42 protein-coding genes, 3 tRNA genes and 1 pseudogene are annotated in these 47,247 nt (G+C 47.5%); 39 read left to right on the top strand and 7 right to left on the bottom strand.

The window, feature by feature from the left end; translation table 11 throughout:
- Positions 1-237 precede the first annotated feature (237 nt).
- From hrcA to L7E55_RS13055, 30 genes are all read left to right on the top strand, one after another.
- A complete protein-coding gene (gene hrcA / locus L7E55_RS13200; RefSeq protein WP_277444748.1) occupies positions 238-1,278 on the top strand; it encodes a heat-inducible transcriptional repressor HrcA in 1,041 nt (346 codons plus the stop codon).
- Between the two features lie 13 nt (positions 1,279-1,291).
- Complete coding sequence (locus L7E55_RS13195) at positions 1,292-2,860, top strand: TCP-1/cpn60 chaperonin family protein (protein ID WP_277444747.1); 1,569 nt, start codon at positions 1,292-1,294, stop codon at positions 2,858-2,860.
- Between the two features lie 149 nt (positions 2,861-3,009).
- Positions 3,010-3,621: a nucleotide exchange factor GrpE gene (grpE, locus tag L7E55_RS13190; RefSeq protein WP_277444746.1), complete on the top strand. Its 612-nt coding sequence runs from the start codon at positions 3,010-3,012 to the stop codon at positions 3,619-3,621.
- Positions 3,622-3,675: 54 nt separating this feature from the next.
- Positions 3,676-5,520, top strand: coding sequence for a molecular chaperone DnaK (gene dnaK / locus L7E55_RS13185; RefSeq protein ID WP_277444745.1), 1,845 nt, complete (start codon positions 3,676-3,678; stop codon positions 5,518-5,520).
- 215 nt (positions 5,521-5,735) lie between these two features.
- Entirely contained in the window at positions 5,736-6,857 is a 1,122-nt protein-coding gene (dnaJ, locus tag L7E55_RS13180; RefSeq protein ID WP_277444744.1) for a molecular chaperone DnaJ, read from the top strand.
- 21 nt (positions 6,858-6,878) lie between these two features.
- A complete protein-coding gene (gene prmA / locus L7E55_RS13175) occupies positions 6,879-7,802 on the top strand; it encodes a 50S ribosomal protein L11 methyltransferase (RefSeq protein WP_277444743.1) in 924 nt (307 codons plus the stop codon).
- 1 nt (position 7,803) lies between these two features.
- Positions 7,804-8,553 carry a 16S rRNA (uracil(1498)-N(3))-methyltransferase gene (locus tag L7E55_RS13170; RefSeq protein WP_277444742.1) on the top strand — a complete coding sequence of 250 codons (750 nt, stop codon included), beginning with the start codon at positions 7,804-7,806 and terminating at the stop codon, positions 8,551-8,553.
- Between the two features lie 4 nt (positions 8,554-8,557).
- Positions 8,558-9,868: a tRNA (N(6)-L-threonylcarbamoyladenosine(37)-C(2))-methylthiotransferase MtaB gene (mtaB, locus tag L7E55_RS13165; RefSeq protein WP_277444741.1), complete on the top strand. Its 1,311-nt coding sequence runs from the start codon at positions 8,558-8,560 to the stop codon at positions 9,866-9,868.
- Between the two features lie 92 nt (positions 9,869-9,960).
- On the top strand, positions 9,961-10,305 hold the full coding sequence (locus L7E55_RS13160) for a histidine triad nucleotide-binding protein (RefSeq protein ID WP_277444740.1): 345 nt from the start codon (positions 9,961-9,963) through the stop codon (positions 10,303-10,305).
- A 157-nt stretch (positions 10,306-10,462) separates the two neighbouring features.
- Complete coding sequence (rpsU, locus tag L7E55_RS13155) at positions 10,463-10,639, top strand: 30S ribosomal protein S21 (RefSeq protein WP_240082283.1); 177 nt, start codon at positions 10,463-10,465, stop codon at positions 10,637-10,639.
- Between the two features lie 95 nt (positions 10,640-10,734).
- Complete coding sequence (locus L7E55_RS13150) at positions 10,735-10,884, top strand: hypothetical protein (RefSeq protein ID WP_277444739.1); 150 nt, start codon at positions 10,735-10,737, stop codon at positions 10,882-10,884.
- 86 nt (positions 10,885-10,970) lie between these two features.
- Positions 10,971-11,252: a sporulation protein YqfC gene (gene yqfC / locus L7E55_RS13145; RefSeq protein WP_277444738.1), complete on the top strand. Its 282-nt coding sequence runs from the start codon at positions 10,971-10,973 to the stop codon at positions 11,250-11,252.
- 14 nt (positions 11,253-11,266) lie between these two features.
- Complete coding sequence (gene yqfD / locus L7E55_RS13140) at positions 11,267-12,511, top strand: sporulation protein YqfD (protein ID WP_277444737.1); 1,245 nt, start codon at positions 11,267-11,269, stop codon at positions 12,509-12,511.
- 13 nt (positions 12,512-12,524) lie between these two features.
- On the top strand, positions 12,525-13,481 hold the full coding sequence (locus L7E55_RS13135) for a PhoH family protein (RefSeq protein ID WP_277444736.1): 957 nt from the start codon (positions 12,525-12,527) through the stop codon (positions 13,479-13,481).
- Positions 13,482-13,507: 26 nt separating this feature from the next.
- A complete protein-coding gene (locus L7E55_RS13130; protein ID WP_277444734.1) occupies positions 13,508-15,688 on the top strand; it encodes an HD family phosphohydrolase in 2,181 nt (726 codons plus the stop codon).
- Positions 15,642-16,103 carry an rRNA maturation RNase YbeY gene (gene ybeY, locus L7E55_RS13125; protein WP_277444732.1) on the top strand — a complete coding sequence of 154 codons (462 nt, stop codon included), beginning with the start codon at positions 15,642-15,644 and terminating at the stop codon, positions 16,101-16,103. The genes L7E55_RS13130 and ybeY overlap by 47 nt, the downstream gene beginning before the upstream one ends.
- Before the next feature lie 30 nt (positions 16,104-16,133).
- Positions 16,134-16,520 (top strand): diacylglycerol kinase, encoded by a 387-nt coding sequence (locus L7E55_RS13120; protein WP_277444730.1) that lies wholly within the window; start codon positions 16,134-16,136, stop codon positions 16,518-16,520.
- 22 nt (positions 16,521-16,542) lie between these two features.
- A complete protein-coding gene (cdd, locus tag L7E55_RS13115) occupies positions 16,543-17,013 on the top strand; it encodes a cytidine deaminase (RefSeq protein ID WP_277444729.1) in 471 nt (156 codons plus the stop codon).
- A gap of 73 nt (positions 17,014-17,086) precedes the next feature.
- Complete coding sequence (locus L7E55_RS13110; RefSeq protein ID WP_277444752.1) at positions 17,087-17,335, top strand: hypothetical protein; 249 nt, start codon at positions 17,087-17,089, stop codon at positions 17,333-17,335.
- Positions 17,336-17,346: 11 nt separating this feature from the next.
- The gene (gene era, locus L7E55_RS13105) at positions 17,347-18,252 is read left to right on the top strand and encodes a GTPase Era (RefSeq protein ID WP_277444728.1); all 906 of its coding nucleotides are present in this window, start codon (positions 17,347-17,349) and stop codon (positions 18,250-18,252) included.
- Between the two features lie 174 nt (positions 18,253-18,426).
- Positions 18,427-19,197: a DNA repair protein RecO gene (gene recO / locus L7E55_RS13100; protein WP_277444727.1), complete on the top strand. Its 771-nt coding sequence runs from the start codon at positions 18,427-18,429 to the stop codon at positions 19,195-19,197.
- 47 nt (positions 19,198-19,244) lie between these two features.
- The gene (locus tag L7E55_RS13095; RefSeq protein WP_277444726.1) at positions 19,245-19,676 is read left to right on the top strand and encodes a DUF4342 domain-containing protein; all 432 of its coding nucleotides are present in this window, start codon (positions 19,245-19,247) and stop codon (positions 19,674-19,676) included.
- Between the two features lie 176 nt (positions 19,677-19,852).
- Positions 19,853-20,731, top strand: a complete 879-nt coding sequence (gene glyQ, locus L7E55_RS13090) for a glycine--tRNA ligase subunit alpha (protein ID WP_277444751.1) — start codon at positions 19,853-19,855, stop codon at positions 20,729-20,731.
- Positions 20,732-20,735: 4 nt separating this feature from the next.
- On the top strand, positions 20,736-22,832 hold the full coding sequence (glyS, locus tag L7E55_RS13085) for a glycine--tRNA ligase subunit beta (protein WP_240082296.1): 2,097 nt from the start codon (positions 20,736-20,738) through the stop codon (positions 22,830-22,832).
- 275 nt (positions 22,833-23,107) lie between these two features.
- Complete coding sequence (locus L7E55_RS13080; RefSeq protein WP_277444725.1) at positions 23,108-23,548, top strand: MerR family transcriptional regulator; 441 nt, start codon at positions 23,108-23,110, stop codon at positions 23,546-23,548.
- A 174-nt stretch (positions 23,549-23,722) separates the two neighbouring features.
- The gene (locus tag L7E55_RS13075) at positions 23,723-24,571 is read left to right on the top strand and encodes a zinc metalloprotease HtpX (protein ID WP_240082297.1); all 849 of its coding nucleotides are present in this window, start codon (positions 23,723-23,725) and stop codon (positions 24,569-24,571) included.
- Positions 24,572-24,651: 80 nt separating this feature from the next.
- Complete coding sequence (locus L7E55_RS13070; protein WP_240082298.1) at positions 24,652-25,641, top strand: cation diffusion facilitator family transporter; 990 nt, start codon at positions 24,652-24,654, stop codon at positions 25,639-25,641.
- A 60-nt stretch (positions 25,642-25,701) separates the two neighbouring features.
- On the top strand, positions 25,702-26,685 hold the full coding sequence (locus L7E55_RS13065; RefSeq protein WP_240082299.1) for a cation diffusion facilitator family transporter: 984 nt from the start codon (positions 25,702-25,704) through the stop codon (positions 26,683-26,685).
- 122 nt (positions 26,686-26,807) lie between these two features.
- Entirely contained in the window at positions 26,808-27,446 is a 639-nt protein-coding gene (ccpN, locus tag L7E55_RS13060) for a transcriptional regulator CcpN (protein ID WP_277444724.1), read from the top strand.
- Between the two features lie 37 nt (positions 27,447-27,483).
- The gene (locus L7E55_RS13055) at positions 27,484-28,293 is read left to right on the top strand and encodes a pyruvate, water dikinase regulatory protein (protein ID WP_277444723.1); all 810 of its coding nucleotides are present in this window, start codon (positions 27,484-27,486) and stop codon (positions 28,291-28,293) included.
- Positions 28,294-28,310: 17 nt separating this feature from the next.
- On the opposite strand, the gene L7E55_RS13050 is transcribed toward L7E55_RS13055, so the two are convergent.
- Positions 28,311-28,976, bottom strand: coding sequence for a TerC family protein (locus tag L7E55_RS13050; RefSeq protein WP_277444721.1), 666 nt, complete (start codon positions 28,974-28,976; stop codon positions 28,311-28,313).
- A 452-nt stretch (positions 28,977-29,428) separates the two neighbouring features.
- On the opposite strand from L7E55_RS13050, the gene L7E55_RS13045 reads away from it, so the two are divergent.
- Positions 29,429-31,177 carry a phosphoenolpyruvate carboxykinase (GTP) gene (locus L7E55_RS13045; protein ID WP_277444720.1) on the top strand — a complete coding sequence of 583 codons (1,749 nt, stop codon included), beginning with the start codon at positions 29,429-29,431 and terminating at the stop codon, positions 31,175-31,177.
- Positions 31,178-31,271: 94 nt separating this feature from the next.
- Positions 31,272-33,944 carry a pyruvate, phosphate dikinase gene (gene ppdK, locus L7E55_RS13040; RefSeq protein WP_277444719.1) on the top strand — a complete coding sequence of 891 codons (2,673 nt, stop codon included), beginning with the start codon at positions 31,272-31,274 and terminating at the stop codon, positions 33,942-33,944.
- Positions 33,945-34,075: 131 nt separating this feature from the next.
- On the opposite strand, the gene L7E55_RS13035 is transcribed toward ppdK, so the two are convergent.
- Genes L7E55_RS13035 through L7E55_RS13025 form a run of 3 tightly spaced genes read right to left on the bottom strand, consistent with a single transcriptional unit; the run spans position 34,076 to position 37,735 of the window.
- Positions 34,076-35,452 (bottom strand): VanW family protein, encoded by a 1,377-nt coding sequence (locus L7E55_RS13035; protein WP_277444718.1) that lies wholly within the window; start codon positions 35,450-35,452, stop codon positions 34,076-34,078.
- Between the two features lie 15 nt (positions 35,453-35,467).
- On the bottom strand, positions 35,468-36,307 hold the full coding sequence (locus tag L7E55_RS13030; protein WP_277444717.1) for a PRC-barrel domain-containing protein: 840 nt from the start codon (positions 36,305-36,307) through the stop codon (positions 35,468-35,470).
- Complete coding sequence (locus tag L7E55_RS13025; protein WP_277444716.1) at positions 36,308-37,735, bottom strand: hypothetical protein; 1,428 nt, start codon at positions 37,733-37,735, stop codon at positions 36,308-36,310. It abuts the gene before it with no gap.
- 198 nt (positions 37,736-37,933) lie between these two features.
- Here L7E55_RS13025 and thpR point away from each other — a divergent pair, with 198 nt between their 5' ends.
- From thpR to L7E55_RS12990, 7 genes are all read left to right on the top strand, one after another.
- Positions 37,934-38,518, top strand: coding sequence for an RNA 2',3'-cyclic phosphodiesterase (gene thpR / locus L7E55_RS13020; RefSeq protein WP_277444715.1), 585 nt, complete (start codon positions 37,934-37,936; stop codon positions 38,516-38,518).
- Positions 38,519-38,810: 292 nt separating this feature from the next.
- Entirely contained in the window at positions 38,811-39,815 is a 1,005-nt protein-coding gene (locus L7E55_RS13015; protein WP_277444714.1) for a deoxyguanosinetriphosphate triphosphohydrolase, read from the top strand.
- A 213-nt stretch (positions 39,816-40,028) separates the two neighbouring features.
- On the top strand, positions 40,029-41,939 hold the full coding sequence (gene dnaG / locus L7E55_RS13010) for a DNA primase (RefSeq protein WP_277444713.1): 1,911 nt from the start codon (positions 40,029-40,031) through the stop codon (positions 41,937-41,939).
- Positions 41,923-43,014 carry an RNA polymerase sigma factor RpoD gene (rpoD, locus tag L7E55_RS13005; RefSeq protein ID WP_277444749.1) on the top strand — a complete coding sequence of 364 codons (1,092 nt, stop codon included), beginning with the start codon at positions 41,923-41,925 and terminating at the stop codon, positions 43,012-43,014. Before dnaG ends, rpoD begins: the two co-directional genes overlap by 17 nt.
- A gap of 62 nt (positions 43,015-43,076) precedes the next feature.
- Positions 43,077-43,151 (top strand) — tRNA-Asn (locus tag L7E55_RS13000).
- Between the two features lie 6 nt (positions 43,152-43,157).
- Positions 43,158-43,232, top strand: a tRNA-Ile gene (locus L7E55_RS12995).
- A 12-nt stretch (positions 43,233-43,244) separates the two neighbouring features.
- Positions 43,245-43,320: transfer RNA gene (locus tag L7E55_RS12990), tRNA-Val, on the top strand.
- A gap of 164 nt (positions 43,321-43,484) precedes the next feature.
- On the opposite strand, the gene L7E55_RS12985 is transcribed toward L7E55_RS12990, so the two are convergent.
- From L7E55_RS12985 to L7E55_RS12975, 3 genes and pseudogenes are all read right to left on the bottom strand, one after another.
- Positions 43,485-43,802: a hypothetical protein gene (locus tag L7E55_RS12985; RefSeq protein ID WP_277444712.1), complete on the bottom strand. Its 318-nt coding sequence runs from the start codon at positions 43,800-43,802 to the stop codon at positions 43,485-43,487.
- 79 nt (positions 43,803-43,881) lie between these two features.
- A complete protein-coding gene (locus L7E55_RS12980) occupies positions 43,882-46,647 on the bottom strand; it encodes a PAS domain S-box protein (RefSeq protein WP_277444711.1) in 2,766 nt (921 codons plus the stop codon).
- Between the two features lie 271 nt (positions 46,648-46,918).
- Positions 46,919-47,119: pseudogene (locus tag L7E55_RS12975) on the bottom strand (HD-GYP domain-containing protein); the annotation flags it as partial.
- Positions 47,120-47,247 lie beyond the last annotated feature (128 nt).

Here is a 47,247-nt window from a genome sequence, read left to right as displayed (position 1 = left end):
TCATTCCCATAATGCTTGAATCTAGTCAAGTGTAAGTGTTAAAAACCGCCCCCAAAAAAGTATATGGTTTTTTATAGGATGATTTTCATCTTGTAAGCTCTATAAACAATTTCGTGCGTCAGCTCTGACTTTTTTCCAATTCCCTTGACAATTCGTTATAGTAGTGCTATTTTTTATTTAGAGGTTTTTAGCACTCAATAGCATAGAGTGCTAACAAGAAGGGGGTCCGGCAAAATAATGGACGACCGAAAGCAAAAGGTACTGCTAGCTATCGTTCACGACTACATTGCCACCGCTGAACCAGTCGGCTCCCGGACCATCGCAAAAAAATACAAGCTGGGGGTAAGCCCTGCTACAATACGTAATGAGATGTCAGACCTGGAGGAGCAGGGATATATCGAACAGCCTTACACCTCGGCGGGCCGTATCCCGTCCGAGCGCGGCTACCGTTATTATGTCGACTTTTTGATGAGAAAGCAGGAGTTATCCAGGGAAGAAGAAGAGTTAATCCGGCGGGAATATAGGGCAAAGGTCAGAGATGTCGGGCAGGTGATTCATAGAACCGGCCTGCTTCTCTCCCAGTTAACTCATTATACCGCGATGGTTCTGACTCCGCGAATTGGCATCAGCATTCTAAAACATGTCCAAATTGTATATATGCATCAATCCCAGGCTATGGTAATCGCCGTTATGGATAACGGCGCTGTTCAGCACAGGATGATCGAGATACCGGAGAGCATTACAGCTTTGGACATGGAAACGATATCCAGGGTGCTGAACGCTAAACTCCAAGGCCTTACCATGAAGAGTATTAAGTTAAACCTGATAAAGGAGATCTATTCCGAACTTGCCCGGCATAAACATATTCTGGATTTGGTCATGGAATTGATCCAGGATAGTCTGACGCTTGAAGTCGAGGATAAAATTTACCTCGGCGGGGTATTTAATATGTTAAATCAACCTGAATTCCACAACGTGGAAAAGATTAAGACGATGCTGAGTATCATGGAACAGGAAAAACTCCTTTGCGATATTCTGGAAGGCAGGGTCGAGGATGAGGGTGTGACTGTGCGGATCGGCGGTGAGATCGACCAGTGGGATATGAAAGAATGCAGTATGATCACTGCTCCTTATACTGTGCGTGGCCGCAAAATGGGTTCGCTCGGAGTGCTGGGACCCACCAGAATGGAGTATGCCAAAGTGGTAAGTGTGGTTGATTATATGACAAAATACCTTTCTCAGACGCTGGAGCGGATGATCCGCGGCAAGAGAAAGTGAGGGGGAACCGTTTTTGAGCTTGAAGAAGGAAGCAATTTCCGGTTCTGAAGTGGATGAAAAATTAGCGGCCCTGATGACCAACTCTAATGCTATCCGGGCTATCGCTTCAGCGGTGGAAGGCACCCTGGGGCCCAAGGGGCTGGACACCATGCTGGTTGATAAATTTGGGGATGTGGTAATTACAAACGACGGTGTGACGATCCTGACTATGATGGAAGCCAATCACCCCGCTGCGAGAATGCTGATTAACATAGCAAAGGCGCAGCAGGAGGAGATCGGGGATGGCACCACTACGGCCACGGTGATGGCCGGGGCGCTGGTCAGCGCCGGCTTTGAGCAGGTTGCCAAAGGTGTGCCTGTGGCGCGGGTAATTGAAGGCCTGCGTGTCGGCTTGAAAAGAGCTCTTGAAGCTATGAGTGAGCAAGCCCGCCCGGTCGTCGGACTGGGGGACCCGGCGGTCCGGCAGGTGGCGCTGATAGCCGGACGAGACCATGGGGATATAGCTGATCTGGTGGTGCGTGCGGCAGTGTTGATTGGTGAAGATAAATTTAAGGATCCTACGTTTAAATTTTCCGATACGATTGTTGCCGAAGAAGGGGCGGAGAATCAAGTTTTTATGGGCGTTATCATCAACAAGGAGCGGATGAACCGCCAGATGCCCAAAGAACTGGATCGGGTGAAAGTGTTGGTGATTGACGACGCCCTTGAGCCGGAGGAAATTGATGACGAGGCTTTAGGAACCGAAGCGGGATTTAGCCGCTACCTGCAACTCCAGACCGAGTTCAAAGAGAACATTGATAAAATAGCTGGTTTGGGAGTAGGTTTGGTTCTGGCTGACCGTGGAGTGGACGACGCGGCTGAGGAGATTCTCGCGGACAGCGGCATAATGGTTGTCCAGCGGGTGGCCAACAAGGAACTGCGCAAGGCGTCGGAACTTACGGGCGCGAGAATGATCAAACGTACCGGCCTGAAAAAGGCTGTGGATGAGCTTGAAAAATATCTGGGCTATGCTGATAAGGTCTCCAGCGATGAAAAGCTTGAACAGGTATGGGTGATGGGCGGTAAGGGAAAGCCCATGGCAACCGTGCTGGTGGGCGCGGCCACATCAGAGGTGGTCGGCGAAAGGGAACGTATCGCCAAAGACGCTGCTTCATCCGTACAGTCCGCCATCAAGGGCGGTGTGGTTCCCGGTGGAGGGTCCATGGAACTGGCGGTGGCACGCGAGGTGGAAAAAGTTAGGGAAGGAATCAGGGGAATGGCCGCATACGGAGTGGATTGTGTGGTTGACGCCTTGAAGCGGCCCATGGCGCAAATTGTGGCCAACGCCGGCTTTAATCCTTTGGAAAAGCTGGGCGATGTTATTGCCGCCCAGGTGGAAACGGGCAAGCATTCCCTGGCGGTTGACTGCGACAGCGGCCAAGTTGCCGATATGTACGAACTAGGTGTTGTTGATCCGGCCAATGTGAAAATTCATGCCTTGAAAGCGGCGGGTGAAGTGGCCGAGGCCATTCTAAGAATAGATACAATTATAAAAAAACGGGAAGAAAAGGATATGCACAATAAAGATATTGTTAGTCAATAATTATGCAGGAGTCAGGAGTCAGTAGCCAGTAGTCAGAATGATATGTCAGGAGCCGGAAAGAGAGAATGTTTATTATCTTAAAACATTCTGAATTCTGACTACTGAATTCTGAATACCTGAAAAATATTTTTTTGCGAGGTGAGGACAGGGTGAGTCATGAGGAAGGATATAAAGAGAACCTTGAAGTAAAAATAGAACAACCGGAAGCGGAACCAGTTGCAGAGAAGCAAAACGGAACAGACGCCGGCCTGGTATCAGAGGATACGGGCACTATTGAAGGAAAGAACGCAGAAGAGGAATTAACGTCTTTACAGTCTCAACTGGAAGAGCAAAAAGCGCGCGCCGATGATTATTACAACCGTTTGGCCAGGGTACAGGCCGACTATGAAAATTACAGGCGGAGAACCCGCCAGGAGAAAGAAGAATTCTTTAAATATGCCTCCGAGCAGTTGATCGTGGCGTTGCTGCCGGTGTTGGACAATTTCGGCAGGGCTTTGGCCGCTGAAAGTCAATCCATTGAGAATTTCAAGCCCGGAGTGGAGATGATCTACCGGCAGCTTCAGGATGTCCTCCAAGCAGAAGGACTGGCACCCGTTCCGGCGGTCGGCGAGCAGTTTGATCCGGTTAAGCACGAGGCAGTGATGCAGGAGGAATCCGATGAACATCCCGACAATACGGTGATTGAAGAATTCCAGCGTGGTTATTACTTAAAAGAGAAGGTAATCCGGCCGGCCATGGTCAAGGTTGCCAAATCATCTTGAAATTTAGCTTGAATCTTAAATAATAAAGATAATATAATCAGGAGGTTAATTGATATGTCGAGGATAATAGGTATTGACCTGGGTACCACCAACTCCTGTGTGGCTGTCATGGAAGGTGGGGAAGCGGTGGTAATACCCAACGCCGAAGGGGCCAGAACAACTCCTTCCGTGGTGGGATTTTCGAAAACCGGTGAAAGACTGGTAGGCCAGGTGGCCAAACGCCAGGCTGTCAGCAACCCGGAGCGAACTGTTAGTTCAATAAAACGGCACATGGGCACCGACTACAAAGTAAAGATTGACGGTAAAAACTATACTCCACAAGAAATTTCGGCGATGATCCTGCAAAAAATGAAATCAGACGCCGAAGCTTACCTGGGGAGTAAAGTTGATAAGGCTGTCATCACTGTGCCGGCTTATTTCAGTGACTCCCAACGCCAGGCTACCAAGGACGCCGGCAAAATCGCCGGCCTGGAAGTTCTGAGGATTATCAACGAACCTACAGCCGCCGCGCTCGCCTATGGTTTGGATAAAGGGGAAGAACAAACCGTGTTGGTATTTGACCTGGGTGGCGGCACTTTTGACGTATCCATTCTGGAACTTGGCGACGGCGTGTTTGAGGTTAAGGCGACCAGCGGCAACAACCGCCTGGGCGGCGATGATTTTGACGAGCGGATAATTGGTTTCCTGGCAGACGAGTTTAAGAGAGAAACAGGGATAGACCTGCGCAACGACAAGATGGCCATGCAGCGTCTGAATGAAGCCGCTGAAAAGGCTAAAATTGAGCTGTCCGGTGTTGCCACCACAAATATCAACCTGCCTTTCATCACGGCCGACGCCGGTGGGCCCAAACACCTGGATGTAAATTTAACCAGGGCTAAATTTGAAGAACTGACTGCCGATTTGATTGAAAAGACGATGAGCCCCACCCGCCAGGCCATGTCCGACGCCGGGTTGCAGCCAAAGGACATCGACAAAGTGCTATTGGTGGGCGGTTCGACAAGAATACCCGCGGTGCAGGATGCCATACGCAAGTATTTGGGCAAGGAGCCGCATAAAGGGATTAACCCGGACGAATGTGTCTCGTTAGGCGCCGCTATTCAGGGAGGAGTTCTGGGTGGAGAGGTCAAGGATGTGCTGCTGCTGGACGTAACGCCGCTATCTCTCGGTATCGAGACTTTAGGCGGGGTGTTTACCAGGCTGATCGAGCGCAATACAACCATACCCACCGCTAAGAGCCAGATCTTTTCCACTGCCGCGGACGGCCAGACTTCAGTGGAGATACATGTGCTCCAGGGCGAGCGCCAGATGGCGGGAGACAACAAGACGCTGGGCCGTTTCACGCTCACCGGTATTCCGCCCGCGCCCAGGGGTGTGCCGCAAATTGAGGTTAAATTTGATATCGATGTCAACGGCATTGTTAATGTGTCCGCCAAGGATATGGGGACAGGCAAAGAACAGAGTATGACCATTACCGCTTCCACTAACCTGAATGATAAAGAAATCGATCAAATGGTTAAGAATGCTGAAAAATTCGCCGCGGAAGACGCCAAACGCAAAGAAGAAGTAGAGACACGCAACCAGGCCGACAGTATGGTTTACCAGGCTGAAAAAACAATTAAGGACTTTAAGGACAAAGCCGACGCGTCTGCCGTTGAAAAATTGCAGAAGGCCACAGATGAGTTAAAAGAAGCCATAAAGGGCGGCAGCGTGGAATCGATTAAAGCTAAACTGGAGGCAATCACCAGCCCGCTATATGAACTTACCGCTTCGATGTACCAACAAACCGGCCAGGGACAGGCAAACGCCGGAAACGCCGGCGCCGGCTACGCCGGTGGCGCGGGCCAGGGCGATAAGGATAATGTGGTGGACGCGGATTTTGAGGTAAAGGAAGATAAATAGTAACTGAGCAGAATTCAGGAGACAGAATTCAGAAGTCAGAATAAGAGAGTAGTTTATCTGCTTTAAATATTCTGACTACTGACTACTGAATTCTGAGTACCTGATAAATTAATAGCAAATCTGTTTTTTATATTATAAAATAAGTAGAAGAAACCTTTTCAAGGGGAATTTCGATTCCCCTTTCCTTTGTTTTAGTATATTAAGGTGGTGGATAGATGGCTAAGCGCGACTACTATGAAGTACTTGGCGTGTCCAAAGATGCGACCACTGATGAGATAAAAAAAGCTTACCGTAAACTTGCGCGCCAGTACCACCCGGACGCAAATCCGGGTGACCAGAACGCTGAGGCCAAGTTTAAAGAAATCAACGAGGCTTATGTCGTTTTGTGTGATCCGGAAAAAAGGTCAAATTATGATCATTTTGGCCATGCTGATACCAACGGGCAAGGTTTTGGCGGCTTTGGCGGGGGTTTTGGAGATTTCGGCGGTTTTGGCGACATCTTTGATATGTTTTTTGGTGGCGGCGGGCGCAGGCGCACAGGTCCGGAAAAAGGTTCCGACATCCGGACGGATATGGAGATTAGCCTAAAAGAAGCCGCTTTCGGTCTAGAACGCGAGATAAAGGTTCCGCGCGTGGAAACCTGCGGCACTTGCGGGGGAAGCAGGGCGGCTGCGGGCAGCAAGCCCCAGACCTGCCCGACCTGCGGCGGCACCGGCCAGATGCAATATTCTCAAAGTACTCCCTTCGGGCGTGTGGTCCAGTCACGCACTTGCGACCGCTGTGGCGGCGCCGGCAAGATCATAGACAAACCCTGCCCTACTTGCCGCGGCACCGGCCAGGTGCGCAAGACGCGCAATATCAAGATCAACGTACCACCCGGAGTGGACAGCGGTTCCCGCCTCCGCCTCGCGGGTGAGGGCGAAGCCGGTCTGCGCGGCGGTCCGCCTGGTGATCTTTATGTATATATTCATGTCAAGCCGCACCGTATTTTTAAGCGGGAAGGCGATGACTTGATTTTGGAAATACCTGTTTCGTTTGCCCAGGCAGCTTTAGGTGATGAATTGGATGTCCCTACACTGGACGGCAAAGCCAGGTTAAAAATTCCCGAAGGCACTCAAACCGGCACTGTTTTTCGTATGAAAGGAAAAGGCATCCCCCATATCAACGGGTACGGCCAGGGTGATCAACATGTGCGGGTTAAAGTGATCACTCCCATTAAGCTCAATGATAAGCAGAAGGATTTGTTAAAAGAATTCAACCGTATCGATAGCGAACGTCACCATGCTTCAGGTGATAAAAGTTTTTTTGAAAAAATGAAAGACGCTTTTATGGGTTAAAATAACAAGGGAGATAAATGTGTGGATTGGCTGGAAATTACTGTTTATACTTCCCCCGGCACGGTGGAAGCGGTAGCCGAATTGTTTGAAGAGATGGAAACCGGCGGGGTAATTATTGAAGATCCGGCTGTTATTCTCAGGTATGCCGCGGAAACACACCCTGATGAGTGGGGTGTTCCCGGGAAAGTGTCTGAGCACGATTGGCCGCTGGTCAAGTCATATTTTCCGGTGAATCAGGGTTTGAACCGCAGACTAAGTAATTTTCACCGAGCGCTTGAGCTGCTGGCGTTTAATCCAGTCCCGCGGGTAAGCACTCGCAGGATTGCAGACGAAGACTGGGCAAATGCCTGGCGCGCTTACTACAAGCCGGTCCGTGCCGGTCAACGGCTGGTGGTCAAACCTTCCTGGGTGGAATGGAGCGGTAAAGAAGGCGACTTGGTCATTGAAATGGATCCAGGCATGGCGTTTGGCTGCGGCACACACACCACTACTTTGTTATGTCTGCGTTTATTGGAGATGCATGTCCATAGCGGCGCCACGGTTTACGACGTGGGCACCGGTTCAGGTATTCTGGCGGTGGCAGCCGCCAAGCTGGGCGCCGGCCGGGTGACGGCCACGGATCTGGATGAAACAGCCTGTCAGGTGGCTTTGGAAAACGTTGCAAGGAATCAGGCAGCCAGAATAGTACGGGTCGTTCAAGGCAACCTGCTGGATCTGGTAAAAGGGCAGGCCGACTTGATCGTGTCAAATATTATCGCCGATGTGATCATAAATTTAATCCCGGACGCGTCAAGGGCGCTGGTTCCGGGCGGCATATTTATCGCTTCGGGGATTATCCGTGACCGTGCCGAAGAAGTACGCGCCGCCATGGAGGCGTACGGATTGGCTGTGCGCGACCAGCTGTGTGAAGGCCATTGGGTGGCCTTTGTGGGAGAAAAATATTAGGATGAACTTGCCCCATTTTTTCGTGTCGCCAAATCAAATAAGTGAAGGCATGGTTTGCCTGAGCGGAACCGATGCCGTTCACGTCGCCAGGGTGCTGCGTCTAGGTGTTGGTGAAAGAATTGTTTTGTCGGACGGGAAGGGTAAATCGTATTTGGCGGTATTGGAACGGGTTGACAAAAAAGATGTTTCTTGTAAGATTGAAAAGGAGTTTGCTGCAGCACCCCCAGACTTGCCGAAGGTTACCTTGGTACAGGGTATCCCCAAAGGTGACAAGATGGATTTTATCGTTCAGAAAGGCACTGAGTTGGGGTTAAATGGGTTAATTCCCCTGTTGAGCGAGCGGGTTGTGGTTAAACTGGAAGGGGACAAACAGCTTAAACGGTGGGAGCGCTGGCGGAGAATAGCCCTTGAAGCGGCTAAACAATGCCGGCGCCCGGATATTCCGGAAATCAGCAGGCCCGAAAGTTGGGAACAGGTGCTGAGCGCATTGCCGGCGGAAGCTGCGGCATTGATTCCGTGGGAAGAAGAAAAATCGGATTCGTTAAAGGGTTTTCTGCGGCACGAGAAGCCGCCGGTGGAAATATACGTTTTTATCGGCCCGGAAGGAGGTTTCTCTTCCGGGGAAGTAGAATGCGCGCGGCTGCATGGTGTCCGCCCGGTTACCATAGGGCCGCGAATCTTGCGCACTGAAACTGCGGGATTGGCGGTATTGACAATGATTCTCTACCAGTGGGGCGATCTTGGGGGATGATTAAATGAAGGGTAAGCGGGTGGCCATATCCACCTTGGGCTGTAAGGTCAACCAGTACGAGTCAGCCGTGCTGGCGGGGATTTTCCGTGATCGGGGCTACCATCTGGTGGAATTTGAAGAGGAAGCTGATATTTACATAATCAATACTTGTACAGTAACACATCAGGGTGACCGCAAATCCAGGCAATTGATCCGCCGTGCCGCCAGGACCAATCCCGGCGCGTTGATTGCTGTCACCGGTTGTTACGCCCAGGTTTCCCCGGAGAAGGTCTTGGCGATACCTGGTGTGGATCTGGTGGTAGGCACTAAGGACAGGACAAAATTGGTGGAACTGGTGGAAACCGCGGAGAAGGGTCTTATGCCTGTAAATGCGGTCAGCAATTTGGCAGACGATTGTGAATTTGAAGAAATGCCGGCGCTGCCTCTACAGGAAAGGACCCGCGCTTTTTTGAAGATTCAGGACGGCTGTAATAATTATTGTACATATTGTATTGTTCCGTATGCCAGGGGAGGGCTGCGCAGCCGGCGCCCGGAAAAAATATTAGAGATTGCCAGTGCATTAGTGGCCGCGGGATATAAGGAAATCGTTCTTACAGGTATTCACACCGGCTCTTACGGTCAGGATCTGCCGGGCGACGTTACCTTAGCCGGACTTTTAAACAAGCTGGCAGGAATACAGGGTTTGTCGAGAGTACGCCTGAGTTCAATCGAACCAAATGATATTACCCTGGAGTTGGTGGAAATCCTGGCCGGTTCACCTGTTTTTTGCCGGCACTTGCACGTTCCGCTGCAAAGCGGCGACGATCTGGTGCTGCAAAAAATGGGCAGGCGCTACACGGCTTGGGAATATACCCGCTTGGTCGGTGTTTTGCGGGAAAACATTCCCGGCTTGGGTTTGACCACTGATGTGATGGTCGGCTTCCCGGGAGAGACAGATGAATGTTTCGACAATACCTACCGGTTATTAAAGAAAACTTCGTTTAGCAGACTGCATGTTTTTAAATATTCGCCTCGCCCGGGCACGCCTGCGGCCGGTTTCACCGGTCAGGTTGAACCGGCGGTTAAAGAAGCGCGCAGCCGCAAGCTGATCGAACTGGGTGGCACGCTGGCGGCCGGTTTTGCCGCGTCATTGCTGGGACAAGTGCTGGAAGTGCTGGTTGAACGGCAGTATCAGGAAGAAACCGGGTTGTATGAAGGTCTCACGGATAATTATGTGCGAATGATCTTTTCGGGGTGTGAGCAACTAATCGGGTCGATAGTGAAAGTAATGGCTGAAGAAGTTCGGGGAACCGCGATAAAAGGCAGGATTGTTTGAATGTTAAGCAGGATTTATTTTCTTGATGTTGAATAATAATATTGTTGTTGTGTGTCTTTTTGATGATTTCTCGGCAGGGAGGAGGTGGTAAAGTGCAGGACTGCATTTTTTGTAAAATTATTAATAAGGAAATACCTGCGGAAGTTGTGTATGAAGACGGCTATGTCATGGCATTTAAGGATCTCAAGCCGGAGGCGCCTGTCCACCTGCTGTTGATTCCCAAAAAGCACATTCCCACCTTCTTTGACTTAGAAGAAGAAGACGCTGAGATAATGGGCCGGATTCAAATCGCCGCTGGCCGCGTTATCCGTGAATTAGGTCTTGCCGACCGTGGCTTCAGGCTGATCAGCAACTGCGGCCGTGATGCGGAACAAATTGTGATGCATATCCACTATCACCTCCTGGCAGGAAGACCGCTCAAATGGCCTCCAGGTTAGAACGGTATCTAAAATTACCGTATGGAAGCGCCTAAATCACTGGTTGACTGCTAACATGCCCTGCTGTATAATGAGTAAGTGTTTTTGCATATAGTAAGATGTTAACATATAGATAGAATTTTGGCTCCATGGTTATGGCGGAGGGAGGGAGAGCATAGTGGCTGAAGTAAAAGTTGGTAAAAATGAAACACTTGACAGCGCCCTCCGGCGCTTCAAAAGGTCATGTCAGAAAGCCGGTGTATTGGCCGAAGCAAGAAAACATGAACATTATGAAAAACCTAGCGTTAAAAGGAAAAAGAAATCTGAAGCGGCTAGAAAACGGAGATTTCATTAATAAATATACTGATAACAAGACGCCTGGCTATTGCCGGGCGTTTAATATTTCAGTAGTCAGGAAGAAGCAGGGGGAAGAAGCAGGGGGACGTTCTTTTGGGGGAGCAGGGGGACGTTCTTTTGGGGGAGCAGGGGGGGGAGCAGGGGGACGTTCTTTTTGCTTCCCTCTCAAGAGGGAAGCAAAAAGAACGTCCCCCTGCTTCTCTAAAAAGAAAAGCTTTGCGTCTTAAGATTTCTGAATTCTGAATACTGGTGTTCGATTGGTTTGTTTTCCAATTAATAGTAATCTATTCCCCTCTAGATGCATAAAATTTTGCAGGAGGGGATTTTTTATGGCCTGGCGTGATTTTAAGAAGAAACTTAAGAGGCAGTTCTCAGAGTTTCTTGAATTACCCGGTGATGTGATGCTGGATCTGCCTAAAATTGTTCTAATCGGCAATGTTCAACTGCAAATTGAAAACCATCATGGGATTATAGAATATACCGCGAATACTGTTCGGGTAGCTGTCGGTGAGGGTGAGGTGGCAATTAAAGGGGACAATTTGACACTCCGTAATTTGCTGCCGGACGAGTTGCATATTGAAGGGATAATCCGGTCATTAAGCTTCGATTAACGGAGGTGAGGACGATGTTTTTTAAACTGGTGTCATACTTCATTGGTTATGTTACAATAATAGTCACCGGTAAGGCTCCGGAAAAGTTTATCAACATGGCTGCGAGCAGGGGTATATACCTTTGGGATATTTCCAGAACAGGGGATAATGCTTTTTTTCTCAAGGTGCGGCTTCAAGCCATAAAACCTCTGCGACATATTGCCAGACGAACCGGTTGCCGCTACAGTATTAAGTCTAGAAGAGGACTTCCTTTCAGTATTGTCAAAGTACGGCGCAGAAAGGCGCTGGCGCTGGGTTTTATTTTCTTTCTGGGAACACTTTATTTTCTTTCTTCTTTTGTGTGGTTTATAGAAGTCAAGGGCAACGAACGGCTAACTACTGCGGAAGTGCTTTACGCCGCCGCTGATTCCGGTTTGTCCCGGGGAGTGCCGAAGTGGAAAATAAAGCCTGAGCAGATGGAAGCCCGGATTCTGGAAAGGCTTCCGCTTGTAACGTGGACAGGCGTATATATCAACGGCACGAGAGTGACGATTGAGGTCGCTGAACGAGTTGTGCCGGAGGAGGAGGATCGCAGGCCTTCTCACATTGTGGCTTCGAAAGCCGGCTTGATCAAAGAAGTGTTGGTTTTAAACGGAAACCCGCTGATTAAGGAGGGAGATACGGTTGCGCCAGGCCAGGTGCTTATTTCCGGTGAAATTCCACCCTTATTAGAAGAACCTGCCAATCAGGGAGAGGATAAAAAGCCGATGGAGCCGCCTAAAGTGCTCAGGCCGGCTTATTATGTCCATGCCAGGGGTATTGTCCGCGCCAGAGTCTGGTATGAGGCTTATGGTGAAGCGCGGATTATTGAGAGCGGTTACCGTTTGACCGGGAGATCTGAAAAGCGCGTCAGTTTAAAATATAATTCAAAAGAGATAATTCTATTGAATAATGAGGATATCCCTTTTGAACACTACGAGATAGAGACTTCTGTTAAAAAGCTTCCCCAATGGAGGAATCTTGACCTGCCCGTCGAACTAGTAACAGTAAAATATCTGGAGTTGGTCGGCTACTGTGATGAGCGCAGCCGGGAGGATACCTGCAAAGCTGCTGGAGAAGCGGCCTTGGATACTGTAATGAAGCAACTGCCCAGGGATGCTATTGTTCAAGGAAAGTGGCTGAAGGATGTCAGTGCCAATTATGATGAAAATGTTGTGCGGGTAAAGGCAGTTTTGGAAACTATTGAGGATATCGGCAAGGAAAAACTCTTTAAACCTTAAAGGAGGCCGGGTATTGACAGAAAAATTTGAAGCCAGGGTTGAACTGGATGATATTGGCGCCGCTGCCGAAATATTTGGAAAGCACGACGAACATCTGGTACAGGTTGAAAGGACTTTGGGCGTTCAAGTTGTGGCCCGGGGCCATGCTCTGGCAATAACCGGAGAGCAGGAGAAGGTAGAGCAAGCAAAGGAGATATTGACCCAGCTGAATAATTTTTATCAAGCGGGGAATCACATAACCGCCCAGGAGGTAGGTTACGCGATTAAATCGGCGCAAGGCGGCTTGAAAAACGCTCTGGAAAGTATAGCCAGAGAAGTGGCCATGATTTCCGCCAGAGGCAAACAGATAAAACCAAAAACAATCGGTCAGCAAAAATATGTTGAAGCCATAAAAAATAACGATATAGTTTTTGCCGTAGGCCCGGCCGGAACGGGCAAAACCTATCTGGCGGTGGTGATGGCGATCAAAGCGTTGCGCGGCAAACAAGTCGGGCGCCTTGTTTTGACCCGTCCGGCAGTAGAAGCCGGTGAGAAATTGGGGTTCTTGCCCGGTGATCTGCAAGATAAAGTTGACCCGTATCTAAGGCCGTTTTACGATAGCCTCTATGATATATTGGGAGTGGAAAATACTCAAAAATATCTTGAACGCCACATTATTGAAATTGCTCCCCTGGCTTACATGCGGGGCAGGACACTGGAGGATTCGTTTATTATCCTGGACGAGGCGCAGAACACCACTCCGGAACAGATGAAGATGTTTTTGACCCGTCTTGGCTTTGGCTCTAAGGCGGTAATAACCGGGGACATTACCCAGATTGACCTGCCGAAAGGTCAGGTTTCCGGCCTGGTTAACGCTGTTAAAGTTCTAAAGGAGATAAAAGGATTGGGCATCCATGTCCTCACTGGCGATGACATTGTACGGCACCCTCTGGTTGAAGAGATTATCAGGGCATATGAAAGAGAGCAATAGGGCGGTAACCGAAGAGGGGTGAAATCGTGCTTACTATTAGCGCGGTAAAAAGTAAAGTCACAGCCGTTCTGTCCCTGTTGGCCAAGCAACGTAAGGTGCGACGGGGCGGCGCGGCGATTTTGTTTTTATTTCTGACTACTGCGATCGTATCATCCGGCTTTATTAATGACAAATCCAACACGATCGTGGGGCAGGTGTCTCCAACAACTGTAAAGGCTGAAAAAAGCATCGTCTTTGAAGATAAAAACAAGACTGCTATGGAGCGCCGCCAGGCTGCCGAAAAAGCCGATAAGGTGTATACGGTAGACCCTAAAGTAAGTATCGCAGTCCAGAAAGATATTTCCGATCTGGCTAAAAAGCTGTCTGACGTGCAAAGCGATACTGGGCTGGACGTTGCCGGAAAAGTGGCCATGCTCCGTTCCATTCTTCCTTTTGCTATGCAAGATGCTGAGCTTAGCGATCTGGCGCATGGCACCGCCAAGGACACTATGCTGGTTGAATCCGAAGTAAACAACCTGGTGGCTGAGGCGATGGATGGAGACGGAATTACTCAGGACGGGCTGGAAGAAAATAAGAAATCCATCAACAATATGATTGCCGGGCTGCGCCTTTCCAAAGTATATGAACAATTTGCCAAGGGTGCTGTTGATTACTACATTCGACCCAACGGTTTTATCAACTATGATCTAACCAGGCAAAAGCAGGAAGAAGCTATGGCCTCCGTATCCCCGGTCATGGTTTCAATCAAGGAAGGGGAAAAAATTATCGGAGAAGGGGAAATACTAACAGAGGAACACCTTGCCAAGCTGCAGGCGCTGGGTCTAAACCGCCCCAAGTTGCATATGACTTCAGTCATCGGCGTACTGCTGCTGGTAGTGCTGCTCACGGTGGTTGTTCTCGTTTATCTTTATCAACAGAACAGGGAGATTTATGAGCATCCCGGACACTTGTATTTGCTTGGTATAATTGTCCTTTTGGTCCTGGGCGTCGGCAAAGCTATTATTGCCATTAATGTTAGCCGGTGGCCGGAGTTCAGCGCTCAGTTCGGTTATATGGTCCCTCTGGCCACGGCAGGGATGTTGATTGCCATACTGCTGGATTCCCGGCTGGCTGTGCTGGTGGTGGCAGTCTTAAGCCTGATGCTTGGAACAATGACGGACAATCAGCTCCGTTTTGGTTTTGTAGGTATAATCGGCGGGATCACGGGAGTATACAGTGTATCGAAATTGAGCCAGCGGGGAGACCTCGTCCGGGCCGGGATTTATACCAGCATTGCTAATGTGGTGTCTATATTGACGGTTGGTTTGGCCAACAATATCCAATTCGGCCTTTTGATTTCATCTGGCATAGCCCTCGGGGTTGCCAACGGCATTCTGTCGTCCGTATTAACTAATGGCGCTTTGCCTTTTTTAGAAAGTACATTCCGTCTTACCTCGCCGGTCAAACTTTTGGAATTCTCGCATCCTAACAACATGTTGTTAAAGAGGTTGTTAACCGAAGCGCCCGGTACTTATCACCACAGTATCATTGTGGGAAACTTGGCGGAGGCGGCCGCCGACGCGGTGGGCAGCGACTCGCTGATGGTGCGTGTAGGCGCTTATTACCATGATATCGGCAAACTCAAAAGACCATACTTTTTTATTGAAAACCAAATGGATTGTGAAAATCCGCATGATAAAATCGGACCCTCGTTAAGTACCTTGATTCTCACCTCCCACGTGAAAGACGGTGTGGAGCTGGCCAGGGAGAGTAAACTGCCTCAGGGGATTATTGATATTATTGAGCAGCATCATGGAAACAGTCTGGTTAGTTATTTCTATCATAAGGCTCTGGAGAATGACCGCACTGAAAGTGTTACCGAAGAAGAGTTCCGTTACGAAGGGCCTAAGCCGCAAACCAGAGAAGCCGCCATCGTGATGCTGGCAGACTCAGTGGAAGCGGCGGTTCGCTCGCTGCAGAACCGCACCCCGGCACGCGTCGAGGGTCTGGTGAGAAAATTCGTCAAGGATAAGCTGAATGACGGGCAGCTTGACGAGTGTGACTTGACTTTTAAAGATCTCGATATTATAGCGGCCTCATTTGTCCGCGTGCTATCGGGAATCTTTCACTCCCGGGTGGAATACCCGGATCTTTCACAGGAAATTGAAAGGAGAAAGAAGCGTGTCAGTATTCGTAAGCAACCTGCAGGAAGAGGTGGCGCTGGATAGTACTCTAACCGATTTTTTAATCACGGTTATTGAGGAGGTTGTCAGGGGTGAAGGATTCGGCGACGAAGCCGAGATAAGCATCGTCTTTGTTAACGACAGCTATATAAATGATTTAAATTTACAGTACCGCGAGATAGACAGTCCCACAGATGTTCTGTCTTTTTCCATGCTTGAAGGGGAGTCTCTCCAAAGGGAGGGAGAGGATGAAGTGCTGCTGGGCGACGTGGTAATTTCCCTGCAGACCGCCTGGCGGCAAGCGGAAGAATATGGACACAGCTTCCGGCGTGAAGTCGCTTACCTGGCGATACACGGTGTGTTGCACCTGCTTGGATATGACCATCTGAGAGAAGAAGACAGGCGGATTATGCGAAAAAAAGAGGAGGAAATACTCCAGAATTTGAATATCGCCGGATAATTTTGCTCTCCGCAGGCAATGGGTTGATTTATGATTGAAATAAAGATGGTGGTGACGGTGGATGTGCGAAATTTTTTAACAAGTTTTTTTTACGCCGCCGCGGGGATATGGCATACGTTGCTTACCCAGCGCAATATGCGGGTCCACTTTGCTGCCGCGCTGCTGGTGCTTGGACTGGCTGTATATCTGGAAGTAGAGGCCCATGACCTGCTTTTTTTGATATTCTCAATTACACTGGTGATCATGGCGGAAATGTTTAACACTGCGGTTGAAGCGGTTGTCAACCTTTACACGCAAACTTATCACCCTCTTGCCCGCGTTGCTAAAGATGTGGCGGCCGGCGCGGTGCTGGTTGCCGCCTTGAATTCAATCGCGGTGGCGTATTTAGTGATCTATCCCCGCCTGTCGGGAAAGTAACTACGGAAAGAGATGTTATTGTATGGATTTTCCGGTTGAAAAGCTGATTAACGCCGCCAGTGCGGCCCGGGAGAGAGCATATGCCCCTTATTCGCTTTTCAAGGTAGGCGCCGCCATACTGACTGTGGAAGGCCGTTATTATACCGGTTGCAATATCGAGAACGCGTCTTACGGCTTGTCTTGCTGCGCGGAACGGGTGGCTCTGTTCAAGGCCGTTTCCAACGGAGAGCGGCATTTTGAGGCCATCGCCATTACAGCCGGAACCGATCAATTCTGCGCGCCGTGCGGCGCTTGCCGCCAGGTGCTGACGGAGTTCAACCCGGCTATGAAAGTTTTTATGGCGAACAGCAAGGGTGAGTTCCGGATGCAAACCGCCGCTGAGCTTTTGCCCGCGGCCTTTGCCTTAATGAACCTTGCCGCGGAATGCGCCGGGCATGAGCAGGCGGCCGGCGGAAAAACCGGCGTGAATATATTTGAGCCGGTTATCCGGTAAACGTAATGGGATGTGGCTTTTGTGGAGGAATCTTTTGTGGAGGAATTAAGTGAGCAGTATTTTTGAGGTTCTTATGCTGGTCTGTTTCGGAGCGGCCTGGCCGGCATCTATTTACAAGTCTTACGTATCAAGACAAACAGCCGGAAAAAGTATTCTTTTTCTGTGGATTGTTTTTGCCGGTTATTTTTTTGGCGTCATTCATAAGTTAGTCTTTAGCTATGATCTTGTTATTTACCTGTATATTCTGAACGGTGTAATGGTTATGGCGGATATAATATTGTACTACCGCAATAAGGTGAACCATAGTCCGGAAAAAGATTAAAGGTGGTTGTTTTGGAAAAAGAAATTGACAGTTTCAAGTCAGGGTTCGCGGCACTGGTAGGCAGGACCAATGTAGGGAAATCAACTTTATTGAACAGAATGATCGGACGGAAAATAGCTATTATGTCCGAAAAGGTCCAGACGACGAGGAATAGGATACTTTGCGTACTGACCGGGAAAGAATACCAAATTATTTTTCTTGATACTCCGGGCATTCACAAGCCTAAGCATAAGTTGGGCGAGCGCCTGGTGCAGGTTGCTCTGAATACTTTGAATGAGGTCGACATTGTTCTTTTTCTGGTAGAGGCGAACCAGCGGCCCGGTCCCGGCGACAATTACCTGATCCGGCAATTTGCGGATTTATCAACTCCGGTGGCGCTGGTGATTAATAAGATTGACCTGGTTAAGCGGGAAGAATTGCTGCCTCTGATCGAAAGTTATTCCCGGTTATACAGTTTTTCTGAAATTATCCCTGTGTCGGCATTATCCGGGGAAAACACCGGACACTTGCTTGAAGTGACAATAAGCTACCTGCCGGCCGGTCCCAAGTATTACCCCGACGACATGGTTACCGACAGGCCTGAGGAATTCATCCTGGCTGAACTGATCAGAGAAAAGGTTTTAAGCCATACGGAACAGGAAGTGCCTCACTCGGTAGCCGTTGTAATAGAAGAAATTCAAGAGCGGCCCAATAATGTCATGGCGATCCGGGCGGTGATTTACGCGGAGAGAGAGACGCAGAAAGGAATTCTGATCGGCAAAGGAGGCCAGATGCTGAAAAAAATCGGCAGCCAGGCCCGCGCGGATATGGAAAAGCTGTTAGGTTCAAAAATATATCTCGAAATCCGGGTAAAGACGAAGCCGGACTGGCGAAACAAAGAAGCGCAGCTGAAAAACCTGGGGTACTATGAAACATAGGAGTCAGAAGTCAGTAGTCAGAATGAAGAATGGCTTATCATTTTGGAATGTTATAATTTTGACCCCTGAATTCTCAATACTAGATACTATAAGCCATAAGTATAAGGCTTAACGTCTTTAATATTCTGACTTCTGAATTCTGAATTCTGAATACTTGAATTTGGGGTCTTACTGATGAAACTTTACAAGATTGAAGCCGTTGTCCTGCGAGCCAGGGATTCCGGCAACGCGGATAAACTATTGATTTTGTATTCCAGAGAACAGGGTAAAATAAAAGTAATGGCGCACGGCGTTTCCAAACCGGCAAGCCGTAAACGCGGCGCCACACAGCTTTTCTCACACTCCAGATTTTTGATGAACCGGGGTCGCGAGCTTGATTCGGTTAGTCAGGCTGAAGTTATCGAAATGTTTTCATTTCTTAGGGACGACTTGGAAAAAATAGTTTACGCCAGCTATATTGCTGAATTGGTGGATGCCATTACCCCGGAAGGGGAAGCCAACACGCTGCTTTTCGAACTTCTTCTTACCACCATGAACTTGATGGCCGCGGGGGATGCCGAACTATTGACGCGGTCTTTTGAGATTCGGGTAGTATCTTTACTGGGATACCGCCCTTTGTTGGAGCAGTGCGCCAACTGTCAGGGACCTGTGGCGGGGCGTCCGGCATTTAGCCCGGCGATAGGCGGGGTGCTTTGTGAGACTTGCAGGCCGGCGGATCCGGCCGCACTAGCTGTTAACAGGGGCGTGTTGGAGACTCTCAAGTTGCTCTTAAGCTGGCACCCGGCTAAATTGAACCGGCTTAAGATAGAGAATTCAGCCAGGAGCCAGATCAGGAGTTTGCTCCACGCGTATATACGGTATCACCTGGAGCGGGATTTAAAATCAACCGCTTTTTTTGACCGGTTTCGTCAGAGTCAGGCCGGAACAAAACAAGCTCATGTATAAAATTTATCGCCACGGGAGTAAATAAAGAATAACAAGGAGGGTCTAAAATGAGTGAGCTTGAAAAGATTGATATTATAAGAACCAGGCTGGGTGTAAGTTATAAAGAGGCCAAAGCCGCCCTGGACGCGGCGGACGGCGACGTCATTAAGGCGCTGATTAACCTTGAGGAGAAAGAACACGCGGCGGGCGGGCGCTTCCATGGGAAGGGAAGCGATGTTCTGGGGCAAATCAAAGGGTTGTTTGATAAAAAACGGGGTTACCGGATCAAAATTAAGCAGGGTGATCGAACAGTGACTGAAATTCCGGCTTCTCTGGGAGCGTTGGGATTATTGGGCGCCATGGCCAGCAGTGAAATAGCCGTTCTGGGGGTGCTGGCCTCGGTAGCGGGGATGGCTAATAAGTATTCACTGGAAATAGAGCGTGCCGAAGACTCCGACGGAGATAATGTAAAATGTGACGCCGGGGAAAACGATATTTAGCGGCGGGCATTGACTTTGACCCGAAAATTTGATAAATTGTAACAAAAATATGAGTAGATAAAAGAGTCAATGGCGTCCGGTCCGGCTGGAAGCGCGTAAACTGACTCCCGTCTCTGGTGAAATACCGGGGGCCGGGGGTTTTACTTTTGTTAAATATTGATCTGAGGAGGCAGGAGATGAACTTCCAGGAGTTAATCATCACCCTGGACCATTACTGGTCCAATCAGAACTGTATTATTTTGCAACCCTACGATGTGGAAAAAGGAGCGGGCACCATGAACCCGGCCACTTTTTTAAGAGCGCTGGGGCCGGAACCGTGGCGGGTCGCTTACGTGGAACCTTCCCGCAGGCCGACGGACGGGCGCTACGGTGAAAACCCGAACCGCTTGCAACACTATTACCAGTATCAGGTGATCTTAAAACCGTCCCCCGACGATGTGCAAGAGTTGTATCTGGCCAGTCTCAAAGCTATCGGCATCGATCCGGACGAGCATGACATACGCTTTGTGGAAGACAACTGGGAGTCGCCAACCCTGGGCGCGTGGGGGCTGGGCTGGGAAGTATGGCTGGATGGGATGGAGATCACCCAGTTTACATATTTTCAGCAGTGCGGCGGGATCGACTGCCGCCCGGTCTGCGCGGAAATTACCTACGGCCTGGAGCGGCTGGCCACGTTTATCCAGGGAGTGGACAGCGTGTTTGATATCACCTGGGTAGGCGGGATCAGTTACCGGGATGTGCACCACCAGGGGGAAGTGGAACATTCCCATTACAACTTTGAGCTGGCCGACACGTCAATGTTGTTCAAGCTGTTTGATATGTATGAGCAAGAAGCTCTAAGAATAGTGGAAAAAGGTTTTGTGCTTCCAGCTTATGATCAAGTGCTGAAATGTTCCCATACATTTAATTTGCTGGATGCGCGCGGCGCGATCAGCGTGACCGAACGCACCGGTTTTGTCGCCCGGGTGAGAAATCTGGCCCGCGCCTGCGCCCAGGCTTACGTGGAACAGCGGGAAGCGATGGGCTATCCGCTGCTGAAAAAGGAGGGGGCGTGAGCACATGGCTGGCAATGCGAAGGATTTTTTATTGGAGATTGGGGTCGAGGAAATGCCCGCACGGTTTTTGGATCCCGCCCTGGCCGAGTTGAAAGAACTGGCGGAGGGGGCTCTTCAGGAGCATCGTTTGGGCTTCAAAGAAGTGAAAACTTACGGTACGCCGCGGCGGCTGGCCCTGTTCGTGGAAGGGCTGGCGGAAATCCAGGAGCCGCTTGAAAAAGAGATAAAAGGACCTGCCGCGAAAGCAGCCTTTCACCCGGACGGTTCTCCGACTAAGGCTGCGGCCGGCTTTGCGAAAAGCCAGGGAGTATCCGTTTCAGACCTGGTTAATAAAACTGTCGGAAAAGTTGAATATGTGTTTGCCGTCAAGCGGGAGGCCGGGCGGCAGGCTTTGGCGGTGCTGGCCGAGGTGGCGCCCGCATTGGTTGCCGGGCTTCATTTCCCCAAGCCGATGCGCTGGGGTGAACTGGAAATCCGTTTTGCCAGGCCAATCCGGTGGATCGTTTCGCTGCTTGGTGATGAGGTGGTGGAATTTGAATTCGCCGGATGTCAATCGGGGCGGACTACCGCCGGGCACCGTTTTTTATGCCGGGAACCGATAGAACTGGAAAACGCGGCTCAATATTTTGGAAAAATGCGCAATGCTTACGTGCTGGTTGATCAACTGGAGCGGAAGGAGGACATCCGGCGCCAGGTAAGGGAACTGGCCGCGTCGGCGGGAGGAACTATAGAGGAAGACGAGGAGCTGCTCAATGAGGTAAATAACCTGGTAGAATACCCGACCGCCTTAGCCGGGGAGTTTAGTGCGGAATATTTAAAGCTGCCCAAAGAGGTGCTTGTTACCTTGATGCGGGAACACCAGCGCTATTTTCCGGTCGCCGCGGCTGACGGCAGCCTGCTGCCCAAGTTTATCGCCGTGCGGAACGGGGGAGCGAATCATTTGGATATCGTCAGGGCTGGCAACGAGAAAGTTTTACGCGCCCGCCTGGCTGACGCGGACTTTTTCTTCCGGGAGGACTTGAGATCACCGCTGGTTGAAAAAGTGCCGGCTTTGGAGAAAATTGTATTCCAGGAAAGTCTGGGCAGTGTCTATGACAAGGTCGTCCGGATCAGCGCCAACGCTGAGTACCTGGCCGGCGCGCTGGGTGTAGGTGAGCAGGATGGCAAGCGCGTCTTGCGGGCAGCCTACCTGGCCAAGGCCGATTTGGTGACAAACATGGTTTACGAGTTTCCCGAGTTGCAGGGGATTATGGGCCGGGAATACGCCGAGCGCTCCGGGGAAGAGCAGGGCGTGGCAGCTGCCGTCTTTGAGCATTACCTGCCCCGCTTCGCGGGTGACGATTTGCCCCGCTCCATACCCGGCAAAATTTTAAGCATCGCGGACAAGATAGATAATATCGTGGGGTGCTTCGCCATAGGCATTCAGCCCAGCGGGTCGCAAGATCCGTATGCTTTGCGCCGTCAGGCGTTGGGCATCAGTCATATTCTTCTGGCGGGGGGGATAGACCTTTCGCTGAAACAATTAATCGCGAGCGCCTATCAGTGCTACGAGGGTAAAGTTCAGCTTAAGCTGAGCCTGGAGAAAGTGACCGAAGAGGTAACCGAATTCTTTGGACAGCGGCTTAGAGGCATCCTGGAGGAGCGGGGTTTCGCGTACGACACGGTCGAGGCGGTTCTTGCCTCCGGTTATGATAATTTCAGCGACGTGGCGCTCAGGGTGGAGGCTTTGACGGAGCTGCGTCCCGACCCGGCTTTCAACAATTTGCTGACGGCTTTCGTCCGTGCGAACAACCTGTCCAAAAAAGCCGGGACGGATCAAGTGGTCCGGTCACTTTTAGCGGATCCTGCAGAGATTGAGTTTTACAATCGCCTGTGCAGCGTGCGTGATCAGGCGGGAGAGTACCTTGCTTCCGGAGATTACCGTTCATTACTGGCGGCCATCGCCACCTTGCAGGAGCCGGTGGACAAGTTTTTTAACGCGGTGATGGTGATGGTGGATGACGAGCAAGTGCGCGAAAATCGCCTGGCTTTGCTTAAAAGTCTTGCGTCGCAAGTAAAGCAGGTGGCTGACTTAAGCAGGATAGTAGTGGAATCAAAATAATTCATAGGATAAATACTTGCAAAGCCAAGGAGTGCGACAGGAAGGTTCTCTAATGTCGCACTCTTTTTCTTATATGGTAAGGGGCAATACCAAAATTCCTCCCCTGCTGAAATAAACAAAACGCTAGCTGAACTAAGAAACAGCTTGAGAATGAAAAAGAAACAAAATTTAGCATTAAAAGTCTAGCGTAACGTTTGACTGTACGCTATGTTGGTTATATAGTAAGTATATTAAAGAAGATAAAAAAATTCTGAGGTGATTCCATTGGGGAGTTATTGAAATATAAAATTGGAAAAATCGCCGAGTTGGCAGGGGTTAGTAAAAGGACAGTTGATTATTACACAAATTTGGGCCTGTTAGAGCCTGTAAGATCAGAAAGGAACTATAGGTATTATTCTGAAGAATCCTTGATTAGGCTTAAATTAATTGAAGGTTTGAAAGAGAAAAGGTTAACATTGGAGGAGATTAAGGAGCGTTTGAGTCTCCTGGATGGCAATTTGGGGGAAGCAAGGAAAGGGAACAAAGGCAGGCCAAATGATATTGATTCCATAATAGAGCAAGTCAAACAGTTTGAAAACCAACTTACCCAGCTGCAGCCTGCCGTGGTATCCAGCCTGGGGCCGGAGCAAGCTGCTGTGTTGACTAAACAAATGTTTCTGCAAAGTATTATGATAGTCAATTCTTTATTGATGTATATTAATGATTTAATGCCCTAGATAAACCTCCTTTTTTGTATAAATGCAATTTGAAAGGAATGTGCTAGATAGCATAGTATCTTACGGCAGGCCCGGCTTCGGCGGCTTTATCGGCGGCATGGTGATGGGCCTGCTGGGCGCAGCAATGCTGGCCGAATTTTAGTAATTTAAAAACTATTAGAGGTGGAGGTCTAAATGAACACCATAAAAGTATGGTTATTGATGGGTACGCTTTCTGTTCTGCTTGTGTTAATGGGCAATGCCATTTGCGGCCGCTCCGGAGCAATGCTGTTTTTCCTGATAGCAATGGGGATGAATTTCTTCGGCTACTTTTACAGCGATAAAATTGCCATAAAAATGACTCGCTCATATCCGGTTTCTGAGGCAGAGGCTCCTGATCTTTATGATATAGTAAAGAAACTATCGCAGCGGGCAGGCATTCCTATGCCAAAGCTTTATGTAACGCCATCCCACCAGCCCAACGCCTTTGCCACAGGCCGCAATCCCTCCCATGCGGCGGTAGCCGTTACGGAAGGCATCATGCATCTATTAAACCGTTCCGAGCTTGAAGGCGTGTTGGCTCATGAGCTTGCCCATATCAAAAACAGAGACGTCCTGGTAGGCACCATAGCCGCAGCCCTGGCCGGGGCCATAACCATGATGGCCAATATGCTGCAATGGGCTGCTATATTTGGCATGGGCGGAAGCAACGACGAAGACGAGGGTGGCGGTAGTATGGCAGGTGGCCTGATCATGGCCATCATCGCTCCCTTAGCAGCCACGATTATTCAGTTGGCCATCTCCCGTTCCAGGGAATACATGGCCGATGCAACCGGCGCCAGTATAGCCGGATCACCCGCCGGCCTGGCGAATGCGCTTCTAAAATTAGAGTCAGGAGCACACCGCATACCAATGCAGGTTAATCCCGCCGCTTCACACCTTTTTATCGTGAATCCGTTTTCAGGTGCTTCTCTGATGAAGCTTTTCAGCACGCACCCGCCCATTCAGGAAAGGGTAGAGAGGCTCCGGAGAATAAGTCTGTAAGTAATAAGAATAATTTATCTGTAACTACAATATAAATTAATCAGTTATTGATTAATTTATAAGGGAGTGGTTTCTTTTTTATGGACCCAGCGGACCCTAGCAGGTTAAAGAATGGTGTTTTATCTAATCTAGGTCTGTTTATCGTTAAAGGTTCGGTTGCGTTATCTTGCGGCAGTGCGGCAATATATGCTTCTACCCTGTATTCCTTAAGCAACACTTTAAATGACGTTTTTTCCCTGCTTGGACTAAAAATGGCCTCCCGTCCGGCGGATGCCGAACATCCTTTTGGATACGGCAAAGAGTTATATTTTTGGTCATTCATTGCCGCGGTGTTTATGCTGGGTTTTGCCAGTATGGGCGCTGTCGGCAGGGGTCTTAAACAAATTAAAGAACAGTATGTGATAACTTCAGACATTTTACCGGTTTTAGCCCTGGCAATAGCTTTTCTCTATGAGTGTTTTCTTCTCAAATCAGCACTTGCCCGCAGTGTGCCTAAAGAGGTTCAAGATAGTGATTACATACTGAAAAACTATATCCGTTTGTTTAAAAGAAATACCAACCCCACCAATCAGATAATGGTCCTGCAAAGCACTGCAGCAGTAATCGGAACCGGGGTGTCTCTCAGTGCAACGCTTATTGCCAGTTGGACAGGCAGCTATCTGTTTGACGGACTTGCTTCAATCTGTGTGGGACTTCTGTGCGGCAGTATGGCCTTGATACTTGCTTTCCAGTTAAAAGAGCTGATCATTGGCTGCTCAGCCTGTCCGGATACTGTACGGTTAATTAATAATCTGGCTATGCAGGTGCCCGGTGTGACAGATGTCCCTAAAATAAAAACCATGTTTATAGGATCTCATTCATTGTTGGTTAACATGGAGATCAAGGTAAAAAGCGGCCTTGATATAGAATCTATAGAGGATATTAATGACGAAATAGAAAAAATTATTAAAATTAATCTGGGTAGTGTCAGACACATTAATATTGAAACATTCGCAGACGATATGGTTCAGGATTGGAAAAGAAAAACCGATTTTTATTTTAAATCAAAAACTGTAAGTGAGGTTATGTAATTAAAGAACCTGCTTCTTTTGGAGCAGGTTCTTTCCCATGACGAAAGGCGGTGCCACTCCTTGCATTCTACGGGCTATAAAGCCTTATGGATTGCCTTATTTGCCAACCTGTCTGTTTTTTTAACAAAAGCTATTGCTGCCTGGGTCGGTAATAGTGCGGCCATGTTTTCTGAAGCTCTCCACTCGCTGTCGGACCTGGTTAACAGCATCTTCCTGCTCGTCGGCATGAAGCTGGCATCACGGCCGGCGGACATGGAGCACCCCTTCGGTTATGGTAAAGAAGTATACTTTTGGTCGTTTATTGCTTCAGTATTTATGTTTGGTGTCACCAGTATGGGTTCTATAACCAGAGGCTACCACCAGATAATTGACCCTCACCCCATTGAGGCTGTAGAACTCCTGGTCATCGCTTTATCCCTTGCTGCATTATTTGAAATGTACGCTGTCAGGGCGGCCATGAGTGCAGTTTTAAATGACGTCGGTGTACAAGCAAGAGGGTTCAAAGCCATAGCGGCTTCTTTTAAAAATATCAACAATGTGGCCAACCCGGCAGTGAAGTTTGTTTTTTATGAAGACTTTGCGGCTTTGGTTGGAGTAGTCATAGCATTGATTGCAGTAGCCATAAGCAAGGTTACAAATAACATAGTTTACGACGGTGCCGCCTCAATTATAATCGGAATCATATTGGGTGTAATGGGCGTCATGCTGGCCTATGAGAACAGGGATATGATTATCGGCAGGGCGGCTCACCCCAATATAGTAAGGAGAATCGGCGACATTGCCATGAGAGTTCCAGGCGTTACTGATGTCCAAGAGATAAAAACAATGTATATTGGAGCCCATTCCCTGCTGGTTAACATGACCATAGAGACCAAGCCCAAGCTTAGCATTGAATATGCTGATGATATAGTTGCAGAGGTGGAAAAAAGGATTGTCAAAAGACTTAATATTGTAAAGGAAATCAATATAGAAGTTGTCGCTGACGACAAAATTTCCGACTGGCAGAAAAAAAGAACAGAACTGAATGAGCTGGATAAACATTAGTTTTATTTTTTCCGCCGGGGTGTTATTTTTCTGATAAAGAAAGGTTGAACTGTTTCCTGCGGTAGTATAATATATGAGTCAGTTAGTTTATCAACATTTTATGCTCTCAAGGGGCGATTGTTTTGGAACTATCCAGGCGGCAAAATGCTATTTTAGAGATCGTTAAAAGCATGGGGCCGATCACCGGCGAACAGATTGCCGAAAAGCTTTCTCTGACCAGGGCTACCTTAAGGCCGGATTTGGCTATCTTGACCATGTCAGGACTGCTTGAGGCGCGTCCCAGAGTCGGGTATTTTCATAGCGGCAAGTTTCCGCACCAAATTGTGGCAAAAAAGATCCAAAGCTTACTTGTTGCCGATATTAAATCGGTACCCATTGTCGTGTCGGAAAAATGCTCTGTTTATGACGCTGTGGTTACCATGTTCATTGAAGACGTCGGTACTCTCTTTGTGGTTAAAGAAGGGGGGCTGTTGGAGGGGGTTATATCCCGCAAGGACTTGCTTAAAACAACTCTTGGCGGTCAGGATATACAAAAACTGCCGGTTGGAGTGGTTATGACCCGGATGCCCAATGTACTGTTCACCCACACCGAAGAGTCAGTATGGTCAGCAGCCTGGAAATTGATAACTCATGAAGTTGACGCCCTGCCAGTCGTACGCAAGGTCGCTCAGCCGGACGGGAGCGACGGTTATGAGGTGGTTGGACGTTTGAGCAAGACTAACATTACAAGGCTTTTTGTAGAATTGGGAGAAGGAAATTAAGGAGGAGTTTACTATTTCCGCCGAGAATGATCTGAAAATGGTTATATATGCCGTATCTGACTCAGTGGGTGATACCGCCGAACTGGTGGCACGTGCGGCTGCCAGTCAATTCAATCAGGATGCAGTGGAAATTCGCCTGGTGCCCTATGTTAACGATCCCGGCGAGATACCGGAGATTGTCGAGGAGGCCAGTGTCTTCAATAGTTTGATTGCTTATACTCTGGTTCTTCCGGAGTTGCGTGGCGTTCTCGTCAGGGAAGCGGCAAAACACGGCGTCCCCACGTTGGATATCATGACCCCGATGATTGACGCCATATCAGCAATTATTCATCGTCCGCCGAAGCTTGAACCGGGACTGATTCGTAAAACAGACGAAGAATATTACCGTAAGGTTGAAGCCATTGAATTTGCCGTCAAATGTGACGACGGAAAGGACGCGCGGGGTATCACCAGGGCCGACCTGGTGGTGATTGGAGTTTCCCGCACCTCAAAGTCACCTCTTTGCATGTACCTGGCGCAAAAGCGGATCATGGCGGCAAACGTCCCCCTGGTTCCTGAAGTTTCACCGCCGGAAGAAATTTTCCGTTTGCCTCCCCACAAATTGATTGGGTTGAGTATCCAGCCTCAACAACTAAACGAAATACGGCGGGAGCGCTTAAAAACCCTCGGGATTACTTCCGGCGCCGATTATATTAGTATGGAGCGTATTCATAAAGAGCTGGAATACGCTGAAGGCATCATGAAAAAAACCGGCTGCACGGTTATAGACGTCACCAATAAAGCAGTGGAGGAAACAGCCAGCAAGGTCCTGGAAATATACTTCCGGGGAGAAAGATCTGTTGGATAAAAGTAAGCGGCTATTGCTTACCGCGATTTAATCGCCTTTGACATGATCAGTACGGCCAGTACTGAAAAAGCCGGTATAAACATCGAAAAGTAAGCTGGTAAAAGGAGATTGATTATGAGCCTCTCCCCATAAATCATTTCACCGGCGACCCAGGCGATGACAATACCGCCGATGTAAGTGATCCAGCTAAACCTGGACATCAGTGCGGCCAGTATCTGGCTGCCGGTCATTAACAGCGGCATGCTGAACAGCAGGCCGAGAAGCAACAGGAACAGGTTTCCGTGTGACGCTCCGGCCACGCCCAGGATATTATCCAAAGACATGATCATGTCGGCCAGGACGATCGTTTTGACGGCCCTGAACAAGTTCCTTTGGGGTGATACAACTGTACATTCGACATCGTCTTCCACCAGGAGTTTAACGGCAATCCAGAGTAGCGCCAGGCCGCCGAACAATTGCAGCAAAGGTACTTGTACCAGACTGATCGCAGCTATGCAAGTGAAAAACACCCGCAGTAAAATAGCAGCCAGAGCGCCTAAAATAACTGCTCTTTTCCTGTTGCGGGTGTCCAGGTTCCTGGTAGCCATGCCGATAACGACAGCATTGTCCCCGCTCAAAACCAGATCTATCACAATGATTTGCAGCAGTGACATTATAAACGTGAGGTCGCCGAACAATTGCATGATTTTCTACCCCCGGCCTGAATAATCTATAAACAACATAATCATGTAGTACAATTTATATTCCAAAATTCTATATATCTTGTTTAATTCCCATATATCATGGGAATTTTATTTTTATGGATAAAATATATGTTAACTAATATTTCCGACTATTTTTATTAGATATTGTTTGGAATCTTTTTTGCGTGATAGAATAATATCGCATAAAGGGGTGATTATGCCAGCAAGGCAGTGACCCTTTCAGGTAAATAAATATGTGAGAGGGGAGATAAAAGTTTTAAATGTGGGGCGGCGCATCCTTCGGCACCTGCATGCGCTTTTGCGGCGACGACACCTGGGAAAGACTCAAAGAAATCAGACAGCGAGTTTAGAATACTATTAGCGGCCTTTAAATACACCGGTTGTCCGGTGGGTTCGTTTGAAAAATCTTCTTCATGGAACGGAGATTCAGCATGTATAAAAACAAGGCGGTAACACAATGGGTTGAAGAAATGGCCAAGCTCACCAAACCGGACAAAATTGTCTGGCTTGACGGGTCTGACGAAGAAAGAATCAGATTGACCCAGGAAGCTGTCAGCACAGGGGAAATAAAATATCTGAATCAAGAAAAATATCCTGGTTGTTTATTTCACAGAACAGCGAAAAATGACGTTGCCAGAGTGGAGCACCTTACCTTTATTTGTTCCAGGAATAAAGAAGATGCCGGGCCTACTAACAACTGGATGGCGCCGGAAGAAGCCTACGAAAAGGCGGGGAGGATCTTTGACGGCTCCATGCGGGGGAGAACTATGTATGTTATACCCTATATTATGGGTCCAATGGGTTCACCTTTCAGTAAAGTTGGTATAGAATTAACTGATAGTATTTATGTGGTTTTAAATATGAGAATTATGACAACGATGGGTAAAGCAGCGATGGAACAGCTTGGGGATTCCGGCTCCTTTGTCAAAGGACTTCACTCAAAAGCCGATCTGAATCCTGAAAGACGTTATATTATGCACTTCCCTGAGGATAACACCATTTGGAGTGTCGGTTCCGGATACGGCGGCAATGTGCTTTTGGGGAAAAAATGCTTTTCTCTGCGCATAGCGAGCAATATGGCGCGGCATGAAGGCTGGCTGGCCGAACACATGTTGATCCTCGGTGTGGAAAACCCGCAGGGTAAAGTATCCTATGTCGCTGCGGCTTTCCCAAGCGCCTGCGGAAAAACTAATCTGGCGATGCTTGTCCCCCCTCCGGCTCTAAAAGGTTATAAAACCTGGACGGTTGGCGACGACATCGCGTGGATGCGGATTGGGGAAGATGGCCGATTGTGGGCTATGAATCCCGAAACAGGTTTTTTCGGAGTTGTACCTGGAACAAGTTCAAAAACTAACCCGAATGCTCTGATTGCCGCCTCGAAAAACACTATATACACAAACGTGCTTGAGGGACCTGACGGTACTATATGGTGGGAGGGGCTGGATCAGGAGCCGCCGGCGTACGGGATAGACTGGAAGGGCGATCCCTGGACGCCTGACAGCGGAACCGTCGGAGCGCATCCGAACTCCCGTTTCACTGCTCCCGCCAGCCAGTGCCCTTCAATTTCGCCAGAGTGGCGAAATCCGGAGGGAGTGCCAATCACCGCGTTGATCTTTGGCGGACGGCGGGCTAAAGTCGCTCCCCTGGTTTACCAGTCATTTGACTGGCAGCACGGGGTGTTCGTAGGCGCTACCATCGCCTCGGAAACTACCGCGGCCGATACGGGAGAAGTTGGCGTCGTGCGCCGTGACCCCATGGCTATGCTCCCTTTCTGCGGCTACCACATGGGCGACTATTGGCGCCACTGGCTGGAAATGGGTAAAAGGATCCCCTGCCCGCCAAAGATTTTCCACGTTAACTGGTTCCGCACAAATAAACAAGGTAAATTCCTCTGGCCCGGGTTTGGTGAAAACTTACGGGTATTAAACTGGATAATATCCCGTTGTGAAGGTGAAAGCGAGGCCGTCAAGACTCCTATTGGCTATATTCCGACAGTTGACGCTCTCAACCTGGAAGGATTGGATTTACCTGCCGGGACCATTGAATCCCTGTTAAGTGTTGACCGGGAAGTTTGGAAAGAAGAATTAAACGGACAGTTGCCCTTTCTGGAAAAAATCGGAGATAAATTGCCGAAGGAAATAATGGATGAACATAATGCGGTTTTAAACAGACTAAATTAAATTAGATAAGTTGAAAAAATCTTAGCATAGTGCTATTGTGAGGATGTAAAAGGAGAGGCAAGCTTTTCAAATATATAATTCAGGAGGGAAAGCCGTGAGTAACAAGTACGTTTATCTTTTTGAGGAAGGAAATTCGGAAATGAAAATGCTGCTTGGCGGAAAAGGAGCCAATATGGCCGAGATGACCAATATTGGGCTGCCTGTGCCGCCAGGTATGATTATCACTACCGAAGCATGCCGGGATTTTACCGCCCAGGGGCAGAAATTTCCCGCCGGCCTGGAAGATGAAGTGAAAGAGAAAATAAAACTGCTTGAGGCCAAGTTGGGTAAGAAATTCGGTGATGAAAGCAACCCGCTCTTGGTTTCGGTTCGTTCCGGGGCTCCCGTCTCCATGCCGGGCATGATGGATACCGTGTTGAACTTGGGGCTAAATGACCGTACGGTGGAAGTCCTTGCCAATGTCACCAACAACGAACGTTTTGCCATGGATTGCTACCGCCGTTTTATCACCATGTTTGGCGACGTGGTTATGGGCGTGGAGCACCATAAGTTTGAAAGCATCCTTGAGGCGCAGAAGAAAAAAACCGATGTGCGTTTTGATCATGAGCTTTCAGCGGCAGACTTGCGGGAAGTCATAGCTGACTACAAAAAGTTGATCCAAAAAGAAGCCGGGCGCTCATTTCCGCAAGAACCGATTGAACAGCTGTTTATGTCTGTATTCGCGGTCTTTAACTCGTGGAATAATGACCGGGCCATTGTTTACCGGAAGCTGAACAAGATCCCCGACGATTTCGGCACCGCCGTAAATATCCAGGCGATGGTTTTCGGCAATATGGGCGATGACTGCGGTACCGGTGTGGCCTTTACCCGCAACCCGTCCACCGGGGAGAAGAAGCTTTACGGTGAATACTTGATCAACGCGCAGGGTGAGGATGTGGTGGCCGGCATTCGCACTCCCCAGCCGATTGCCGCGCTGGAGAACGATATGCCGGAAATTTACCGGCAGTTTGCCGACACCTGCAAGCTGCTGGAAAAACACTACCGGAACATGCAGGATATCGAGTTCACTGTTGAACGCGGCAAGCTGTGGATTCTGCAAACCCGGAACGGCAAGCGCACGGCTCCTGCCGCGATAAAAGTCGCCGTGGATATGGTCGAAGAAGGTCTGATTACGAAGGAAGACGCGGTATTGCGCGTGGAGGCGGGACAACTTGACCAGTTGCTGCACCGCCGCATTGATCCAAGCGCTAAATTAGATGTGGTAACCAAGGGGTTGCCGGCTTCCCCCGGCGCGGCCTCGGGCGCGGTGGTCTTTGACGCGGAACTGGCCGAAGAACTGGCAAAGACGGGCAAAAAGCTGCTATTAGTGCGCACCGAGACAACTCCCGATGACATTCACGGGATCGTAGCTTCACAAGGGGTGCTGACTTCCAGGGGCGGTATGACCAGCCACGCCGCAGTGGTTGCCCGCGGGATGGGCAAGCCTTGCGTCTGCGGCTGCGAAGCGATGCGGATCGATTATGACAATAAGGTGTTTACTATCAGCGATTTAAAGATAAAAGAAGGGGATATCGTATCAATCGACGGATCTAACGGCAACGTTATGCTTGGTGAAGTGCCGATGATCGACCCGGAACTTTCTTCGGAGTTCCAGAAGATATTGGAATGGGCGGACGAAATTCGCACACTTGGCGTAAGGGCTAACGCGGACAACCCGGAAGACGCCGCCAAATCGCGCGAGTTCGGGGCGGCCGGCATTGGTCTATGCCGTACCGAGCATATGTTCATGGCGCAAGACCGCCTGCCGATCGTTCAAGAAATGATTCTCGCCTCCAGCCTGGAAGAACGGCAAGTTGCGCTGGCCAAGCTGCTGCCGATGCAGCAGGGTGATTTTTACGGGATTTTAAAAGCAATGGACGGATTTCCGGTGACCATCCGCTTCCTTGACCCCCCGCTGCACGAGTTCCTGCCCAACGCTGAGGAATTGATGGTTGAAATAACCACCCTGCGGCTTACTAACGGCGATAAACGTGAAATTGACGAGAAAGAGGAACTTCTGAGCAAAGTGCGGGCGCTTTCCGAGTTTAACCCGATGCTGGGTCACCGGGGCTGCCGCCTTGGCATCACTTTCCCGGAAGTTTACGCGATGCAGGCCAGGGCTGTGCTGCAAGCTGCCGCCCAGTTGATCAAAGAAGGGTACAATCCTGTTCCGGAAATTGAAATACCCCTGGTTATCGATGTGAAAGAACTGGCTTACTTGCGGGAACTCGTCATTAATGTCGGTGAAGAAGTCATGAAAGAAACCGGGGTGAAAATTCATTACACAATCGGTACTATGATTGAAGTGCCCAGGGCGGCGCTGTTGGCTGACGACGTGGCCACTCAAGCGGAGTTCTTCTCCTTTGGCACTAATGACCTGACCCAGACCACTTTGGGATTCTCCAGGGATGATGCGGAGGGGAAATTTATCCCTGCATATCTGGAAAAGAAAATTTTTGCCGACAGCCCGTTTGTTGTACTGGATCGTATGGGTGTGGGCAAACTGATGAAGATGGCGGTGGAGCTGGGACGCTCCACTAAACCTGATCTGCTGATCGGTATCTGCGGGGAACACGGCGGCGAGCCTAGCTCAATTGAGTTCTGTCATCTCGTAGGGCTTAATTTTGTGAGTTGCTCACCTTTCCGGGTGCCTATTGCAAGACTGGCGGCTGCCCAAGCCAAGGTTAACAATATGCCCGGCGCGAAGAAGGATTTTGGTACATTATAGACGGCGTTTCCGTAGCGTCAATATTGGCGCATGACCGCTCTATATGCCCATAGGCAAGTTTGTACACTTTACTAAATTTGAATGACAAAATATTAAGGGAGACTGTAAAGGTCTCCCTTAGCGCTAATCTGCTATTTGTTTTCTTTTCCCGTTTTTTCCTTGTTATTCACTTTAGGTTTAGAGCCCACAATGACAACTTTATCTTCAGACGGGTAGTCGTCGCTTGAGATCTGCGTTCTGGACTCAACATGGTTATTAATAATTGATTCGCGGTATACCCATGCCTTATATCCTGCTTTGCCGTAATCTTTAATTTTGGTTTCACCTTCTGGAAGCGTGTTGTCTTCGTATGTTACAACATTTGGACTGACTACACTATAATCCGAGGTGATCCTGACTGAGTGTCCGTCTTTATTTCCGGCGCCAAAAATACGTGTCGAGAGTTTTCCGTATTCAGCCGTACTGGAGATATAGATCGCTGTATCTAGATTATTAATAAATTTTAGGTCCAAATAATCTCCGGCTATGGTGGCGTCTCGTCCAATAGGAACATAAGTCACCGGGCTCGGGTGCGGATAACGCTCAAGAATTGTCAGATCTGCAAGTAGTGCCGCATTATAAAGAGTGGTGGCAACTTGGCACACCCCTCCCCCGATGTCCTGGGCAAGCTGGTTATCAATAAATGCGGGGGCTAATAAATACCCTCTTTCCGCCAAGCGGGGACCCAAACGCCGGTTTAATGAGAATATCTCTCCTGGTTTTAGCAAGGCGCCGTTTATCGCTGTGCTGGCCAGGGAAATATTATGTGACCTGTTCCAGGCGCTGTCATCAAAGTAGGTAATGTATTCAGACTGTAACGCGTGGATTTCTTCCAGCGCGCCGGAAGTAACCCCCGGTTCCAGGATGCGTCCGACCGCGTTAACGGATAAACTTCCCCCCGCCAGCGCCAGACGGGCATGGTCCATAGTTTTTTCAAAATCAAGATGGTATCCTTTTTTTTCAGGAACAATTACTACTTTGCCATTCAAAAGTTTGATTTCCGCGTCCTTAGGCAATGTTTCCCATGCCTTTTGGATACTCTTGAGCCTGTCAGCCAGTTTTTCTTCGGAGAAAGTAATTTTAACCTCCATATCGACCGGCTTTGCCCTGAGACGCAGATCAGATATCAACTGGTTAAGAGGATTGCTCTTTTTACCGTACGCGAGTGCTTCCCCTGCGGTCGATAAGTAATCATAACTTCCGTCGATGTCGGATAAGTTAATTGAGCAGCTTGTTTCTTCATTACTGATTACAAAGGTGTTATCCAATGATCGTGGTACTGTGCTTTCCAGCTTTGTTGTGGCCTCGGCAAGGTTTAAACCACCGACCTGAATGCCTTTAACAGTAACACCTTGTTGGATTACTTCCGAATGCCTGTTATCCAGGATCGCAGCCGCTCCAATTACACTCGCGCCGGATTGGAACAAAAGAACCATTGACAGGAGTAAAGCTTTTTTAAAAAGCGGCATTTTCTCCCCCAGCGTTTAATCGCGTATATTCAAAGTTAGTTGGATATACCGATCGGTAGCCTTAGCGTGTTCAATTATTTCATTGGTGACTGTGTCACCTTCCTCGGCAACGACCTCACCGTTTTCGGCAACGATTTTCATGATTACTTTTTTACCAATGAGATATTTCCGCTGTTGTTCTTCAAAGTGTTTCAAAGCATCTGCCGGCTGTTTTTCATTTTTTGCAACATTTGGCGATTCCTGTGTTATGGCGGGAATGTCGGCAACCGGCGCGTCTGTTTTAATCTCTAAATCGTCACTGTTTATTGCTTCCTGGCGGTCAGTTGGAATATTATCTTCAATAACGTCTTCAATTTCCTCTATGTCAGCAACCAGCACGTTCTCTATGCCTTCTTCAACTACTAGAAAATCGTGGCCAAAAGTAAGGATGGATTTTCTTGGAATTATCCCGTCTGGCTTTTCACTATGAGTAAGAGTTAACTGGCAACCCATAATTCCACCGTTATTTTCGTTGATAATAAAATCACTGACAGTGCCCACCAAACGGCCTTTTTTGCTTAAAACCTTTATACCAGGCAGGCTGAGGTCTTTTTTGAGTAATTCGATAACTTCGGGAGAATCTGCCACCGCTGATAGAAAAGAACGGTTCTCTATAGTCAGCCCAAACTCTCCAATGCCTTGTACCGATTCAAAAGGAATTGTTTTCAGACCTAGATACCATGCTGCATCTTCGACTAGCAGAGAGCTTACTTTCCCTAGTTCCGGGTTTAAAACCAAATGCTTAACTATACCTATTTGTTTGCCCTCTTCGATACTGAGAACCGGTAGCCCTAAAACCTGCTGACTGTTTTTCAACTATCCTGCCTCCTTGGTTAAGTTTGTTAATCTTGCGGACGTTTCAATACTTGCTTTCATTTTTATTAAATTGGGTACCTTTGAATAAGGAGCGTTAGACATTTTTGTAGTCCTCAGAAGTTCAATAAGCGTATCTAAATATATCTTCTGGTTCTTTAGCTTTTGCTTTAAAGAAAAATCATGAATCAAGTCTTCCTGCTCTAAAACTGAATTAATAATCATTTCTGCCTGGAAGTACTGGCCTAGTTCCTGGTAGACTGTAGCTATCTCCATAGCCAGAGCTGTTAACACTTGCTGCCCTTGATTTAATTGGAAAGCTTTCAAAAAATAATTCACCGCACCGTTCAGGTCGCCCCTGGCTTTAGCTTCAAAACCTGCTGATATATAGTCATTTATTATGCCATCGTTGATTGTTGCAGCCGGAGCTTCCATTTTTATATCTGCGTTGTTCTTTGTATCCGCGTTATTCTCCAGGGAGGCGACAACTTGCTTAAAATAATCTGGTTCAGGTGCTTCGTCCCCGGCGACATCCACAGCATCAGGGGTAACATCCGCGGCGGCGGGCGGGAGTTCAATATCAGGCACGGCATCCGCGGGAAGAACCGGCTGCGCGGTTAGGGTAACCGGCAGATCAGGGATAAAGTCAGGGACCGGCTGTTCAAGTTCGACTTCAGATGTTTCGTCTCCGGCGACGTCCACAGCATCAGGGGTAACATCCGCGGCGGCGAGCGGGAGTTCAATATCAGGCACGGCATCCACGGGAAGAATCGGCTGCGCGGTTAGGGTAACCGGCAGATCAGGGATAAAATCAGGGACCGGCTGTTCAAGTTCGACTTCAGATGTTTCGTCTCCGGCGACATCCACAGCATCAGGCGTAACATCTGCGGCGGCGAGCGGGAGTTCAATATCAGGCACGGCATCCACGGGAAGAACCGGCTGCGCGGTTAGGGTAACCGGCAGATCAGGTATAAAGTCAAGGACCGGCTGTTCGATATCGGCTTCAGTTTGGTCGTCCCCGGCGACATCCACAGCATCAGGGGTAACATCTGCGGCGGCGAGCGGGAGAAAGCTATTAATGGTCGTTGCTTCACCTGTCGATAAAGAGGAGGCAAAGTCACTTGCCGATTTGGGAACTTCAGATTCCAAATCCGCCACGTTTGCCGGGATAGTATTGATTTTCTTGGAGAATCTGCTCTCAATATAACTCAAAGCGATTGCGGAAAACGCAATTAACCCCAGGTAAATCCCCAGCACCTTGTCCATAGTGAGTTTAGAAATAGCTTCGGGGAAAGTAGCCCCCAGTATGAAGGAAATTGCCACAGTGCAGTAAATGATTCGGGTGCTAAGGGGAATACTTTTTATCACTAGTTGAATAAAGACTAATAAGGCAAGGCTTATGGCAAGTAGTATAATCAGATATTCTTGCATGATTTCACCTCAGGTCTTCTGAAACAATTATCAAATTAATTCGACAATAAATCAAGTATTAATTGTATATTTAACAATAACTTTTTAAAAAATATATAGATTAAATTTTCTTGTCGCTAGGGAGGAGTTTATGGGCGTTGATGGCGAATTATCATTTTTATTATTGAACTTATTTGCGGGGTGATTACTTTACGGCAGATGAGATTATTTGTGGCGGTTAATTTTTCTGATGAGGCAAGAAAAAAAATAGGGTCCTTGATCAGAGAACTCCGGGAACTTCCGTCTGATGTAAAGTGGGTTGATGACGCAAATCTTCATCTTACTATCCAGTTTCTCGGAAACGTCCCGGAAGATCAAGTTCCTGATATTGTTAACGTTTTGAAACATTCTGTCGCCGGAATTTATCACTTTAAACTTGATCTGGGCGGAGTGGGCGCTTTCCCATCAACGCAACGGCCAAGGACATTCTGGATGGGGGTCTCAGGGGATACCGCAGTATTGTTCCGTTTGCAGCGTCAGATTCAAGAGGGACTCAGTAAGATTGGCTTTAAACCGGAAAAGCGACGGTTTTCTCCTCACCTTACATTGGGTAGAGTTCGTTCCGCCATTGGTTTCACGGATGTGCTAAAAAAAGCGGAAACACTCGCGAGGGAAAAAGTTAGTACAGAAAAAATAGGCTCAATAGACTTGATGTTAAGTGAGCTAAGTCCAAAGGGACCAAATTATTTTATCTTGTCCAAGATTCAACTGCCGGGTTTAAAGTCAGAAGTCAGAATTCAGTAGTCAGAATGTAAATACGGCTTTTCAGATTTCAAAGACCTCCACTTTCATAAAGGAAAGGGGACACACCTCTCTATAAAGCCTTACTTTGGGGTCAGAGGAATGTCCCCAATTATGTGACTTTGGGGTCGGAGGAATATCCCCAACGAATGGGGTTACCGGTTTCAGACTTCGGTGGGGGGGGAATCCCTCAACCAAGCCCCTGAGTTTAGCGGAAGCTAAACGAATTACTGTCTCGAAGTATTCTGATTTCTGACTTCTGAATTCCGAATTCCTCAAAATAGGTAGGTGTCAAATGTTCGATATCCGTCTGCGTGCCGAAGAAGCTGAACGCCGGATCTTAGCTCCCCGCGCAAGTTTTAGCAATGCAACCCGGGGCAGGCTCAGACTGGAAGCGGAATGTACCGTTCGTACCGCTTTTCAACGTGATCGCGACCGCATTATCCACTCAAAAAGTTTCAGGCGTCTTAAACATAAAACACAAGTATTTACCATACCTGAAGGAGATCACTACCGGACAAGACTTACTCATACTCTTGAAGTTGCTCAGATTGCCCGCACTATTGCGCGTGCGCTGAGACTGAATGAGGATCTGACCGAAGCGATCGCCCTGGGACACGATTTGGGGCATACTCCTTTTGGACATGCCGGGGAAGAAGCATTGAACGAGGTGTTTGAACCTGGTTTCAAGCACAATGAGCAAAGCCTCAGGGTTGTCGACGTGCTGGAAGGGGGCAGTGGCCTGAATCTAACTTTTGAGGTGCGGGACGGTATCTTAAACCACACCGGACCGGTCAGACCGGCAACTTTAGAAGGCCAGATTGTAAAAATCGCCGACCGTGTCGCCTATATTAATCACGATATAGATGATGCTTTGCGCGGGGGAGTCCTGACAAAAGAACAACTTCCCCGCGAATGTCTTGAAGTTTTAGGTAATGAACACCGGGAGCGGATTAATAACATGGTTCTGGACTTGATATATACCAACTGGGACAATGCGGGAGGAATTGTTATGAGCCCAGCTGTACAGGCAGCGACCGACACTCTGAGAGATTTTCTTTTTCAGCGTGTTTATATCGGTTCAGAGGCCAAGCGTGAGGAAGCTAAAGCCCGCCATGTTGTTAAACGTTTATTTAAGCATTTCCAGGAAAATGAAGGGTTTTTACCAGGTGAATACCTTGAGCGGACAAATTTCAACGATAACAATAGGGCAATTTGTGATTATATCGCGGGTATGACAGACAGATATGCAATACGGGTATATCAGAAATACTTTTTGCCGGTGCCATGGGTTGAATGATCATGGTGACTCATTATTACACAATGTGGTAATAATATTCGGAGTTGATATAACATAATGAAAAAATATCACAATACAGGCAGGGAAATCTTAAGTTATCACGAATATTTTTTACAATAGCAGTTTTTCATGGGTTAATAACAGCTAGTGGGAAAAGTAGTAAATTTATTACCAGATAACTTATCAATTATGCGGTTTTAGAAGGTGGTCAGGGTGGGCTTAATTCCTGATGATGTAATTGAGACAGTCCGCCTGCGATCAGACATCGTTGAGGTGGTATCCCGTCACGTACAACTAAAGAAAAAAGGGAAATATTATACTGGTTTCTGCCCTTTTCATCAGGAGCGTTCACCTTCGTTTACCGTTACTCCTGATAAGCAGATTTTCCATTGTTTCGGCTGCAATGCAGGTGGCAATGTTTTTAAATTTCTAATGTTGATAGAAAACATGACCTTTATTGAAGCAGTCAAGACCCTGGCGCAACAAGCGGGAATAAGCCTTCCTTCTGATGAAAGCCCGGTTGAACAGGAAAAGCGGCAAAAATTAGCTCAACTACGGCATATTAATAGCTTGGCTAACGATTATTTTCGTAATGTTTTCAAATATCATAACACAGCGGCCAGAGCCAGATTATATTTAGCCGAACGTGGGCTTTCTCAAGAGACGCTGGAAAATTTTCAAGTGGGATTCGCTCTTCCGAATTGGGATTCCCTCTTGAAGTTTATGAATAAGCAGGGCTACCGGCCCCAAGCGGTAGCGGAAGCCGGGCTGGCACTGAAAAACGAGAACGGGAGATATTATGATCGCTTTCGTGAACGCGTTATATTTCCAATTTGGGACGTGACCGGCAGGGTTATTGGGTTTGGCGGGCGCGTAATTAATGATACTACTCCTAAGTATTTGAATTCACCGGAGACTGTTTTATTCAGTAAGGGCCATCTCCTTTACGGCCTCCACCTGGCAAGGCGGTCTATCAAGGAAAAAGGCTACGTTATTATTATGGAAGGATATATGGATGTAGTTACTGCCCATCGTTATGGAATAACGAACGCGGTCGCTTCGCTGGGTACCAGTCTAACCAGGGAACAGGGCAGGCTAATAATTAATTACAGCCGCAATGTGGTGATCGCTTATGATTCCGATGCCGCCGGCGTGGCTGCCACTTTAAGGGGCTTGGAGTTGCTGCAGGAAATCGGTTGTCAGGTACGTGTAGTGAACATCCCGGATGGGAAAGATCCTGACGACTTTTTGCGGCGACATGGGTACCAAGCTTGGGAAAATTTAATTGAGCAGGCGCTTTCATTAATTGAATACAGACTGCGGCAGGCAATTGGTAATAAGCCGGTGAGGACTGTTTCCGGGAAACTGGAAGTTATGCGGCAGGTGTTTCCAAGTATCGCAGGAATTAAGAGCGATATTGAAAGAGAAGAGAGTTTAAAGATCATATCACGTTTTCTAAGTTCGAGTCCTGAAGCGGTTACAGCTGAATTTAAGAGATTTGAAGCAAATTTGGGAAAAAAATGGACAAATCCGGATAATATTGTTAAAACTAAGCATAATATAATAATAAATAAGGAAAATAAACTTAACTCCAGGGAGAAAGCGGAGATTGGTCTATTAAAACTGGTTTTGGAAGATCCGTCTATAGTGGAAATTATTTTTTCAGAGCTCGGAGAGGAACCTTTTAGAAACACGAGTCATAAAAATATATTTAAACAATTTTTAATGATATTAAAAGAGCCGTATTACCAGCCGGCTAAAATTTTTAATCATCTTAAGGATGATGAACAAACCTTGTTGAGTCAATTTCTAACCCATGATATCCCCGGTGAAAACCGGGCTCAGATAATGAAGGACTATTTAGAGTCAATTCATCGTTGCAACAGGCAAGAGCGCAGGGAGACACTCATAAAGGAGATAGGTGACGCGGAAAGGTCAGGGGACCATGAATTGTACGGTCATCTATGGCGTGAGTATATAATTTTAAGGGGAATTTCTGAGGCTGAACGGGTAGGCAATCATGATCGCGTTGATAATTTGTTGCAAGAATATCAGCAATTTTTAAAGACAGATACTTGGAAGCACCCTAGAGAGGGGAGTGAAGGCGCTGAGAGACGAAATTAAGAATGAGTGCATAAAGGAGCTAATTGAGAAAGGCAAAAAACGTGGTGTATTGACCTACAATGAGATTATGGACGGCCTCCAGGAAACTGATCTGTCTCCCGAGCAAATGGATGAATTTTACGTAAAACTAGCTAATATGGGCATAGAAGTTGTCGCTGAAACGCCGGAACTGGACTCGCTTGATGGCGCTGTAATGGAATCCCCTCCCGAAGAAGTGGAAGTTGATCTTTCGGTTCCTGAAGGTGTCGGAATCGATGATCCTGTTCGTATGTATCTCAAGGAGATTGGCCGTGTTCCGCTTTTGACGTCCGAAGAGGAAGTTGAGCTTGCCAAGCGCATGGAAAATGGAGATGAAGAAGCGAAACGCCGGTTGGCGGAAGCCAACTTGAGGCTGGTCGTCAGCATCGCGAAACGCTACGTGGGTAGAGGCATGTTATTCCTGGATTTGATTCAGGAAGGCAATCTGGGTTTAATTAAAGCGGTGGAAAAATTTGATTACCGTAAAGGATATAAATTCAGCACTTACGCTACCTGGTGGATTCGTCAGGCTATAACCAGGGCGATCGCTGATCAAGCCAGAACCATCAGAATACCTGTTCATATGGTTGAAACGATCAATAAATTAATAAGGGTGTCAAGACAGTTATTACAAGAATTGGGGCGTGATCCAAGCCCGGAGGAAATTGCCAAGGAAATGAATATTTCCGAGGACAAGGTGCGGGAAATTATTAAGATTGCCCAGGAGCCGGTATCGCTGGAAACGCCTATTGGGGAAGAAGAGGATTCCCATCTGGGTGATTTTATTGAAGATCACGAGGCAAGAGCGCCTGCCGAGGAAGCATCGTTTACCCTTTTGCGTGAACAATTGGACGAGGTGCTGAAGACGCTGACTGACCGCGAACAGAGAGTGTTGCGCTTGCGCTTTGGGCTTGATGACGGACGTGCGCGCACTCTTGAAGAAGTAGGCCAAAAGTTTGGTGTAACGCGTGAACGTATCAGGCAAATTGAAGCCAAGACCTTGCGTAAACTGCGCCACCCCAGCCGGAGTAAGAAACTGAAAGATTATCTTGATTAAATTATCGTTAGCAATATGTTGACGGACAGCACAAAATATCGTATAATGTTAACTACCGATGTTCCTCGATAGCTCAACGGTAGAGCAACCGGCTGTTAACCGGTAGGTTGTAGGTTCGAATCCTACTCGGGGAGCCATTTTTTGGGCCCATAGCTCAACGGTAGAGCATCCGGCTCATAACCGGCTGGTTCCAGGTTCGAATCCTGGTGGGCCCACCAAATAAATAGTAAGGGCGATTAGCTCAGCTGGGAGAGCGCCTGCCTTACAAGCAGGATGTCGGCGGTTCAAGCCCGTCATCGCCCACCAAGTTTAGGGTTTTGGTGATTAGCCAAAACCCTGTTTTGCAAATCAATTGCTAATCATAGATTGTTCTGGAAGGAAACCTTCCTCTTATTCGGGAAGGTTTCTTGCTTTTAGCAAATATTAGTGATGGGATTTCTAGCTTGTCTCGCGGAAGCGCTTCTTACATATTATCGCTGGCTTTTCTTGAGGTCCACATAGAGAGCGTTTTGATCAGTATTATACTCAGCGGGAAACTTCCCTGTTTTATTAATATTGAAGTAGTTGAAAAATCCCCTTGCAAATACTTTCGTTTTTTTGATCGTTTGTCCGCTTTCTGATGCCGAGATCCGGATAATGTTAGTGTCACGGTCATATGCCAATTCAATTTTATCAACGTTAAATTTTTCTCTTGCTACTTTGTTTATAACAATTGAGTTTTTTGAAAGTGAAACTAGAGCTTGTTTTTTAGCTCTTTCACCACGTGGTTTATAAATTTCGAATGTCACTGTTATTTACCTCCATTTAATTCATATATGCTGTGATTATATCTTATAAAAAAAATCGTTTCAAGGTAGCATCGTACTATTAACCAATAACAGCCCCAAATCGTATAAAAAAGGTAGTACCGCTAGGTCCAGTTTCGATATCTATAGTAGCATTATGTCTGTCAGCGATGCTGTAGCAAACGGCAAGACCCAAACCAGTACCGGTATCTTTAGTTGTGAAAAAGGGAGTACCGATCTTTTCAAGTACTTCAGTCTTGATTCCGGAACCATGATCCTGCACTGATAAAATAACAGTATCACCATCGATGAACGTTTTTATGAGCAATTTTCCACCAGGTGACATTGCTTCAAGCCCGTTGCGGACAAGGTTGAGAATTAGTTGGCGAATTTCTTTTTCATCCAAAAGCAGGTCCGGAATTTCCGCCAGTTTCACTTCTATATATTTGTCAGCGTTAATGGCATCTGCCTGAATTAACGGAAATAGAGTTTGTACCAACTGATTGAGGTTCATTAATTTTAAATCAACCGGTTTGTTCTTGGCTATCGAAAGGTACTCGGTAATAATTGAATTTGCCCGATCAAGTTCCTCGATCATAAGACCAAAGTATTTGTGATTAACATTTTCCTTCTTACTGCTCAGCATTTGAAGGAAACCACGCACGGTGGTCATGGGATTTCTGATTTCGTGGCCAATTCCTGCAGCCATTTCCCCAACCAGATTCAGACGTTCTAAGCGGGCCATTTCTTTTTCAACCTGCTTGCGCTCTGTTATATCGTTTATTGTGACAAGAATGCATTGCTTTCCACTCAGCTCAATGGTATCCGCTGATAACAATCCCATTCGAATTTCACCTGATTTAATACGGAAGTTTAGTTCCAGGTTATGAATAACTCCATGTTCCAGAACCAAATCCACTATTTTAGCACGATCCTCTGGATTCGCATAAACATTCAAATCTATTGTTGTACGGCCGATAATTTCCTGTCGTGAAAAACCGAAAACGTTAATAAAACTGTTGTTTACATCAATATACCGTCCATCTGAGAGAACATTGATAGCCATTGGGTTTGGACCAGCATTAAAAGCCTTGGAGAAACGTTCCTTTGACAAACGTAACATCCTTTCAGTTCGTTTGTGCCATGTGATATCAAGACAGTTTGCAAGTATTGCGGGTTTTCCATAATACTGAATAGGGGCAACCGTCTCCATGATCCATCTTGTTTTCCCATCTTTTCTTAAGATTCTATAAACATAAGGTCCGTAACGTTTTCCTTTTAGCATCTTAATGGCATTTTCCCTGACTGTTTTTCTGTCATCAGTAATGACCAATTCCAAAGAATACATACCGATCAATTCTTCGTCACTGTAATCGGTATATTTTTGGAATCGGGGATTAACGAACTGGAACTTTCCGTTTTGTAAAATATAGATACCAACCGGCGAACTATTGGTTAAAGTTTTGAACAAATTCTCAGCCTGTTTGCGCTTGGTAATATCAATGCCCAATTCGAGTACTAAAGGGGAACCGTCAATATCGGTGAATGGGTAATCATATATCTGATAAGTATCTCCGTCAAGACTGGTCAATTCCCACTCTTTAGGTGCATTTGTATCAAAAACATTAAAAGTCTGACATCCCTTACAAGGTACATTTATATTGCGGTAAATCTCGAAACAAGTCCTTCCGTCCGGTTTACCAAAACGACCTTGAAAATAACGATTGGCAAAGGGAATTGAATAATCCGGAGCAATAAGACAGACATAAGCTGGTAGACTGTCCAATAGAGTGAAAAGCCTTTTTCGTTCAGCCTCAATTAATTCCTTTTGTTGTTTGCGCTCGGTAATGTCTGTAGCAATTTCTAGTTTAACCATTCTGCCATCTATCCATCGGATTACGCGGTCACGACATTCATACCATTTCCCGTTGCGTGTGTTTTGAACTTCCCATTTATATATACCAGTGGATTCACATTCATTGGTGAGCGACTTATTATTACAGAAATCACATGGTCCGGATTGTCCAGTTTGAATAGATTGCCAACAGATTTCTCCCTCAGCAGCACCCAAATATTCTCTAGTATACTCATTGGTAAAAAGAATCTCATAGGTCTCCATATCTGCAACATAAACTCCTGCGTCAAGGCTATCTAACACTGTCACAAATCTATTATGAGATTCTTTTAGCGCTTTCTCTGCCCGCTTGCGCTCAGTGATATCACGAGTGACTATCTGCACTGACAACTTACCACCATGGAATGAAATAGGAGTTATAGCTGATTCGATATGCACATCATCCCCATTAGAATTAATTAACTTCCCTTCAGAAAAAGGTAAAGTTACTCCTTTATCCTTTATTTGCCTCCATCGTTCCTGAGCAGTTTCTCTATAGTCCGGATGAATAAAATCCATCACGGATTTTCCAATAAGTTCGTTGGTACTCTTTGCACCGACAAGCTCTGCTCCCACTTTGTTAGAAAAGCTAATTATGCCTTCAGTGTGAATGATTATAGCATCGGGTGAAAGTTCTACCAGTTGCCGGTAACGCTCTTCGCTCTCTCGTAAAGCTTCCTCTACCTGTTTTCGTTCTATAATTTCCTGTTGAAGACGTTCATTTGTTGTTGTTAGTTCAATGGTACGCTGTTTTACCAGTTCCTCAAGGTGGTTGCGGTACTCTATTACTTCCTCTTCTACTACATCTAAAAATTGCTGGTGGTTATTGAGTTGCTTTTCTTTGTTTAATTCTGTTTCCAAGCCATTGATTAATTTTCTTGATTCGGAAAGTTGTTTGCGCAGTTCAACTAACTCATTAATTAGCTGTTCTTGAGTTTTAATAGTGTCATCCATTATGTTCACCTCAGATGATGTTTTGATACTCTTTTTTGACAAAATTCGATAAATCTCTCCAAAAAACATGTTGTCCAGTTGATTATAAAAAACCTAACTGGACAATTAGAAAAGTTAATTAAATTATTTAAACAATTAGTTTTAAATAAATACGACATCATTAATGATTTTCCTTTGGTGATTAGTGGAAATTGGCATTAATTTGTTGAACGTGAAATGGTAATTAATAATTTATATGCTCACGTGTTACAAGAGGCACTTCAGTTTTAATTTAACCGGTTTCCAACATTTCCAAAAAATTTTGTACAATATGCGGGTCAAATTGAGTGCCGGAACACCTTCTTAACTCAGCGATGGCTTCCCCTTGATTCATAGCTTTTCTATAAGGGCGATCACTGGTCATAGCGTCATAAGCATCGACAACAGCAAGAATCCTGCATTCCAAGGGAATCTCTTCACCACGCAAACCTAAGTGCGTATTCCGGTTTATCCGGACAGCGAATCCGGGAACATCCGGACACCGTTCCGGAAACATCCGGACAGTGATTCCGGAGGCATCCGGACACCGCTTGTCGGTTGTTTGATTTTACAGTAATGCAT

This window comes from Pelotomaculum isophthalicicum JI (assembly GCF_029478095.1).
Lineage (GTDB): Bacteria > Bacillota > Desulfotomaculia > Desulfotomaculales > Pelotomaculaceae > Pelotomaculum_D > Pelotomaculum_D isophthalicicum.
This window is presented reverse-complemented; position numbering and strand designations above follow the sequence as displayed.

What these genes read in the sequence shown, in the direction of transcription:
- hrcA (WP_277444748.1), top strand. Translation starts at nt 238, where the DNA reads ATGGACGACCGAAAGCAAAAGGTACTGCTAGCTATCGTTCACGACTAC.
- dnaK (WP_277444745.1), top strand. Translation starts at nt 3,676, where the DNA reads ATGTCGAGGATAATAGGTATTGACCTGGGTACCACCAACTCCTGTGTG.
- dnaJ (WP_277444744.1), top strand. Translation starts at nt 5,736, where the DNA reads ATGGCTAAGCGCGACTACTATGAAGTACTTGGCGTGTCCAAAGATGCG.
- L7E55_RS13170 (WP_277444742.1), top strand. Translation starts at nt 7,804, where the DNA reads ATGAACTTGCCCCATTTTTTCGTGTCGCCAAATCAAATAAGTGAAGGC.
- mtaB (WP_277444741.1), top strand. Translation starts at nt 8,558, where the DNA reads ATGAAGGGTAAGCGGGTGGCCATATCCACCTTGGGCTGTAAGGTCAAC.
- yqfC (WP_277444738.1), top strand. Translation starts at nt 10,971, where the DNA reads ATGGCCTGGCGTGATTTTAAGAAGAAACTTAAGAGGCAGTTCTCAGAG.
- yqfD (WP_277444737.1), top strand. Translation starts at nt 11,267, where the DNA reads ATGTTTTTTAAACTGGTGTCATACTTCATTGGTTATGTTACAATAATA.
- L7E55_RS13120 (WP_277444730.1), top strand. Translation starts at nt 16,134, where the DNA reads ATGATTGAAATAAAGATGGTGGTGACGGTGGATGTGCGAAATTTTTTA.
- cdd (WP_277444729.1), top strand. Translation starts at nt 16,543, where the DNA reads ATGGATTTTCCGGTTGAAAAGCTGATTAACGCCGCCAGTGCGGCCCGG.
- L7E55_RS13110 (WP_277444752.1), top strand. Translation starts at nt 17,087, where the DNA reads ATGCTGGTCTGTTTCGGAGCGGCCTGGCCGGCATCTATTTACAAGTCT.
- recO (WP_277444727.1), top strand. Translation starts at nt 18,427, where the DNA reads ATGAAACTTTACAAGATTGAAGCCGTTGTCCTGCGAGCCAGGGATTCC.
- L7E55_RS13095 (WP_277444726.1), top strand. Translation starts at nt 19,245, where the DNA reads ATGAGTGAGCTTGAAAAGATTGATATTATAAGAACCAGGCTGGGTGTA.
- glyQ (WP_277444751.1), top strand. Translation starts at nt 19,853, where the DNA reads ATGAACTTCCAGGAGTTAATCATCACCCTGGACCATTACTGGTCCAAT.
- glyS (WP_240082296.1), top strand. Translation starts at nt 20,736, where the DNA reads ATGGCTGGCAATGCGAAGGATTTTTTATTGGAGATTGGGGTCGAGGAA.
- L7E55_RS13075 (WP_240082297.1), top strand. Translation starts at nt 23,723, where the DNA reads ATGAACACCATAAAAGTATGGTTATTGATGGGTACGCTTTCTGTTCTG.
- L7E55_RS13070 (WP_240082298.1), top strand. Translation starts at nt 24,652, where the DNA reads ATGGACCCAGCGGACCCTAGCAGGTTAAAGAATGGTGTTTTATCTAAT.
- L7E55_RS13055 (WP_277444723.1), top strand. Translation starts at nt 27,484, where the DNA reads ATGGTTATATATGCCGTATCTGACTCAGTGGGTGATACCGCCGAACTG.
- L7E55_RS13050 (WP_277444721.1), bottom strand. Translation starts at nt 28,976, where the DNA reads ATGCAATTGTTCGGCGACCTCACGTTTATAATGTCACTGCTGCAAATC.
- L7E55_RS13045 (WP_277444720.1), top strand. Translation starts at nt 29,429, where the DNA reads ATGTATAAAAACAAGGCGGTAACACAATGGGTTGAAGAAATGGCCAAG.
- L7E55_RS13035 (WP_277444718.1), bottom strand. Translation starts at nt 35,452, where the DNA reads ATGCCGCTTTTTAAAAAAGCTTTACTCCTGTCAATGGTTCTTTTGTTC.
- L7E55_RS13025 (WP_277444716.1), bottom strand. Translation starts at nt 37,735, where the DNA reads ATGCAAGAATATCTGATTATACTACTTGCCATAAGCCTTGCCTTATTA.
- thpR (WP_277444715.1), top strand. Translation starts at nt 37,934, where the DNA reads ATGAGATTATTTGTGGCGGTTAATTTTTCTGATGAGGCAAGAAAAAAA.
- L7E55_RS13015 (WP_277444714.1), top strand. Translation starts at nt 38,811, where the DNA reads ATGTTCGATATCCGTCTGCGTGCCGAAGAAGCTGAACGCCGGATCTTA.
- L7E55_RS12980 (WP_277444711.1), bottom strand. Translation starts at nt 46,647, where the DNA reads ATGGATGACACTATTAAAACTCAAGAACAGCTAATTAATGAGTTAGTT.